Source organism: Paraburkholderia sp. RCC_158 (assembly GCF_041355255.1).
GTDB classification, from domain to species: domain Bacteria; phylum Pseudomonadota; class Gammaproteobacteria; order Burkholderiales; family Burkholderiaceae; genus Paraburkholderia; species Paraburkholderia graminis.
Map to the genome: position 1 here is coordinate 49417 of NZ_JBFUPM010000022.1, position 55735 is coordinate 105151.

The 55735-nt window shown below is 61.3% G+C and carries 62 protein-coding genes (2 of these 62 running past the window's edge); 6 read left to right on the plus strand and 56 right to left on the minus strand.

The annotated features are described in order from the left end of the window. From AB6809_RS29730 to AB6809_RS29860, 27 genes are all read right to left on the minus strand, one after another. On the minus strand, positions 1 to 189 hold the 5' portion of the coding sequence (locus AB6809_RS29730; RefSeq protein WP_371027826.1) for a hypothetical protein. The gene continues 141 nt to the left of window position 1, outside the view; the window shows 189 of its 330 coding nt (coding positions 1-189); the start codon lies at positions 187 to 189; its stop codon lies beyond the left edge, outside the window. Continuing rightward, positions 186 to 875 carry an FAD-dependent thymidylate synthase gene (gene thyX, locus AB6809_RS29735; protein ID WP_371027827.1) on the minus strand — a complete coding sequence of 230 codons (690 nt, stop codon included), beginning with the start codon at positions 873 to 875 and terminating at the stop codon, positions 186 to 188. Before thyX ends, AB6809_RS29730 begins: the two co-directional genes overlap by 4 nt. Before the next feature lie 11 nt (positions 876 to 886). Next, positions 887 to 1420, minus strand: coding sequence for a hypothetical protein (locus AB6809_RS29740; protein WP_371027828.1), 534 nt, complete (start codon positions 1418 to 1420; stop codon positions 887 to 889). Positions 1421 to 1711: 291 nt separating this feature from the next. Further along, a complete protein-coding gene (locus tag AB6809_RS29745; RefSeq protein ID WP_371027829.1) occupies positions 1712 to 2131 on the minus strand; it encodes a hypothetical protein in 420 nt (139 codons plus the stop codon). A gap of 94 nt (positions 2132 to 2225) precedes the next feature. Continuing rightward, complete coding sequence (locus AB6809_RS29750; RefSeq protein WP_371027830.1) at positions 2226 to 3221, minus strand: ribonucleotide-diphosphate reductase subunit beta; 996 nt, start codon at positions 3219 to 3221, stop codon at positions 2226 to 2228. 8 nt (positions 3222 to 3229) lie between these two features. After that, positions 3230 to 3673 (minus strand): hypothetical protein, encoded by a 444-nt coding sequence (locus AB6809_RS29755; RefSeq protein WP_371027831.1) that lies wholly within the window; start codon positions 3671 to 3673, stop codon positions 3230 to 3232. A 247-nt stretch (positions 3674 to 3920) separates the two neighbouring features. Further along, positions 3921 to 6203, minus strand: coding sequence for a ribonucleoside-diphosphate reductase subunit alpha (locus AB6809_RS29760; protein WP_371027832.1), 2283 nt, complete (start codon positions 6201 to 6203; stop codon positions 3921 to 3923). Positions 6204 to 6316: 113 nt separating this feature from the next. Further along, positions 6317 to 6556, minus strand: coding sequence for a hypothetical protein (locus AB6809_RS29765; RefSeq protein ID WP_371027833.1), 240 nt, complete (start codon positions 6554 to 6556; stop codon positions 6317 to 6319). Between the two features lies 1 nt (position 6557). Further along, positions 6558 to 7139, minus strand: a complete 582-nt coding sequence (locus AB6809_RS29770) for a hypothetical protein (protein WP_371027834.1) — start codon at positions 7137 to 7139, stop codon at positions 6558 to 6560. A 17-nt stretch (positions 7140 to 7156) separates the two neighbouring features. Then, positions 7157 to 8068: a hypothetical protein gene (locus AB6809_RS29775; protein WP_371027835.1), complete on the minus strand. Its 912-nt coding sequence runs from the start codon at positions 8066 to 8068 to the stop codon at positions 7157 to 7159. Continuing rightward, positions 8065 to 10026, minus strand: coding sequence for an AAA family ATPase (locus AB6809_RS29780; RefSeq protein ID WP_371027836.1), 1962 nt, complete (start codon positions 10024 to 10026; stop codon positions 8065 to 8067). Before AB6809_RS29780 ends, AB6809_RS29775 begins: the two co-directional genes overlap by 4 nt. Beyond that, entirely contained in the window at positions 10026 to 11087 is a 1062-nt protein-coding gene (locus AB6809_RS29785; RefSeq protein WP_371027837.1) for a hypothetical protein, read from the minus strand. The genes AB6809_RS29780 and AB6809_RS29785 overlap by 1 nt, the downstream gene beginning before the upstream one ends. A gap of 97 nt (positions 11088 to 11184) precedes the next feature. Then, a complete protein-coding gene (locus AB6809_RS29790; protein ID WP_371027838.1) occupies positions 11185 to 11706 on the minus strand; it encodes a hypothetical protein in 522 nt (173 codons plus the stop codon). A gap of 73 nt (positions 11707 to 11779) precedes the next feature. After that, complete coding sequence (locus AB6809_RS29795; RefSeq protein WP_371027889.1) at positions 11780 to 12187, minus strand: cell wall hydrolase; 408 nt, start codon at positions 12185 to 12187, stop codon at positions 11780 to 11782. Positions 12188 to 12242: 55 nt separating this feature from the next. Next, entirely contained in the window at positions 12243 to 12686 is a 444-nt protein-coding gene (locus AB6809_RS29800) for a hypothetical protein (protein WP_371027839.1), read from the minus strand. Beyond that, entirely contained in the window at positions 12686 to 13045 is a 360-nt protein-coding gene (locus tag AB6809_RS29805) for a hypothetical protein (RefSeq protein WP_371027840.1), read from the minus strand. Before AB6809_RS29805 ends, AB6809_RS29800 begins: the two co-directional genes overlap by 1 nt. A 54-nt stretch (positions 13046 to 13099) precedes the next feature. Beyond that, positions 13100 to 14161, minus strand: a complete 1062-nt coding sequence (locus AB6809_RS29810; protein WP_371027841.1) for a hypothetical protein — start codon at positions 14159 to 14161, stop codon at positions 13100 to 13102. Positions 14162 to 14176: 15 nt separating this feature from the next. Continuing rightward, positions 14177 to 15115 (minus strand): hypothetical protein, encoded by a 939-nt coding sequence (locus AB6809_RS29815; protein WP_371027842.1) that lies wholly within the window; start codon positions 15113 to 15115, stop codon positions 14177 to 14179. A 69-nt stretch (positions 15116 to 15184) separates the two neighbouring features. After that, the gene (locus tag AB6809_RS29820) at positions 15185 to 16201 is read right to left on the minus strand and encodes a hypothetical protein (RefSeq protein ID WP_371027843.1); all 1017 of its coding nucleotides are present in this window, start codon (positions 16199 to 16201) and stop codon (positions 15185 to 15187) included. A 141-nt stretch (positions 16202 to 16342) separates the two neighbouring features. Further along, on the minus strand, positions 16343 to 16954 hold the full coding sequence (locus AB6809_RS29825) for a hypothetical protein (protein WP_371027844.1): 612 nt from the start codon (positions 16952 to 16954) through the stop codon (positions 16343 to 16345). Positions 16955 to 17002: 48 nt separating this feature from the next. After that, positions 17003 to 20347, minus strand: a complete 3345-nt coding sequence (dnaE, locus tag AB6809_RS29830; RefSeq protein ID WP_371027845.1) for a DNA polymerase III subunit alpha — start codon at positions 20345 to 20347, stop codon at positions 17003 to 17005. Between the two features lie 29 nt (positions 20348 to 20376). Then, positions 20377 to 20676, minus strand: a complete 300-nt coding sequence (locus AB6809_RS29835; RefSeq protein WP_371027846.1) for a hypothetical protein — start codon at positions 20674 to 20676, stop codon at positions 20377 to 20379. A gap of 28 nt (positions 20677 to 20704) precedes the next feature. Further along, positions 20705 to 21286, minus strand: a complete 582-nt coding sequence (locus AB6809_RS29840) for a hypothetical protein (protein WP_371027847.1) — start codon at positions 21284 to 21286, stop codon at positions 20705 to 20707. Positions 21287 to 21318: 32 nt separating this feature from the next. Beyond that, positions 21319 to 21897 carry a hypothetical protein gene (locus tag AB6809_RS29845; RefSeq protein WP_371027848.1) on the minus strand — a complete coding sequence of 193 codons (579 nt, stop codon included), beginning with the start codon at positions 21895 to 21897 and terminating at the stop codon, positions 21319 to 21321. An 86-nt stretch (positions 21898 to 21983) separates the two neighbouring features. Next, on the minus strand, positions 21984 to 23186 hold the full coding sequence (locus AB6809_RS29850; protein ID WP_371027849.1) for an AAA family ATPase: 1203 nt from the start codon (positions 23184 to 23186) through the stop codon (positions 21984 to 21986). 108 nt (positions 23187 to 23294) lie between these two features. Then, complete coding sequence (locus tag AB6809_RS29855) at positions 23295 to 25505, minus strand: hypothetical protein (protein ID WP_371027850.1); 2211 nt, start codon at positions 25503 to 25505, stop codon at positions 23295 to 23297. A gap of 78 nt (positions 25506 to 25583) precedes the next feature. Further along, positions 25584 to 25817: a hypothetical protein gene (locus AB6809_RS29860; RefSeq protein ID WP_371027851.1), complete on the minus strand. Its 234-nt coding sequence runs from the start codon at positions 25815 to 25817 to the stop codon at positions 25584 to 25586. Between the two features lie 259 nt (positions 25818 to 26076). Here AB6809_RS29860 and AB6809_RS29865 point away from each other — a divergent pair, with 259 nt between their 5' ends. The 6 genes from AB6809_RS29865 (at position 26077) to AB6809_RS29890 (ending at position 30062) form a co-directional block, all read left to right on the plus strand. Continuing rightward, complete coding sequence (locus tag AB6809_RS29865) at positions 26077 to 26544, plus strand: hypothetical protein (protein WP_371027852.1); 468 nt, start codon at positions 26077 to 26079, stop codon at positions 26542 to 26544. A 297-nt stretch (positions 26545 to 26841) separates the two neighbouring features. Beyond that, positions 26842 to 27498: a division plane positioning ATPase MipZ gene (locus tag AB6809_RS29870; RefSeq protein ID WP_371027853.1), complete on the plus strand. Its 657-nt coding sequence runs from the start codon at positions 26842 to 26844 to the stop codon at positions 27496 to 27498. After that, complete coding sequence (locus tag AB6809_RS29875) at positions 27495 to 27908, plus strand: hypothetical protein (RefSeq protein WP_371027854.1); 414 nt, start codon at positions 27495 to 27497, stop codon at positions 27906 to 27908. Before AB6809_RS29870 ends, AB6809_RS29875 begins: the two co-directional genes overlap by 4 nt. A 610-nt stretch (positions 27909 to 28518) precedes the next feature. Beyond that, positions 28519 to 29421, plus strand: coding sequence for a plasmid replication initiator TrfA (trfA, locus tag AB6809_RS29880; protein WP_371027855.1), 903 nt, complete (start codon positions 28519 to 28521; stop codon positions 29419 to 29421). An 87-nt stretch (positions 29422 to 29508) separates the two neighbouring features. Continuing rightward, the gene (locus tag AB6809_RS29885; RefSeq protein ID WP_371027856.1) at positions 29509 to 29823 is read left to right on the plus strand and encodes a hypothetical protein; all 315 of its coding nucleotides are present in this window, start codon (positions 29509 to 29511) and stop codon (positions 29821 to 29823) included. 8 nt (positions 29824 to 29831) lie between these two features. Further along, on the plus strand, positions 29832 to 30062 hold the full coding sequence (locus AB6809_RS29890; protein WP_371027857.1) for a hypothetical protein: 231 nt from the start codon (positions 29832 to 29834) through the stop codon (positions 30060 to 30062). Positions 30063 to 30146: 84 nt separating this feature from the next. Here the strand turns inward: AB6809_RS29890 and AB6809_RS29895 are convergent, their stop codons facing one another. From AB6809_RS29895 to AB6809_RS30035, 29 genes are all read right to left on the minus strand, one after another. Continuing rightward, entirely contained in the window at positions 30147 to 30305 is a 159-nt protein-coding gene (locus AB6809_RS29895; RefSeq protein WP_371027858.1) for a hypothetical protein, read from the minus strand. 2 nt (positions 30306 to 30307) lie between these two features. Further along, a complete protein-coding gene (locus tag AB6809_RS29900) occupies positions 30308 to 30796 on the minus strand; it encodes a hypothetical protein (protein WP_371027859.1) in 489 nt (162 codons plus the stop codon). After that, positions 30796 to 31197: a hypothetical protein gene (locus AB6809_RS29905; protein ID WP_371027860.1), complete on the minus strand. Its 402-nt coding sequence runs from the start codon at positions 31195 to 31197 to the stop codon at positions 30796 to 30798. Before AB6809_RS29905 ends, AB6809_RS29900 begins: the two co-directional genes overlap by 1 nt. 140 nt (positions 31198 to 31337) lie before the next feature. Continuing rightward, complete coding sequence (locus AB6809_RS29910; protein WP_371027861.1) at positions 31338 to 31541, minus strand: hypothetical protein; 204 nt, start codon at positions 31539 to 31541, stop codon at positions 31338 to 31340. 1 nt (position 31542) lies between these two features. Next, a complete protein-coding gene (locus AB6809_RS29915; protein WP_371027862.1) occupies positions 31543 to 32937 on the minus strand; it encodes a hypothetical protein in 1395 nt (464 codons plus the stop codon). Between the two features lie 16 nt (positions 32938 to 32953). Beyond that, a complete protein-coding gene (locus tag AB6809_RS29920) occupies positions 32954 to 33625 on the minus strand; it encodes a hypothetical protein (RefSeq protein WP_371027863.1) in 672 nt (223 codons plus the stop codon). A 9-nt stretch (positions 33626 to 33634) separates the two neighbouring features. Next, positions 33635 to 34096 (minus strand): hypothetical protein, encoded by a 462-nt coding sequence (locus tag AB6809_RS29925; protein WP_371027864.1) that lies wholly within the window; start codon positions 34094 to 34096, stop codon positions 33635 to 33637. Positions 34097 to 34142: 46 nt separating this feature from the next. Beyond that, a complete protein-coding gene (locus AB6809_RS29930; protein ID WP_371027865.1) occupies positions 34143 to 35240 on the minus strand; it encodes a hypothetical protein in 1098 nt (365 codons plus the stop codon). After that, a complete protein-coding gene (locus tag AB6809_RS29935; protein ID WP_371027866.1) occupies positions 35237 to 35770 on the minus strand; it encodes an NUMOD4 domain-containing protein in 534 nt (177 codons plus the stop codon). The genes AB6809_RS29930 and AB6809_RS29935 overlap by 4 nt, the downstream gene beginning before the upstream one ends. Continuing rightward, the gene (locus AB6809_RS29940) at positions 35760 to 35957 is read right to left on the minus strand and encodes a hypothetical protein (RefSeq protein WP_371027867.1); all 198 of its coding nucleotides are present in this window, start codon (positions 35955 to 35957) and stop codon (positions 35760 to 35762) included. The genes AB6809_RS29935 and AB6809_RS29940 overlap by 11 nt, the downstream gene beginning before the upstream one ends. An 11-nt stretch (positions 35958 to 35968) precedes the next feature. Further along, the gene (locus tag AB6809_RS29945) at positions 35969 to 37354 is read right to left on the minus strand and encodes a DnaB-like helicase C-terminal domain-containing protein (protein ID WP_371027868.1); all 1386 of its coding nucleotides are present in this window, start codon (positions 37352 to 37354) and stop codon (positions 35969 to 35971) included. Beyond that, positions 37354 to 37749: a hypothetical protein gene (locus AB6809_RS29950; protein ID WP_371027869.1), complete on the minus strand. Its 396-nt coding sequence runs from the start codon at positions 37747 to 37749 to the stop codon at positions 37354 to 37356. Before AB6809_RS29950 ends, AB6809_RS29945 begins: the two co-directional genes overlap by 1 nt. Before the next feature lie 74 nt (positions 37750 to 37823). Then, complete coding sequence (locus tag AB6809_RS29955) at positions 37824 to 38510, minus strand: hypothetical protein (protein WP_371027870.1); 687 nt, start codon at positions 38508 to 38510, stop codon at positions 37824 to 37826. Positions 38511 to 38647: 137 nt separating this feature from the next. Then, positions 38648 to 39403: a GIY-YIG nuclease family protein gene (locus tag AB6809_RS29960; protein ID WP_371027871.1), complete on the minus strand. Its 756-nt coding sequence runs from the start codon at positions 39401 to 39403 to the stop codon at positions 38648 to 38650. Beyond that, entirely contained in the window at positions 39384 to 40115 is a 732-nt protein-coding gene (locus tag AB6809_RS29965; RefSeq protein WP_371027872.1) for a PhoH family protein, read from the minus strand. The genes AB6809_RS29960 and AB6809_RS29965 overlap by 20 nt, the downstream gene beginning before the upstream one ends. Positions 40116 to 40179: 64 nt before the next feature. Next, positions 40180 to 40815 (minus strand): hypothetical protein, encoded by a 636-nt coding sequence (locus AB6809_RS29970; RefSeq protein ID WP_371027873.1) that lies wholly within the window; start codon positions 40813 to 40815, stop codon positions 40180 to 40182. A gap of 3 nt (positions 40816 to 40818) precedes the next feature. Next, the gene (locus AB6809_RS29975) at positions 40819 to 41070 is read right to left on the minus strand and encodes a hypothetical protein (protein ID WP_371027874.1); all 252 of its coding nucleotides are present in this window, start codon (positions 41068 to 41070) and stop codon (positions 40819 to 40821) included. Further along, a complete protein-coding gene (locus tag AB6809_RS29980; RefSeq protein ID WP_371027875.1) occupies positions 41067 to 41597 on the minus strand; it encodes a lysozyme in 531 nt (176 codons plus the stop codon). Before AB6809_RS29980 ends, AB6809_RS29975 begins: the two co-directional genes overlap by 4 nt. A gap of 11 nt (positions 41598 to 41608) precedes the next feature. Then, positions 41609 to 41968 (minus strand): hypothetical protein, encoded by a 360-nt coding sequence (locus AB6809_RS29985; protein ID WP_371027876.1) that lies wholly within the window; start codon positions 41966 to 41968, stop codon positions 41609 to 41611. Positions 41969 to 42052: 84 nt separating this feature from the next. Beyond that, positions 42053 to 42382 carry a hypothetical protein gene (locus tag AB6809_RS29990; protein ID WP_371027877.1) on the minus strand — a complete coding sequence of 110 codons (330 nt, stop codon included), beginning with the start codon at positions 42380 to 42382 and terminating at the stop codon, positions 42053 to 42055. A 32-nt stretch (positions 42383 to 42414) separates the two neighbouring features. Continuing rightward, positions 42415 to 42780, minus strand: a complete 366-nt coding sequence (locus AB6809_RS29995; protein WP_371027878.1) for a hypothetical protein — start codon at positions 42778 to 42780, stop codon at positions 42415 to 42417. Positions 42781 to 42889: 109 nt separating this feature from the next. After that, positions 42890 to 43438: a hypothetical protein gene (locus AB6809_RS30000; RefSeq protein WP_371027879.1), complete on the minus strand. Its 549-nt coding sequence runs from the start codon at positions 43436 to 43438 to the stop codon at positions 42890 to 42892. A gap of 9 nt (positions 43439 to 43447) precedes the next feature. Further along, the gene (locus tag AB6809_RS30005; protein WP_371027880.1) at positions 43448 to 48187 is read right to left on the minus strand and encodes a tail fiber domain-containing protein; all 4740 of its coding nucleotides are present in this window, start codon (positions 48185 to 48187) and stop codon (positions 43448 to 43450) included. 72 nt (positions 48188 to 48259) lie between these two features. Beyond that, positions 48260 to 48448: a hypothetical protein gene (locus tag AB6809_RS30010; protein ID WP_371027881.1), complete on the minus strand. Its 189-nt coding sequence runs from the start codon at positions 48446 to 48448 to the stop codon at positions 48260 to 48262. Next, complete coding sequence (locus tag AB6809_RS30015) at positions 48445 to 48858, minus strand: hypothetical protein (RefSeq protein ID WP_371027882.1); 414 nt, start codon at positions 48856 to 48858, stop codon at positions 48445 to 48447. The genes AB6809_RS30010 and AB6809_RS30015 overlap by 4 nt, the downstream gene beginning before the upstream one ends. Beyond that, entirely contained in the window at positions 48855 to 54698 is a 5844-nt protein-coding gene (locus AB6809_RS30020) for a phage tail protein (RefSeq protein WP_371027883.1), read from the minus strand. Before AB6809_RS30020 ends, AB6809_RS30015 begins: the two co-directional genes overlap by 4 nt. Beyond that, a complete protein-coding gene (locus AB6809_RS30025) occupies positions 54676 to 55056 on the minus strand; it encodes a C40 family peptidase (protein WP_371027884.1) in 381 nt (126 codons plus the stop codon). The genes AB6809_RS30020 and AB6809_RS30025 overlap by 23 nt, the downstream gene beginning before the upstream one ends. Before the next feature lie 19 nt (positions 55057 to 55075). Then, positions 55076 to 55711 (minus strand): hypothetical protein, encoded by a 636-nt coding sequence (locus AB6809_RS30030; protein ID WP_371027885.1) that lies wholly within the window; start codon positions 55709 to 55711, stop codon positions 55076 to 55078. A 1-nt stretch (position 55712) separates the two neighbouring features. Then, positions 55713 to 55735 carry the end of a hypothetical protein gene (locus AB6809_RS30035; RefSeq protein ID WP_371027886.1) on the minus strand. 349 nt of this gene lie beyond the right edge of the window, so 23 of the gene's 372 nt are visible here — the last part of the coding sequence; its start codon lies beyond the right edge, outside the window; the stop codon is at positions 55713 to 55715.

Sequence of the window (55735 nt, forward strand, 5' to 3'; positions counted from 1 at the left end):
CGGATGCTCGGCGGCGATCTCGGCCTCCAGCTTCTTGCGCGACCAATACCAGACGACGACCGCGAGTGCGCCGAACCAGACGTCGCGGGTGACGAGCGTGGCCGGCGCCTGGATCAGCAGGCCCTCAGCGCAGTGTGACAGTGACATGCGCCAGCGGGCGCCCTTGATCCAGGTGAGGATTAAGTTCATGCGACCGCCAGCTTGTGTTTACGGAAGGCTGCGACCGACACCGGGACGATCGGCTCGATCAGTTCCAGCATGGCTTCGGCGTAGACTCGGATCTCCTTCTGGGCATGCGAGTGCAGACGAAGGCCCAGGAAGTGCATCAGATTGTGCAGGTTCACCGTGGCGAACATGTGGCTATAGGTGCCCAGCGGTAGCACGACCCGCGCGAGCTCGCGCGGCGTGTTCAGTTCGATCAGTTCGTGATACGTGCGGAATGAGGCTTCGCACGAGTCGCGGATCAGCTCCGCAATGTGTCCAGCCATCGGGTGCTGCTCGTCCGTTCGCATCTGCTTGTTGGACGTCGACTGCATCGTGATATCTGCCGGGATCGGCACATAGAACTCCTCCGGCAGCTCGGCATAGCGACCCGAGATTTCGTTGTAGGCCCAGGTGCGATGGCGGTGCCACTGGCGGAAGTTGAAGATCGGCGCCTTCACGTCGAACGTGAAGGTTACCGCCTCAAATGGGCTGGTGTGCCGGTTCTTGACCAGATAATCGATCAGCTTGGCGTCTTTGCCAGCGTCTTCTCCCGTGCGCCACTCCGCGTCGTAGCTCACGCGTGCGTTACGCACGATGGAAAGGTCTGAGCCCATCGACTCGACAAGTCGGACGTGTCCGTGATCCAGCAATTTGATAACGTTGTCTTGCATACAATCCTCGTTTAAAGCGGCATATCGGGCCACCAGCGGTTTCCCTTCGCCTTGTTTTCAACCAATGGCATCACCTGGAGGTTGCCCTCCCAGTGAAGTCCGCAAACAATAAGCTCGCCCGCGGCGTTGATGCCACGCAGCGGAACAATGTGATCAACGCTGTGTGGCACGCCGGTTTCTTCCGTGATGCGCTTCGCCTCTTCCTTGATCGCGAACATTCGCCCGGTGTCGGCCCACTTCGGTGTTGCCTGAACTTCGACCGCGCGGCGCTTCTGCTTCTTATGCCAATAATAGTTCGGGTTCTTCCGATAGTGCTCTTTGCTGGTTACTCGGTTAGCGACTAGAAGCCGTTCATGATTCGCCTCCCGATACAGTCGATGATTCTCAGACCGTTGCTCGCGGTTCCGGGAGTGATACTCACGATGCGACTGTCTCACCCGCTCCCGATTCTCGGCACGGTATCGCTTAATCGCGTCATACATCGCTTCACGGTTCTCCGCATATCGCCTCTTGCGGTATTCGGCGAGATACTCGGCATTGCTCACGCGCCACGCTCGCCCTCGCTCATTGGCGCTCTCGGGGTCCGAGTGGTAGCGGGCTACCTCCCTTAGCCGTTTAGCCTCTACGTGTGCGGGGTCTGCCTGCTTTGCCCTCTCTCGTTCGAGAAGGCACTGCACGCAGTTTCCGTTGCTGTAACGAGGTCCGATGTGCCCGTTTTTACAGGGCTTCCCGGTGTATCTGTATGCGGCGGTCTTTTTGCGTTCTGACATAGTTGATTACTGATTGGGTCGGGCATTGCGCCCGACCTGTATTTTCAATTCAGACTTCTGGAGCGACTACCGGCGACGATACGAACTCGATGACCGATAGCTCGATGAGGCGCGGTAGCTCGATGACGGTCGATACACGTAGGTGTTGGCCCGCGGCGCGGCGATCACCGGCCTGTTCACCGTGACGTTGCGCGTCACGTTCTGGACGATGGTCGTGCTGTGCTGGACCGGCGCGTGGTAGCCATACCCGTAGTGGCCGCCGCTCATCAGGTGACCCATCAGGTAGCCGGTGAAGAAGCCGTCGTGCGAGGGTGCCGCGATCACCACGGGCGGCTGTGCCACGATGACCGGCTGTTGGGCCAGCATCGGCTGCTGCACCACGGCAGGCTGCACCTGCGCATAGTCGTTGTGGATGCAGCCGTTGACCATCACGATCAGACCGAACGCCATCACGAGGCCGATCAGGCAGGGAACCAGTTTTCTCATGTTCATCCTTCAGGTTGGTTTGCCCGGTTCACCACCGGGGGTCGTATCTGCAAGTATAGTCACCGATTACTTATCGGTGCAGCCAAAAATCGGGTTAGTCCCAATCGCCGAGCGTGCCGACGGCGTAGTCGCCCACCTTCGCCTCGAAGAAGTTCGCCTCTTCGCCTTCCGAGAAGGGCTTGAACCACGGCACCGGATTCTTTACGCCGGGGTAAAGCGGCGGCATGCCGATCATCGCCGCCAGCTCGTTCGCGCGTGCCTGCAGAAAGCCCAGGACGATCGATCCAGTCAGACCGAGCACGCCCTTGCTGGTGATGTAGGCGCCCCACTTCGCCTCGAGCTCCACCGCGTCGCGCAGCAGGAACTCGGCGTCGCGCCAGAACTGCGCGTCGTAGAGCTCCGGGCGCTCAACGCGGTTCGTGTTGTGCATGGCGACGAACAGGGCTACGTGCGTGCGCTCGTCACGGTGGATCAGCTTCACGCTGTCGGCCGAGCCGGTCATCTTCCCGTTGCGCGCGAGCGCGTAGAACGTCAGGAACGCGCTGTTGAAGAAGAGCCCCTCCAGACCGATGTTGCCGATGATCGAGCGGGCGAACTGCGCGGGCGTCTTCTCACCCGCAAGAATGCGCGACTGTCTGAGGATGTGCTCGTTCTTCTCTGCCAGAATGCCGTCGCGCTCAAAGCGCATGTAGACGGCCATCGGGTCTGCGGAGACTGTCTCGACCATTTCGCTGTAGGCGTCGACGTGCAGCGCCTCTTCGTAGGTCTGCCGCGCGATGCACATCTCCACTTCCGGCGACGTGATGCACGCGCCGACGTTCGCGAGGTTGTGCAGCTGGATGCCGTCCAGGTTCGAGGCGAAGGCGAGCGCGCTGTCATACGCGAAGCGCTCGCCGTCCGTGAGGCGGTTGCGGTAGCACGGGCCGTCTTCGGTCAGGTCCGTCTCGTGCAAGTCCCACGTATTGCTTTTCATTTGCTTCCACATCTCCCTTGCCCACTTATGTTTGGCCGGAGAAATCGCCATCAGATCCGACCGCGGTCCAAATGCGAGGCGACGATCATTAATGACTTGTGCGTAGTTGTTGCTCATGTTCTTCCTTAACGTGTCGGTGTTTCGAATGCCCGCTCAACGGACCATCCATTTGCAATCCGCTTCCGCAGGGTTGAGTCGATCAAACCAAGCTCGACGGCCCATTCCTTGAGAGTCATGGTCTTGCCGGCGTGGGTGAGTTTGATGTTGCTCCGTTTGTTCCGGTTCTGTTCGGTCGTGGTTGCCCACTTGCAGTTACCAGGCCCGTAACCCTCGTTGTTCCTTTCGCGCTCGATCGACATGCCATCGGGCGCTTCGCCCATATCAGCGAAGAAGTTCTCAAACACTTGCCACCGCTCGCAGACCGTGATCCCTCTGCCACCGTAGTTCTCGAAAGCGCCGTGCTTCGGGTTCCCACAGCGGTTACGCATATGAAACCAGATGCGATACGTCCGGTTCGGTGTGCCGTCGGCGTTGCGGGTCATGCCGTGCGTCAGGTTTCGGGCTGTCATTGCTGAACTGCGGTAGCAGCCGCATGATTTCGTTCCGTGTCGCAGCGCCGTTCCAAAGATAGTCTTGATGGTGCCGCAGTCGCATACGCACACCCACCGTGTGTTACCTCGGACATCCTCGTCTCTTGAGCGCACGGTCAGAAAACCAAAGCGCTGTCCAATCAGGTTTATCTTTTTCGCTGGCATGAAGGGTAACCCCGGCTCGCGCCGGGGGTTTGGTTTCGCTACCTATCAGTGTAGACAGGCGTTACTGGCAGCTGGTGCAGTCGGGGTTGGTGATCGAGCACAGGCCCGCCGAGACGTCCTGCTCCATCACGTCAGCAACGGGAGCCGGTGCTTGCGCGGCCGGTGCGCCCTCTTCCTTCGCCTTCGCGGACTCGGTGCGCAGGTAGTAGGTCGTCTTCAGACCGCGTTCCCAGGCGAGCATGTAGAGCTCCGAGAGCACCTTGCCCTTGGTGCCGGCCTTGATCCAGATGTTCGTTGACTGGGCCTGGTCGATCCACTTCTGGCGGCGTGCCGCTGCTTCGACGATCCAGGTGGGCTCGATCTCGAACACCGTCTTGACCGTGTAGCCGGGCATCGCGTGGCGCATGCTGGGCGCGATCACGAGGAACTTGCCACCCATGTTCTTCTTCGAATGGAACAGTTCGAAGTTCGGCTCGACGCACGGCGACACGCCGATGATGTTGCTGATCGTCGCGGTCGGCGCAATCGCCATCGTGTTGCTGTTGCGCATGCCGTAGGTGACCACGCGGTGACGGAGCTCGTCCCACTTGCTGCTGAGCGTCGTGGTCTGCTCGCGGGCCGTGTCGATCGGCAGGATGCCCTGCGACCACTTGGAGCCGGCGAACGTGCTGTAGGCACCGCGCTCGACCGACAGATCCACCGACGCGCTGATCGCCTCGAACGACAGGTGCTCCAGCAGCTCATCGTTGAACTGAACGGCGTCCCACGACTCCCAGTCGAAGCCCATCTGCGCCATCAGATCCGACAGACCCATCAGGCCCAGGCCAACCGGGCGGTGCCGCATATTGGCGGTCTTCGCGCGGTCGCTCGGATAGAAGTTGATATCGATCACGTTGTCCAGCATGCGCATGGCCGTCTTCACGACCTGACTGAAGCGCTTCGGGTGATTGAACGGGTTGACCTTGGCGACGTTCACGCTGCCGAGGTTGCACACGAACGTCTCGTCTTCCGAGTTGTTCAGCGCGATCTCCGTGCACAGGTTCGAGTTGTGGATCACACCGACGTGGCTCTGCGGATTGCGACGGTTCATTTCGTCCTTCCACGTCATCCACGGGTTGCCCGTTTCGAACAGCGCGGTCAGCATGTCGCGCCACAGCACGACGGCATCGATCTCGCCCACGAATGCGCCGGCCGCTTCGAGCTCCTCGTAGCGCGTCTTGAACGCCTCGCCATAGAGCTCATGCAGTTCCGGGTAGCTGTGCGGATCGAAGAAGTGCCACTTGCCCTTTGCCTTCACGCGCTCCATGAAGAGGTCGGGAATCCAGTTCGCCGGGAAAATGTCGTGGCAGCGTTCGTGGTCGTCGCCCGTATTCTTGCGCAGCTGCAGGAAGGCCGGCAGGTCCGGGTGCCACGTTTCCAGATACGGCGCGAAGCTGCCCTTGCGCTTGCCGCCCTGATTCACGGCCACCGCGGTGTCGTTGTAGACCTTCAGGTATGGGACCACGCCCGAGGACTTCCCATTGGTGCCCTTGATATGCGAGTTCTTACCGCGCACGGGGGTCCAGTCGGTGCCGATGCCGCCCGCATACTTCGACAGCAGCGCGCACTCGGTGATCGCGCCGTAGATGGAGTCGTAAGGGTGGTCGCCCGGCTCCGACACGATCTGGTCGCCCACGCGGTTCCCGTAGCAGGAGCTCATCTGCTGGTGCAGCGTCGCGGAATTGAACAGCGTCGGCGTCGAGTTGATGAATTCGAAGTTGGACAGCACCGTGTAGAACTCGACGGCGCGGGCGGTCGGGTTGTCTTCGCGCAATGCGAGACCCATCGCGACACGCATGAAGAAGTGCTGCGGCATTTCCATGATGCGGCCGTCCGGCGTCTCACGGATGAAGTATCGGTCGGCGAGCGTTTGCAGGCCCAGATAGTCGAACTGGTAGTCGCGGTCGGCGACGATCGCCTCGTCCAGCGCATCCAGGTCAAAGCGGCCGTCGACCAGTTCCGGGGTGAGCTTCTCCAGCGCGACCGCGTTATTCACGTAGTCAGCGAGGTGCGGATAGTCGATCGAACCGACCGACTCCTTGAAAATCTGCTGCTTGAGCAGGCGGGCCGCGACGTAGGTGTAGTCGGGCGCGGCAAGCGAGATCAGACCGCCGGCGGCGAGGATGGTCGCGCGGTGAATGTCTTTGGTGGACATGCCGTCGAACAGCATGTCGCCCACGCTCGTTTCGAGCTCGGACTGCGACACGTTCAGACCCTTGCAGGCCCATTCAATGCACTTCTGGATCTTCGGGACGTTCATCGACTCGGTGGAGCCGTCGCGCTTGATGACATTCATGTGTTTCATTTCTCGGTTCGGTTGGCGAAGGGGGAAGAGATTATAAGTCACTGCTAACTTATCATGTCGGGCAAAAAATATGCCGCGACCGCGCGACCTCTTCCCGTTTCAGTATAGTGCGGCTACCAGCTTCCTACGCGTTCGTCGGTTGCGTCTGCCACCGGCTTTTCGTAGAGCGGGCGCATCGGCTGGGGCAGTGCGCCGCCGAAGCACACGACGATTCCCTCATAAGGTATATAGTCCGTGTCCTCCAAGTTGGGCTTACCATCCACGATCATCGTGATGGTAACTTCCATCCTGTCACCCTCGCGGTTGTAGCTGTAGCGCATATCCGTTGCACTACCCTGCAGAACGCCGCGCATGTCAGGCCGCCATCAGCGATCGGCGCATTGCAATCATCTGCTCAAAGTCTCGCGTCTCGATACCCGCTTCAATCACGGCGCACGCATCAGCCAGGTGCTCATTCGATTTCGTGAGAACCTGCTTTCCCCGAAGCACGCGGGTGCGCCACGGTGCGGTCGGATACTTGCACACGGCCCACTCGGTCATTTCCTCCTTCGACGCCTGACGGTGCCCGACAGCGGCCATCTTGACGTCCATCGGGAAGACTTCAATGATCGGGATCGGGCAACTTGCGAGGATGCCGATAACAAATCCTGCATTGAAGATGGCGTTCTTGTATTGGGCGGCGTTGCCCAGCGGGATCTCGGAGAACGCGACGTGCGCCCGGCCCTGCAGCGCCTTCAGCATGCCCTCACGCACCGCATACGCGCGTCGCAGGTCGTCCGAGACCTTCTTCACCTGCTTGGTCTGGTCAGGCTCGGTCTCGACCAGGATCAGATCGGTGATGGTCTTCTCCATCGTGTCGATGTTCAGGTCCGCGAGTGCGATCCCGAAGTTGGACATCGACGGGTCAAGTCCTGCGACTTTGATGATGCTGCTCATGGTCATTCCTTCAGTGGTTACCAGCTGGCGAATTCGGGGTCTTGCATCAGCACCGCCTGCTCGGCGCGGCGCTCCTGCGTCTTCATCGTTTCGATGTTGGCGAGCGTGCCGTGAATGTCACCCCCGCCGGCCGCGTCAGCGAACTCCTTGAAACCATTGAGCGCGGTGAGCGCCTCGTCGAGCGGCATTTCCATGAACGCGTAGTCCACCGGGCGGGTGTTCTTGAACACCAGAATCATGTCCTTCTTGCCGATGTAGTGGCTCGACAGCGTGAAGGTTTCGTCACCCAGGAATGCCTTCTTCTTGTATTGGCTCTGCCGCGTCTTGATCGTCAGCTGCATCGGGCCGGTGAGCCGGAACATTGGAATCGACCCTCCCGCTGCGTTGCGGTGCATGAGTGCTGCGCCAATGCCTTCGAGTTGCTTCTTCGTCGTATCGTCCATCTCGTTCCCCTTCATTTCTCGTGCGAGCCCGGCTGCGGCGCCCGCGGTTGAATCCAGAATGCCCATCGGGCTATCTCCAATCTTCGCTGCGGTGACCATCCCGCCGGCGATCGTTGCTTTATTGATCGCCGGCGTCCATCGACACGGTTCAATGTCCGCCGCGACCCGCTTCACGTCAGTGAGAATCTCTTCCGCGCTCTTGGTCGCCCACGGTATTGAGGCGCTGCTTGCAGTGGTGGCCGCTGAGAAATCCCCGAGATATTCCTTGTTGAACTCTTCCGGCGACTTTGACGTGCGCGCGGCCGCTTTCTGGTATTCCTCGACCCACACCTTCGCCATCGTCGTCTTGCCCATGCGGCGCCCGCTCATCTGAATCGTCTTCATCAATGGCGTGGCGCCTGGCGCGACCAGCAGCCCGCTGCCTGTCTTCCCAAACAGGCTCTCGGCCTGCTCGATGATCCGGCGGCGTAGCTCGTCATCACTCACAGGCACAGCGCCCCCGTGACCGTCGACACGCCACCCTCCTTCGTCACGGTCGCGATCTGGTCACACCAGTCGCTGAGCGATTCGTGGCTGATGATCAGCACCGTGCCCTTCTCGCGTGCCTTCGTCTCCAGCACGGTCATCAGGCGCTCGAGCCCGGCTTCGTCAAGCGCGTCGTCGATCTCGTCGCCGAGCCACAGCCCGATCGGCTTGGTTGCGCGCGACGCGACCAGATCCTGCAGCGCGAGCATGGTCGCGAGCCGCACCTTGCGCTTCTCCCCGCCCGAGAGCCCACCAAATGACTTGGCGCCGGTGGCGTTCTCGACCTCGATGTTGAACTTCTCGCGGAGCTCGCCCTTCGTGGTTGTCGCAAGCGTCGACCAGACGGCGCTGATGTTCCCGTCCGAGAGTGCCGACAGATAGTCGGACGTGCGATCGTTCAGGAACGGCGTGACCGTATCCAGAATCTGCGCGCGCACACCGCCGGGGCTGAAGACCTTCACCACGCTCTCGGCGATCTCGACCGCCTTCATGAGCTCTTCGGCGCCCGCCTTGATGCTGGCGATCTCGGACTCAATCTTCTCGATCTGCTGCTTGCCCATGTCGATCGCCGACTGGTGCGGGTTCACCGCCGTCATCGCAGCCTCTGCGGCCGCTTTGTGCTGGTCATGCTGGATGCGCTGCTGTTGCAGTGCGTTCTTCAGCTGCTGGCATGCACGCAGCGCCTCGTTGACCTGCGCGAGCCGCGCGCTGGTCGCGGAGACGTCGGGGATGGTCGCGGTGAATTCTTCGAGCGCCTTGCTTGCGGCGGCGGCCGTGTTCTGCAGCGCCGTCAGCTCCGACTGCCTGCTACCCGCCTGAACAGCAAGGTCTTTGGCCTTCTGGCGCTGGTGGGCGACGAACGTATCCAGCTCGTCGGCGGTGTGGGGCTTGCCGCACTCAGTGCAGGGCTTCGCCATCGCCGCCGGCGCATCCTTGATTGCGTCGGTCACTTCGACAAGTTGCGCACGCAGGCGCTCATAGTCGCGCTGGGCGAGGAGATACGCGTTATTCGCTGCGCTCTCTGCCTTGACCAGCTCGTTGCGCTGCACCGTGAACTTGCTGTGATCGGTCAGGACCGCTTGCAGCGTGTCGCGCTCCGTGACGAGTTCAGGCTCCTTCATGCCCTGATAGGTCGCGAAGTTGGTGCGCATAGCGGTAGCCACCGCAGTCTGCTGTGCGACGTGCTGAGCCTGCACGGTCGGGCGCTGCGCTTCGAATGCCGCGTGGTTGGTCTCAGCCTGCGCGAGCGAGACCTTCCAGTTCACGATGTGCGCCTCGTGTGAGCCGATCTGCTTGGTGGCGGCTTCGACCGCGGCCCGCGCGTCGTCGCGCTTCTTGCCCGCGATCTCGTAGGCTTTCTCCAGACGCTCGATGCCGGCCGCCTTCTCGATCAGCATCTTCAGCGGCTTGTCGGTCATCTTCGGCAAGTCGGGCATGTCCTCCTGCCCCGCGTAGATCGCCGACTTGAACACGTCGTAGTTGCAGCCGATGATCTCCTCGATCTGGCGCTGGATGTCTTTCTCGGTGCCCTTCTCGATGCGCTCGCCCACCGCGCCGTCGTGATAGTTGCTGGCCGGGTTCCAGACCGTGATGGTGGTCGCGTTCTTGAACTGCTTGTCCTTGCGGTGGCGGCGGATCTCATAGATCGACTCGCCGTCCTGCAGGACCAGTGACACATAGCAGCCCTTCTTGGCTTTTTCGTTGATGACCGAATCGCCCGACTCGCCACGCGCGGTGGTGCCGAAGCTCGCCCAGCACGCTGCGTCGGCGATGGACGACTTGCCCGCCCCGTTCGATTTCGCCGACGTATCGTCCTTGTTGACGCCCTGAATCAGCACGAGCCCGCGATCCTTCAGATACAGGTCGCCCGAGTCACCGAGCGTCAGGAAGTTGACTGCCCGCAGTTTGAGAAAATCCATTACGCTGCCTCCGCGAGAACGTTGATTGCTGCCTGCGCGACGAGCTCCGAATGCTCGAAGCTGGCGCCCTTGATGTAGTCCGTCACCTGCACCTCGACCGACGCGCCGGCTTTCACCGTGCTGACCGTGGGGCGGCCGGTCGTTGCGACCTTCACCACGTTCACGTTCACGCCCAGCGCGCCATGTTTCATCAGGCCATCGCGGATCGCACTGACCTCGGACGGCTTCGCGTTCTGCACCTTCACACGGATGTAATTTCCGTCGCAGCGCAGGCTCACCTCGGTCGGGTCCATGTTCGCTTCGATGTCCACGAACTGCGGGGCGCGGGTGCTGTGCCACTTGACCTCACCATCGCTGACGATGAGGAAGCCCGCCTTGCTGCCGACGTCGCCCCACGTTTGGTGCGTGAGTGCGCCGATCGACCAGACCTTGCCCGGCACGATCTCTTTGTGGTTGTGGTAGTGCCCGGCAAATACGCGTTTGAAGCCGAGCTCCGCGAGCCATTCGCCCGTGAGCCCGTGGTCGGGCAACCCTGCGATCACGCCGTCGATTGGGGCATGAATGATCAGGTCATAGTCCGCAATGACGCCGTTGTCACCCAGTCCTTCTGCAATGCTCAGCAGCTTCGCCTTCAGGTCTTCGACACGCTCGATCCAGGGCACCTGAACGACCATGTGCTCGGCGTGTTCCCGGACATCGTGATCGACCTCGACCCACTCGCTGCGCATCGCCTCGACAGAGTTGCCGACCGCGTTGCTATGTTTGTGCTCCAGATCGTGATTGCCCGGCAGCAGGCGGAATTTCACGCCGTGCGTCCGGTAGATGTGTTCGAAACGTGCACGGGTCGGGTTCAGCACGCTCGGCGGGATCGAGCCGCGAACGTGGAACAGGTCACCCCCGTGATAGATGGTGTTACCGCCCGCATTCTTGACCTCGACGGCGCAGCGCTCGGTCTCGTCCAGAATAGTCGTGAGGCGGGTATTAACCAGATCAGAGCCGACCGACGCGAATGCGCTCCAGCTGTGATTATGTGTGTCGGAAAGAAGCCCGTATGGTGTCATGGTTACCTCATTGATTTGCCCATGCGGGCATTGTCGATTCGATACTTCGGATGCTGAACAGGGGCGCTTGGCCCCTGTTTCTACTGCGGGTGACTACTTACGCTGCTGCGGGAGCCGCCCCTGCGCTATATCCCATTGCGCCCGGATACCCCGGCGTGGTCTCTTTCGGCTGTCCGGCCGCGTTGACCGGTTCGAGCGGCGCACCTGCCGAGGTCTGCTTGGTGAAGGCATCGAGCGAATCGCGGGCGTCACGCCATGCCTGTTTGATCGTGCGTTCGAACTTGCGGACCTGCGCATACGCGGAGTAGATCATCACGACTGACAGGGCAAGCATGAAGGCGGCGAAGAAGTGCGCATGCGCGGCGAGTGCGACGACCATAAACAGTCGCGACCAGTGAAATAGCAGGAACGCGGCTTTGCCCAGACGGCTGCCGGGCACCTCGATCGTGCGCATGCCGTCGCCGACAATCGCCAGCATCAGCGTGCTGAAGCCCATGAAACCGAGGATGAACGCGGTCAGGTTTTCGATGCCGACCTCCTGGTGATTGAACGCCATGGTGAGCGCGAACCACAGCACGACGTGCACGAACAGCTTGGACAGGAACGAGGTGAATTTCATACGGGTGACTCCTGAGTGGTTAAAAGGGGTGAAACAGTTTGATGCTGCATCGTCGATTATAGTCACTGCTGACTTATGCTTGACGATAAAAAATGTGATTGCCAATCGCGATCATGCGCTCGAAGTGCCTGCGCCACAGGGGCTTCGCCTTTGTCTCGTGGTAGAACGTCGCGCCGCGCGTCATATCGATCTTGTGGCCGTTCAGCGTCTGGTAGGCGATCTTGGTCGCGGTGACCCACGCGTCCTCGTCTTTGGGGACGCCGGCTGCCTTCAGGCGCCAGCCATCGCGAGTGCGGGCGATCTTGCCGGTGGTCCAGCTGAACTGGTGCGGTTGCAGCACCACCTCGCAGACCTTGGCGGGGTCGTCACCGGCCCGGTTCATGGTCACCGCGGCGACTGCGTATTGCCCGAGTATGGATTCACCACGGGCCTCGTGATACAGGTTCAAGCTGAGGCAAAGGAGTGCGCTTGCCAGAATCATCAAGTGTCCCTCTTTTTTCAGAACTGCCCATTGTAGCAAAGACGTCACGGCTGACTTATCGCCTACCGCGGATCTTCATCAGGCTAAGCGTGCCCTCCGGCGGCGCGAGCGTCTGCGCGAATGCCGAGCGCGGCAGATACCACTGGCGCGCGCCGAGCTTGCCGCGGGCGCCCGTGTGCGCGCTGTAGTTCAGCACGATGGCGCCCTTGGTCTTGTCGGTGATGGTTTCGATACGGGTCAGGTATTGATCGCCGTTCGTGACGAGAATGCCGATGTGCGTGACGCGCCGGCTCTTCATGACGGATACCGTCTCGGTATCGATGGCCCACGCGTCGAGCTCCACGAACACCTCGTCGGGCTTCCTGAAGGCCCAGTAGATCGACATGCCGTTCGGGTATTTGCGGAGCTCGCCGTAGAGCGCGTGGCCCTTCTTGACCTTCGCGGCCTGATACTTGCCGCAGGTCGAGGGTTTGAAGTCCTTGATCTTGAGTTCAGCCATTATTCCAGTCGCCTCAAATAGATGACAGTCGTGAGCTTATTGTCGTGGGCGATGTGTGGCCCGTAGCGCTTCTGCATGTTCGCAATCAAGCGATCCGGTGCGCCGTCCACGTCGGGGTGCCCGCTCTGGTTATGGTTGAACGCAGCGTGCTGCTCGGCGAGCTCACGCAGCTTGCCCGTGTGAATCGCGCCGACCGTCGCGCGCCCGAACACCTGCATCTTCTTCGACCACATCAGGAGCACCTCGTCGCCCTCTTTCAGGCGACCCGCCCACACCTTGCCGATGCGGAAGGTATTGAATGGCAAAACGCCGTCGAGCCCTTCGGCCGGCGGCGCAAATTCGATCACGTATTGTTCCATCGCCTTCTCCCCATACCCGATTAACCTGCAATCGAGTATAGGGAGGCACCTCACTTAGGCTGCTGCGGCCGGCGCGGCCGGCGCTGCGACCGCCGGGTAGTGCGCCGGATACAGGACGTTGAGCAGGACAGGCTTCAGACCGCCCTTGTCGATCATGTCGGCAAGCTGTCCCGGCGGGTAGCTGCTGCCATTGACCCACTCGATACGGCCCGTCGAGAGCTTTTTGAGCTTGCCCACGGCGACCGCGTGATCCAGCAGCGAGAGGGTCAGATTGACCTTGGTCATGCCGTCGTCCTCGAACACCAGACGCAGATCGACTTCCTGACGCGGACGCGAGAGCTTGTTTTTCTTCGTCTCGATACCCATCAGCTGTCCGACGATCTCATCCTTGCCATTGACCTTGGCGCGAATGAACTTCTTGCCCAGCGCGAGGCGCATCGTCGCGTAGAACTCGAACGACGAGCCACCCGGTGTCGTGGTCGGGTCACCATAGACCACGCCCGGCTTCGTGCGGATCTGGTTCAGGTAGACGATGGTCAGGTTGAACTCGGCCGCTTTCTGGTTGACCGCCTTGATCGTCGTGGACGACACGCGCGCGAGTGCCGTCGTATCGTTCATCGAGTATTCGCCGATGCCCTTTTCCCACACCGACTTCGGGATCATCGCGGCGACCGAATCGAACACGCACACGATCGGCGCGAGCGGGTCGAGCTTCTTGCTCTTGCGAATCGCTTCAGCGGCCTGCAGCGCCATTGTGTTCGATTCCTCCCACGTCGGCGGGCGCTTGTAGATGAAGAACGGGAACTGCGGATTCAGGCCGCTGCGCTCAGCGAACGGCTGCTGGAACGTCAGTTCGTGATCCATGAACATCGACACCCCGCCCGCCTTCTGCGCGGCGACCATGATCTGCGTGGCAAGCCACGTCTTGCCCGAGCTCGACGGACCGAAGATTTCAACGATGCGGCCGATCGGGATACCGCCATCCTTCGGGTTGCCCGTCAGAATCTCGTTCAGCGGCTCATAGCCCGTGTCGATGTAGCCCGGCACCTCCAGCTCATCGTCGTTGGCGCCCACTGCGCCGAGAATCGCTTTTGCCAGATCGTCTACTGTGCTCATATATTTCTCCTTCGCTTATGCGGCCGCGCGCATCGGGCGCGCTGCCCAGCGTTCGCGGAACGGTTTCAGAATGTGATCCCACTCACGCAGAATCGAGTTAAAGACAAGGCGCTCACAGAGCAGTCGAAACGCGGGCTCATTGAGCGCGCCTTGCGTAATGGTTGTCTTGCTGGGGTCCGGGTGCGGCTGGTCGAGCAGGTTCATGAGCTTCATGTTCCTGTCCCAGTTCAGGCGCGGGTCACCCTTCCACAGGTTGATGTGCTTCTTCAGCTTCGGCACGAACTCGCCCGAGTCGCACATCTGCCGGAACTTCTCCATCGAGCGGAACTGCGCCATGAATTCGGGCGCCCCTTCCTTGCCAATGCCACCCGCCGGGCCGATGCCGTCAGTCGAGTCACCGATCAGCGCCTTGCCCTCGATGTATTCGCGCGGCGTGAAGTAGCCGGTCTTCTCGAAAAAGTCCTGCAGGTTGACGTGCTTGCCCGCCTTGCGCGGGTCGAACCAGCGACAGCGCTCATTGACCAGCTGGAGCCAGTCGGAGTCTCCCGTGACCAGCAGCACTTCGTCTTTCGCGGTCAGACGCGGCACGAAGTAGCCCGCGAGGTCATCGGCTTCGAGCGCGCTATTGACCATCTGCGGCACTCCGAGCAGGTCGAGCGCCTTCTTGATGTAAGGCACCTGCGCGTGATACGCCGCGCGGTCTGCCGCCTTCACCGGATCGGTCAGCGCTTCTTTGCGGTTCGCCTTGTATTCGGGGTAGATCGCGAGCCGATGGTCAGCCTCGCCGTCCCACAGGACCAGCAGCTGCCAGCCGGGATAGTCGCGGCACAGTGCGCCCACGGTGCGCAGAAAGCCAAAGATCGCCTGTGTCTGGAATGCGCCCACCGTGAGCTTGGTCGCGGCGTGCGAGGCGCGACCTACGGAATTGGCGTCGATAAGGATGGTTTTTGCCACTCTCGAACCCTCTGAATGAAAAGCGGCGAGGTGTGAGCCCCGCCGCTTGGTCGTTACATCAGGCTTCGATTACAGGCCCGCGAGCAGAGCGTCGAGCTCCGGGTCACCCGTGCTTGCACCGGCTGCTGCAGCCGGCTGGGCGACAGGCTGCGCAACAGCGACTGCCGGTGCGGGCGTGGCTGCGGCAGCTACTGCGACGGGTTGCGTTGCGACCGCCGCGACTGCTGCGGGAGCGACCGCTGTGGGCTGGACCACTGCGACCGCGGCTGCCGGCTGTGCAGCAGCGATTGCTGCGGCCATTGCCGGATCACCGATAGCGAGCGTCTCGTCCACTTCCCACGGTTGCGGCGCGGGCTGCGCTGCGTAGACGCCGCCAGCGGTGGCGGGCGCATAACCGAGTGCCGGGGTCGCGGCGGGCGGCGGGAGACCCGCAACCGAGCGAACCGACAGCAACGCGCGTTGATGCGCCTGGTCGTTTTCCTGCTGCACGTAGGCGTCGAGGTCGCAGATTTTCGTCAGCGCGTCCGGCGGCACCGGCTTCGAGGCACCCGCGATCTGCACCGCGTAGCGCGTGTCCATGCCTGCGCCGGACTTCTCGATGATGATGTCGTTGCCGTTGACCGGATCGAGCATGTTCGGCCATTCATCGAACAGGTTGATGATGCCGCCGACGCCCTTGTTGCCGTTGAAGACGGTCGGGGCGACTTCGAGGATCTGCGGCACGGTCGGCTGCGTGCCGTCGAGTTCCAGAACCACCAGCAACACGCGACCGCTCGCCTTCGCGTCCTCGACGCGCTTCTTGGTCAGGTCATCCGTCGACATCTGGATGCCCTGCGCCACTGCATCGCACACTTCGCACGGGCGACCGAACGTCTTGTCCACGCAGACGTAGACCGCTTTCACCGCACCGGCTGCGTCCTTGATGAAGTGCTGGCCGAAGTCGTGATAGAACGTCGGGTCACCGTTTTTGCGCCAGCCCGGCAGGATGCGGTAGCGGTTGCGGCCCGTCTTCGGCTTGATGGTCTTCTGACCACCGGTTGCAGCCTTGCGCTTCGCGAGCAGGTCCATCAGAGATTGAGTCGTCATAGTTTTCAGTTCCAGTTTTAAGTCGGAGGTTACGAGTTGAATGTTCAGGACGATCCGCTGGGTGCATGTCTTGCTTCCCGCCCTGCCCATTCATTATAGTCAGCGGTGACTTATCCTATCACCGCGAAAAGCAAGTTCCTGTCAGGCAGCTTGTGCGCGACGCGCGGCTTCAGCGGCGAGCGCGGCATCGCGGCCCGACTGGATCGCGGTCTCGGTTTCCTTCGCGGCGAGAATGCGCAGCTGGCCGTCGCGCTCACGGCGGCGATCGACGCTGATCTGCACGATCATGTCCTTGCGCTGCATGTAGGCTTCGCGCGCGTCGTTCGCAATGTCGTAGAGCGCACGCGCCTCGATCACCTGCGTGTGGGCCTTGATGTAGCGCGGATCGCTCTTGACCGCGTTCTCCACCACCTTCTCGGTGACCTTGGTGCCGTCTTCGAGGAATTTCTTGCGCCATGCCGAGTCCAGCTGCGATTCCGTCACCTCGGCGGCGAGCTTGGACTTCTCCCACTGGCGGCGGGCCAGTGCGGCCTGCTGCGCGTAGTGCACGAACATCGGCGCCTGGCTGATCACCGCGTCGTCCAGATCGTTCGGGTTGACCTGCAAGTCCTGCTTCAGCTGGCCGACGTCCACGAAGACCTTCAGGCCCGAGACGGTCGGTTCGGAGGCTTTCGGCGCGGCTGCTGCAGCCGGCGTCGCGGCAGCGCTGCCGGCCACTGCGGGGCTTTCGAGATCGCCGACCAGTGCGGCCATGTCTTCGACGGAGAGGGTATCAGTTGTGCTCATGAGTTGAGTCCTTGTTCAGTTAATAAGGTCGGCCACCTTCGCGGCCACGTTCTGCAGAATCGAATACTTGCCCGGGTCATGGAAAATCTGGCCCGGATTGATGCCAAACACGATCGAGGCGTCGAGCTTCGGATCAAAGATCACCTTGCCCGCGAGCTCCGTTGTGCCACCCTTCACACCCGGCGCGAAGAAGCGCGCGGCGTTGCTGCCCAGCGTGACGATCACCGGCGGCTTGAGCACCTCCAGCTCCTGCTTGAGGAATTCGCCACACTGGTTGATCTGCTCGTTCGTGAGCGTCTTCTGGTCACGCGGCTTGCCGGACTTCACGAGCGTCGTGAAATACCCGTCCTGTGCCGACAGACCCGCCTCCTTCAGCGCGTTGATGATGAGCGCCGAGTTGTCACCTTCGAGCAGCTTGCCCGCCTTCTCCTCCTGCCAGTTCGGGTTGTCAGAGACCACCATGAACTTCGGCGTCTTGCCGATACGAGGCATCGGGTGACAGCCGCCCTTGAGCGAACACCGCTCGCATGAGCGCGTTTCCTCTGCGATGCGCACCAGTTGCAGCAAGGCGAGCTTCTCAGCGTTAAGCGTTCGGTCAGCTTTCACAGTATCGACCGTGAACCCTGGCAGCAATTCGATGCGGTCTTTCAGCCGGTCAGGATGCATCGCGGGCACCTTGTCGCCCTCGCACTCGGCGAACGCACCGATCAGCAGCAGTTTGTCCTTGACCGCCTGATTGACGTGCCGCCCGGTGTAGCCGGCGGCCTTCAGCGCCGCGTCGAGGTCGGTGCGGTTCGTGAATGGCTTGCCCCACTTCGTGCGCGCATCAACGATGTAGCCTGCAGCGTTCTCGGAGATACCCTTGAGCGCCTGGAACGGGGCATAGAGCTTGTCCTCCCCGACGATTTCGACCCGTGCGCTTGACTTGTTGATGTCGGGTGGCAGCACCTGCATGTCCATGCGCCGCGCGTCCATCACGAGCGGCTCGCGCTTTTCTTCCTTGTCGTTCTCGGTGAGCGACGCCGCGAAGAACTCGGCCGGATAGTTGACCTTCAGCCACATGGTCCAGAAGCTGATCACGGCATATTCGACCGAGTGCGACTTGTTGAAGGCATAGCCTGCGAACACCTCGATCTTGTCGAACAGCGCGTTCGACGAGCCTTCGGTCATCCCTGAGTGCGACATACAGCCGTCAACCCACTTCTGCCGCATTTCGGCCATCTTTTCCCGGTCTTTTTTGCCCATCGCTTTACGCAGATGGTCCGCGCCCGCCAGTGAGAACCCGGCAAGGTCACGCGCGATCTGCATCACCTGCTCCTGATACACGATCACGCCGTAGGTATCGCGCAGCGCGGGCGCCATGTTCGGATGCTCGTAGTAAGGCATCTTCGCGCCCTGCTTGATCGCCACATAGTCGTCGCACAGGCCCGCGTCGAGCGGACCCGGGCGGTAGAGCGCGACCACGGCGACCAGATCATCGAAGGTCACCTCGCCGGAGAGCGCCATTTCGCGCAGCAGCCGGCGCATGCCGCCCGATTCGAACTGGAAGACGCCCGTGGTGTCACCGCGCCCGAACGCCGCCATCACCTTCTTGTCGTCAAGCGGGAGCCGCAGGAAGTCGATGGTGCGCCCGTGCCGCTCCTTCACGTAGGTCGCGGCAAGCGCCATGATGTCGAGGTTGGTCAGGCCCAGAATGTCCATCTTGATCAGGCCCCAGTCTTCGATCGACCGCTTGTCCCAGTTGGCGACCGGCCCGCCCGTGCGGGTTTCGACCACCGCGCGGTTGATGATCGGCTCGCCGGCCACCACCACACCGGCGGCGTGCTGCCCGAGCCCGCGCGCGGCGCCCTCCAGGTTGATCATGTGCCGCCAGATGTCCGGGTAGATGCCCTTGAACTTGTCGATCTCCGGCACGATCGCAGCCGACTCCTCCAGCGAGAGTGAGACCCCATGCTGCTTTTCCATCTGCTTCGAACAGGCATAGTCGAACGGGTTGAGCTCGTGGACACGGCTCGTGTCGCGCATGACGCCCGCGGCGCCCATCGTGTTGTAGTTGGACACGCCCGCGACGTTCTCGCGCCCGAAGTGCTCGGCGATGTAGTCGATCACCTCGTGCCGGCGCTTGGACATGAAGTCAAGGTCGGCGTCGGGCAAGTCCAGACGTTCGGGGTTGATAAAGCGCTCGAACAGCAGATTGAAGCGGATCGGGTCCACGTCGGTGATACCCATCAGGTATGCAACGAGCGAGCCACCCACCGAACCGCGGCCGGGGCCAACGAGGATGCCCTGCCCTTTCGACCACTGGACGATGTGCTGCACCAGCAGGAAGTAGCCGGAGAAACCCATGTTGCGCAGCACATCGAGCTCGTAGGCAAGTCGCGCCTTGTATTCGGGCAGCTCTTCGGCGGCCGGCTGGTGACCCAGCACGGGTGCCGCAAACCGCGTGGCCCAGCCCTTTGCGACTTCAGCGCACAGCGCCTTGAACTCATCCGGTGCCATCTTCGGCATGCTCGGCTCGAGCTTTTTGAATTCATACGTGCACGAGTCGACCAGCGCCTGATTGCCGTCGATGATCTGCTTCGCGGGCAGCTTCTCGGCGACCATTGCGCGCACGATGTCAGCCGGCGCCTTCAGGCAGTAGTCGCGCACGTAAGGCTTCATGAGCCAGCGGTCGGTCATCTTGTTCTTGCCGATGATCGCGCGCAGCACGTCCAGCGAGTCGGCTTCTTCGGGCGTCGCGTAGAGCGCGGGCCAGGTGCCGATCGGATCGCAAAGGAAGGTGCCGAGACACTCTGTCGCGCGAGCGTTGAGCGTCCTGTGCAGCGGTGTTGCGCCAGGAACGAACTCCACGAAGAAGTTCTGCTCGAAGTGATAACTCAGGCGATAGGCGATCTCTTTCCAGCGCGGGTGGTGGAAGAGCCCGTAGAAGTCGCCGGTCGAGATCGCGCAGCCTTCGAGCGCGAGCACGTCCTCAAGGCCCACGCGCGAATGGTAGTAGAAGTAGTCCGGTGAGTTGCCCTTGGACAGGAGCTTCATCAGCGAGCGGATACCCGCGTCGTTCTGCGCGTAAACCTTCAGCATGACGAGCGGGTTCGGCTTCTCGACTTCGCCCGATGCCTTCGGTGGCTTGCGGTAGGTCGGGTCATCGACCACGCGCACGGTGCAGCCGATGATCGGCTTGATGCCCGCTTTCTTCGCCTTCTCGCTGAAGCCGACCATGTTGGAGATCGTCATGTTGTCGACCAAGGCGATCGACTCGTAGCCGAACTCCTTCGCCTTCTCGATCAGCTTGCCGACCTGCAAGGTGGACTCACCCATCGAGAAGTCCGTCCTCGCGGCGAGCAGGTGTTTGATGTTCAACTCTTTTCCCCTACTGAGTTAATGGGCCGTCACATCACCTGGATGTTCTTGAAGCGACGGATATATCGAACCAGCTTCTTCGCGGCAGCCTCAAGCTGAGCCTTGTCGTCGCATTCGTAAATCATGTATGCACCGAACGCTGCGCCACCGCCGTAGCTGCTACCGTGAACGCCGTGCTTCTTGGCAATCGCGAATGCCTGAGCCTCGATCCGCTCAATCGGCGTCGCATCACACGCGTAGCAAACCAGCCGACTCTCGGCGTAGTCGTAGTCAATCCGCCAACGGTAAATCGTCTCAATGCTCATATCGAGTGCGTCCATCACAGCCATCGCGTTTCTCCCGTGTGCAGTCGATGCTTCAATTTTTCACGACAGCGCGCGGCGCGGGCATGATCCGGTCGTGCGTGACCGCGGCTATGCGCAGCGCAGGCAGCAGTGCTGAGACAATCGCTGTGCGCGAATTGGCGGTGCCCGCTGACCAGCCGAACTCCCGCGCGTAGCGCTCGCGCAGCTCAGCCTTCGTCATCCCGCCGGCGAGCAGGCATTCGCCCGCAAGCTGAAGCCAGCGCGGCGTCGTTTCGTCGAATGGGTTCTTTCCGGCGGCGAGGCTGTAACGCGCCTTCGTGTCGAGCCCGTGTTTCAGCAGCGGGCGCATCACCTTGGCGACGCGCACCGGCAGGGCGTCGAGCATGCCCTGCGCGGGCGTGTCGATCGCCAGCTTGACCTGCACCGCGGCGGGCGCGGGTGCCGGGATCGTCGTTTCGACTGCTATGGGAGGGTGAGCTTGCGCGATCACGACCCTGGCGGTGCGCTCAAGGCGCGCGAGGTCGCGCGAGGTGTCGATCCGATCCGAGAGCGATACCAGCATGCTGTGGCAGGCGGGCACGCATAGGCTCTGGCCCGTGCACGCGGCGCAGACCGGCGATGCCGCGAGAAACACCGACGGCAGCCCGAAGCAGCTGGGTTGGCTCATTACAGGTCCACCCCGTAGATGCGCCGCAGTTCTTCCTTGATCTGCCGGCCCTTGGGCTTCGACAGTTCGAGGAATTCGAAGATCATGCCGAGCGTGACGGCTGTGAACTTTTTCGTGAGGCGCGCGTTGCGCTCATCGAAGAACGCCATGAACTCCGGCGTCTGGTGCACCAGCAGCGCGATCACCTGCTTGGCAACCGGCGACAGCGCGCGCGCCGCGCGGTGACTCTCCTGACGCGCCTCGAGCCGCTCTTCGGGTGTGTCGTGGTCGTCATCGGCCGCATCGAGGAACTCGTAGACGTCACGCGACTCATCGCCATCTGACGCGCCACCGAGCACCTCGACGCTCACCATGCCAAGCTGCGTGTGCTCCAGACACAGGCGCTCGGCCCACTTGTTGAAGTTGTTCCAGCACGAGCGCCCGTAATACGCCGAGAACGTGAAGCCGGTCGCCGGATCGTATTTCGGCTGACAGCGCACGAAGCTCTCGCACATGAACTGGAACACGTCCTCGTAAGGAGTGGACAGACCCACCTCCTGCAGTCGGCCCCAGCCCTTGCGGGCCAGTTTGTGAAGCATGCCCTCATGGTCCTCGTAGGTGGTCGAGGTCGAGCGATTAACGGTTACGGCTTGGGCCGATTGCAGCATGATTGGGATTTCCCGGATTACTTGTCGAACACGCGCGATGCAACGCCGTCAACGACAGCGCGGTCCACCGCAGAGAGCTTGTTGATGAATGAGAGGGTGAGACCGGCGCGCCAGCTGCCCTTGCGCATACCGATGTCGGCCGCGTCAATCAGGCAGCGCGGGCTGATCGTGCTCGCCACTTCCTTGTTCTTGTAGGACTCGCGCACGCGGTTGGCGAAGTCAACCAGCTTGTCCGCGTTCACCTTCTGGATGCGGGAGCGGTTGACCAGGATCGCCGACTCCAGCTCAGGCTTCATGTAGGTCGCCTCGAGCACCATGCCGAAACGGTCGTAGTTCGCGGCGTTCTGGATCTGCGTGCCCTGATACAGGCCCGTTTCATCGCCCGAACCGTTCGTGTTGCCGGTCGCGACGAAGCGGAAGTTCTCGTGCGGTTTCACCACGCGCCATTCTTCCGGCGCGTCTTTAATCACTAGTGACTTACCCGGTTCCAAAATCGGTTGATACACCGAGAGCACGGCCGGCAGACCGAAGTCGTATTCGTCGGCGAGGTAGATCCACCCGTTGCGCATCGCGAGCGGGAGCAGGCCCGGCTGGAACTCGGTCTGCCCGCCGCGCACGACCCACTGGCCCAGCACATGCGATTCTTCGGTGCCGATCGAGTGCTGCACGCGCATGACCGGGCGGCCGGTGCGCGCCGCGACCTGTTCGATCAGGGTTGTCTTACCCGTCCCGGCGTGACCCCACACGTAGAGGTTCTTGCGGAGCTCAAGCGCCATCAGCGCGTTCTTCAGGTTGTCGATATCGAAAATGAAGCCGTTGTCGACTTCAGGCACGAGATCACGGTCGCGCGGCGTCGCGAAGATCGTCACGGGAATCGGCTCACCGCGGCCGTTCTTCGCTGCGGGCACCGGGTTGCCGGCGTTATCGAGCAGGCCGAACACCTCGTGCAGCGCGGCGCTGGTCTTGCCTTCGGGGTTCAGCGCGGTCACGTTCGCCGGCAGGGCACTGCCCGCCATACCGATGGCGGCGGTCGCAGGCTGTGCGGCTGCGCGCGCTGCGATGGCCTGCTCGGCGCGCTTTGACAGCACCGGCTGGCCCGGGAACTTCGCCTGATAGTCGGCGAGCGCCATGCCCGGATGGGCGTCGTTCAGGTGAAGCTGGATGGAGTGGGTCTTTGCACCGCATTCTGCGCAGGTGATCTTGTCGTCCAGATCGCTCATGAAATCCTCTCAAATTGAAACTGCAATTGAATTTGTTCAACAGGGTCTATTGTGACGGGCAACGCTTGGCCCGGTCAAGTCACTAATGACTTATCCGGGCAGGCAGTTTTACTGCACGAGGATGCGGTGCAACTCGCGCATCACGAGTGTCGGCAGATCCTTCACATCGTTCATGACGATGGCGTTCTTGTAGAACTCTTTCACCGACGGGTCGATGATGCCGAGCGCAACCACGTCTGTGCCGCGCGCTTCGATCTGTTTGACGACCTCCTTCAGGTGTTTATTCAGGGTCGGGCTCAGGCCGTTGCACGCGGGCTTGCCATCAGAGAGCACCATCAGCACCTTGCGGCTTGCACGCTGAAGCGACAGGCGGCGGTGCGCAATCTGCACGCTCTCGCCGTCAACGTTCTCGGACATCAGGCTCGTATCGTTTGCCACCAGCGCAAAGCGCCGGCGCACTTCGGGCGTCACCCGCTCGCCAAAGCCCTTCAGGATCGGCATGAGCAGCGCTTCCGTGCGGTCGTATCTGATCCCGTGGGTGTTCCACTCGTCCTGCATCGCCCGGTTCACCGCGGAGCTGAATGAGGCAGTCGTGAAGCCGATCACCTCATTGGGGATACTCAGGCTGTCCAGCACCGAAGCGAGCGCATACGCGGTGTAGGCGGCGACCTTGATCTTGCCGTAGTTCCACATCGAGCCCGACATATCGACCACCAGTTCGACGGCGACATCCTTCGTCTTGTTGACCTGCTTCTGGCGGAATACGTCGTCGCGGCCGGTCAGCACCCGGGCGAGTGACGCGCCGTGCAGCTTCCCGCGCTTGTGACCGCCCGTCCAGACCGACGCGGAGCGCGCCGAGATCGCGCGCTGCAGATCCTTTTGAAGCGGGCCGATCATGTGATCGACGTCTTTCTGCATTTCCGTCACGCGGCTCTGGTCAAAGCCCTCCGGCGGTTCGAGCACGAAGATTTTGTCCTCGTCGCGGGTAAAGATCGAATACTCCGAGCCTTGCGTCGCGCTGAGCACCTTCTTGGACAGCGCCTCTGCGGCAGCCTCATCGAACTCCTTGATCGGCGCCTCCTCGAGCTCCTTGAAGAGATCGCGCTCCGGCTCGCCGCCCGCGAGGCTCCCATCGCCCTCACCCGGCTCACCGTCGCCCGGCTGCGAGCCTTCGCCCGACGCGCCGTCGTCATCGGCGTCACCCGGCTCGCCCTGCCCGCCGTCCTGATCACCCTCCTCATCGTCGTCGCCCTGCGCGCTTGCGCCACCGGGCATGCCATCGCCCGGCTCGTCACCCGAAGCATCTGACTTGTCGCCGCCTTCGTCGTCACCACTGTCTTCGTCCGACGATTCGCCGCCTGCACCTGCACCGCTGGGCGCTTCGGCGTCTTCTTCATCCTCGTCGTCACCCGCACCCGCGGGTTCGGCTTCAGGCTCGGTCGACGACTCCTGTTCAGGCTCAGCCTCACCGTCGTCTTCCGGCTCCCGTAAATCCTCACCTGTGGGTTCCGGCGGCTCCGGCGAGTCACCCAGCGACGGCATGTCGGACGGCGTGGGCATATCGCCCTCGTCTTCCGGCGGATCGCCCGGCTCACCTGCTGACGGTGCGCTGGCCGGCTCCTCTTCGGGCTCGCCTGGCTCACCACCGGCTGCAGGCGGCTCGGGCGGGCTCGGCGGTGCGGGCGGCGCTTTCGGGGTCAGGCGTTTCTTTGCTTCGACCGCGACCGCGAGCCCCTGCTCGGAACTGCTCACGTCACGGATCATCTTCGGGAAATCTTTGCCGAGACGGTCGGTGACTTCCTTCATGAGCTCCCACTTGTCATGCATGTAATCGACAAAGGCGGTCTGCCCCGCCCATGCGCGGATCGCAACCACCATCAGGATCGCGGCCGAATGCTCGGGCTTTTCCTTCAGTTGCGAGTCGATGTATTCGGTGAGGAAGAACCCGTGCATCTTCGAGAGGTTCGCGCCGCAGCCGGGGAACTGCTCGCCCATGCGCCGCTCGACGAACGTGTCCTCGATCATGTTGTGCAGCGAGTGGACGCCCTTCTTCTCGGCTTTCAGGACGACCTTCTGGTCAGTGAAGAGGATGTGACCGACTTCGTGGTCGAGAAAGCCCTGCGTGGCGTCAAGCAGCGTGTCGTCGGCGTCGTCGGGGATATAAGGCAGATTGACCCGCTCGATTTCCAGCGTCTTGCGCTTGTAGGAGACGTAAGCCTGCGTGCCCTGCTGCGTTACTTTAACTGAACGCTTAGTGAGCATCGGAATGATGCGGGTGATCGCTTCGCGCAGGATCAGAACCCGATTGTTGACCTTCATCAGTCACACCTCATTAGAATTGAACGTCACTATTGACGCGATAGTTAAATTTTAACTACCGCGTCTTGGAGTGTGACCTTACTGCGCTGGAAGTAACGCAGCAGTGAAGCGCTCCGACTGATCGAGGCTCAGCGCGACGGCGCTCTCGCCAGCCGCATTGTCGATGATGATCATGTCGCCATGCACCGGGTGAAACGCGATCGTGGCAACGCCGGAGCCCATATCCAGACTGGCTTTCGAGTCTACCGTTTCTGCTAGGGTCTTAATGGCCTGTTCGTGAGACACAGCGATGAGCGTGTAGCCGAGAAACATTGAGTTAACTCCTGATTGAGGGTTGGCGGTTACGTGCGGGAAGTCACGAATAACTTACATTATAGACACTTCGCAGCAAGCAAAGCTGACTCGGTAGGACGAATTGATGTGGTAGCCTTAGCGAACGCCGGGAAATATCGGTTGGCAACCGATTTGCTGTCTATAATCGGGGGCATAACGAACACGATCAGTCAGCGCTGAATGACCCTAGTCTGACTGAAAGAAGTAAGGGATAATCTAATCAATCGAGAGGAACAAAATGACGACGCAAAAAGCGAAGCGAATCAGTGTTGCGGACTACATCAATGGGGCGATCGACCTGTCCGACAAGACACAACGCCAGATCACACAGGAAATCGGCTATGAGAACCCGAACGTCCTGACCATGATCAAGCAGGGCCGCACCAAGCTGCCAATCAACAAGGTGGGCGCGATTGCCCGCGCGCTGGGCGTCGACCCGGCGAATCTGCTGCGCATCGTGATGCTCGAATACATGCCGGATGCGTGGCAGGTCATTTCAGAAGTGATGGGTGATCGTGTGGTGTCGGCCGATGAGTCTGCCCTGCTGGATCTGGCACGAGAGGAAACCAAAGGTATCGGTGTAGACATGGGCGATCCCGATCTGGTTTCGGACCTGCGTAACGCGTTTCGCGCACACCATGAGCGCGCCGCAGCTAACCCGCGCTCTCCCGTTCCCGCAACCAAGCGAGGAGCGGCGAAACATTGACCACCAGACCCAAAGCGCCAGAGAACCCCGCCTAGATGCGGGGTTTTTTATTGCCCTGTCAGAATGCACAGGCACCAACACCGGGGCCGCGCTACATTGAATCACCGCTTGCGGCAGCGCATGAGCGCGATGCGCCAGCCAAGCTGTTGACGTCGCTGTTCCCGAACCCTTACAGACTGCTTTTTGTATAGCTAGATAGCTATACAGTCGCGACGCCGCAACTCTTGAGAATTTACTTGAACTGTTGACGGCTCTCCATTACCCTACGGGCCAATCTCAATACACAATGAGGCGAATATGAGCCTAATCATGGTGGGAGTGGAGAAGGGTGGTGTCGGCAAATCGACTCTGACACAGAACCTCGCCGCTATCCGCGCTTCTCTCGACCGGCGCGTCGCGATATATGACTTGGACAATCAGGCCACAACTAGCAAGTGGGTTGCACGGCGACGTGACCTTCCAGCGCTGCCGCAAGTTTACGTCGAACGTATGGAGGAGGGCAGGCACACCCAGGAAGAGTTCGCGCTCCAGCTGCAGCGGCTCATCGACAGTTACGACGATGTGTTTGTAGACGTCGGTGGCAAGGACACAGAAATCTTTCGCGCGGCGCTGGCAGCCGCGGACATCATTGTCGCGCCACTCATTCCGTCACCGGCAGACCTGGACACGGTGCCCGATCTGGCGGAAGTCATCGGCAAGTTCAGCAAGAAAATCGATATCCGGGTGGTGCTCAATCAGGCCGACCCGCGCAAGCGCATGACGAAGGCGATGATCTCGGAAATGGCTGCGTTCAAGGCGACGCTGCCGCTCATGTCGAAAATGATCGCGAACCGCGAGAGCTACAAATTCGCCACGGCGCAGGGCAGGGGAGTCGCCGAGCTTGAAGGGAGCTTTTGGGACGGCAACGCAGCCAACGAAATGAAGGATCTCTACCTGGGGGTATTCGGAAAATGAACAAGCCAGTGATGGGTGCCCCGAAGCGCGGCACCGACGTTCTCGCCGAACTGCGTCGCGAAACCGCGGCGATCTCTGAAGCGCCGGCCGCGAGGCTGGTGCCCGAGCCGGAAACGCCGCCGGCGCCCGACGAACCGCAGCTTCCAGAAGCGAGGGAGCAGCAGAGGGCGCCTGGTCGCGAAGTGACCATCGAAGGGCGCGGCGGTAGCATGAAGCTGGACCTGAATGCCATCCGGGCGATGAAGCCGCGGAAAGAGGCAACCATCCAGTCAAACGCGCGCTACCCCGAAAGCCTGCTTGAGGACATCGACCTGATCTGCCGGCTGACCGGCATGAAAAAGACGGATATTCTGGTCGAGGGTGCACGCAAGGAAGTGGCGATGCTCAAGAAGCGGTTCGGATTGGACTGAGGGCAGGGCGTCGCGGCTCGTGAAGTGAGTGAGCACTAACCAGGGCGGTATCGGGAATGGAGCGAGGGTGCCTTTGGCTATCGTGCTTGAAGCGATGGTCAAAGGCATCGGGAATGGAGCGATGAATATCGCCAAAGCCTTGTCGGAGTAGGGCGCACGCCGACCTCCCTTCTGCAAAACTGCCTTTTAGCGGCCCTTGAACGACCGGAAAGAGAGGAAACGAAGGCGACTATCGGGAATGAAGCGATGGTCAGGAGGATTAAGAAGGATTAAAAGGGGATTAGAGCCTGTTGACAGCCGCTATAACCCCTTGATTTTGCAGTGGATTTTCTGGTTGCTTCATCGCTTCATGCACGATACCCGCTCGCTTCAATCCTGATAGCCTATCGCTCCATGCCCGAGGGTCATCGCTTCAGGCACGAGCCACCAGGTGCTTCCAGCCTCGTTTCAATCCCGCTAGTTGTCCACACGCAGGCGAAAACCCCGTGAAAATCGGCATCGCTTCATGCACGATAGTGAGACGACGCCTGGTAAGGCTCTCACCGATCCATCGCTTCAAGCACGATAGTCGGCTCTTGCGGCGTCGACTGACTTTCTTATACTGCGCCACATGAGCGATCCCTTAAAACTCGTGCGTGACCTTGCCGAGCGTGCGATGGCTGCTGGCCCGCGCGCTGAGCCCGCGCATGCTACCACCCACACGCCGACGCAGATGCCATTCTGGCCGGCGAACGTGCGGGGGATGCCGAACGTCCTGTTGCGCTGCGCGATCTTCAACGCGAACAACCCGAACGCCGCGCGCATCCAGATGAAAAAGGAAAAGCTCGCGAGCCTCGAGAACTTCGAGATCGTATTCTCCGGCGAGGATCTGCGCCAGGACGAGAGCAATCTGCTCGAGGAGCTGCTCCACCTCGCGCGCGACACGGTGCTCTCTGAACGCATCGAGGTGTCAGGCTACGCGCTGCTCAAGCGGCTCGGCTCGGGCACATCGAAGAAGGACTACGCGAAGCTGGTCACGATGCTTGAGCGCCTGCAGAGCGGCCAGATCACGCTCAAGTTCGACGGCCAGCGCAAGGGCTTCACCGGCTCGCTGGTGCGCAAGTTCCTATGGCGCGACGGGGCAGAGAACACGACGACCGGCAAAACGAAGTGGATCATCTACCTCGAGCCGGAGATCATCCAGCTGTTCTCGGGCGACGACTACACGCGGCTCGGCGTCGAGCTTCGCCAGAAGCTGAAGCTGGAGCTCTCGAAGTGGCTCTACAACTACTACCACACGCACGCGCAGCCTTATCCGCATTCGGTCGCGACGATTCACCGGCTATGCGGCTCGCAGGCGAAGCAGCTCTTTCACTTCCGCGCGAACCTGCGCAAGGCACTGGACGAGCTCAAGAGCATCGGGTTCCTCGCTGACTGGCGTATCGACGAGAAGGACAACGTGCATGTGGTGCGCGTGAGTAGCAAGCCGATCGCCGGCACGTCCGCGGCCGACCAAGCCCGGCTGACTGCGTGAGTGAGAAAAGCAACTAACTGTCTGCCCGCCGGGCGTCCACTTGTCCACAGTTTCTGTGGGTAACACCGTGCATAGCCCGAGACCGGCTTGCAGGAAGAGGGGATGATGCTAATTAGCGCGACGCCGCGGCGCCACCGTGGGAAGACACGCTCGCAGTCCGAGATCGAGCGCGACACGCCGGTCCATGGCGATCTAATCGTCTCGCAGGAAAAATCGGAGGTCTTCGGGCGCTATTCGAACGTCGCGCGCTTCCAGCTCGCCGGCGGCGCAGACAAAGACCCGTTACCGCCGCTGCATGACGTCGTGCTTTCTTGGATGGGACCGATCGGCTTCGTGCTGACTGGAATCGAAGTGATTGACGGCGTTACCTATGCGCAGTCCTGGTGGTGCCGACCGGAATGAACAAGACAATGAGCGCCGACAAAACCTACACCTACGATGAAATCACCGCGGTGGCCAAGCAGATCGTCACGGACGAATTGGCGCGCGCACAGAAAGAGCCCGACGCAGGACCCGCCGGCAATCTTCGAGGCTACGCTGCAGGCGCGTGGCTACTGTGGCAGACGGTGACGCGCGATGAAGTCAACGACGATCAGCGTCGCGAGGACGCCGGAGTGTTCAAGAAGCTGCTCGGACTATAAAAAGCACGATGGTTCTGACGTTGTTAATTAACATTATGTCAAACTGGGTGCGCAACAAAAAGCCCGCAGGGCGGCGGGCTTCGTTTATCGAACAGCGGCGGTTGCCACCGCTTTGACCAGAGGCCCGATCTGCGGCGCGAGGCTAAACGCCATCGCAACGAATCCGACGCCCGCGAGCGCCCAGCCGAACCGGAACACCCAGTGTTCGACCTGATGCTGATACTGCTGGCTTTGACGATCCATATTTACCTCACGGGTTTTGCTTCGCTCAATGCGACATTGAAATGCACGGCGAGCATTAAGAACAATGATAGCAGACTGAAGAAAAGCGTCAGGGAGAACGCCTGATAGAAGAAAAACCGCTGCTTAAACCTCGCCCATTTGGACTGTCCGGCGACAGCGGCCGGCACATGCCCGGTCACAGGCTTGCGCGCGCCGGCAGCGGCGAACAGCGCCCCACCGACAATCGCAATGATCAGGCCCATCTGCGCCCAGCCCGGGTTTGGATTCGGCCAAAGCTTTGGATGCGTCGCAATGTCATACAGCGCGGCCGCACTCCAGCCGACCGCCACGAAGCCCATCTGTCCATCCCTGTATGCATCCCACTGACGCCATTCCGCGGTCGGGTCGCCGATATGCTCCACTCTCCAGAGCACAATGTTGGCGATCCACGGTCCCAATGCGGCCACTACCACATTGACCAGGAACCACCAGCCTTCAATGGACCAATCCATCAGCTCTCCAGCGCCAGATTGAGGTCGCGCACGAAGCACTCGGCTTCGACCTTCGAATCGATCCAGACCATGCGGTCATAGAGCGCCTTCAGGTCAGCGAAGCTGCGACCCATCGTGACCTCGCTAACGCTATTTTCGAGCCCGAACAATGGCGCAGCACTCCCGTTTTCAAGGTATTCCCAAAACACGTAATCGAGTCGCAGGTGGCGCGGTTGTGCGCGGATCAGCTCCCGCCCGAAGTCAGTCGTCTGCTTGCGCAGCCCCTCCTTCCAGCCGAGCAATACGGTGTCGTCAAGCGATGTGCCGGTGTCGAGCGCAAACAGCACAGCCTGCTTGCGAGTGTTTGAAAGCGGCGCGAGCAGCGCACGCAGGTCGCCGAGCGTGAAGGTCTTGTAGGTCATGTGCCTCTTCTCCAATAATTGCGCACATGATACTGGCCCGGTTTACCCCGTGTCGAGCGGCGATCCTCCAAAACGAAAACCCGGCACATGGCCGGGTCGGTGTTGCGGGTGCTTGTGCGTTACGCGGTCGCTGAGTCCTGCTACTTCTTGAACTGCGCGGCCTGCGATTCCTGCACGACGATCGTTGCGGTCATGATGCCCGAGAACGCAATGATCGACAGCAGCGGCACCTCGTTGTTGTTCGCGTCGATCATGCGGCAGCTGCCCTGCCCGTTGAAGTTGATCTGCGAGCGCCACGGGAGCGGCGACGCGGCCCGGATGTTCTGGAGTGTCATCTGTTCCATGTCAGGCTCCCTGCACCGCGGCGTCGAACTGCTCGATCACGCGCTCGAGGCTGTCCGCTTCGCTCTTGTCTGTGCGATAGCCGGCTTCGACCATGCGCGGCAGGAAGAGAGAGTAGAACTCGCTGCTCTCGCTCGGCTTCATCACTGAGTTTGCCCGCACCGCGATGATGCGACCCACGAAGTCACTGCCGTTCGCGTCAACCTGATCGCGCAGCTCCTCGTTCTTGACGGTCACATCGACGCGCAGCTGGCCGCAGGCGCTCTCACAGTTGAATGCGCCCGCGCGGCCTTCGTTCTTCGTGCCCGCGCGGCCTTCTGCGATGCCCTTGATGATGAGGTCGACGTCCACTTCGAGCTTGAGCTTGATCTGCTCCTTGCTCGTGCCATCCTTCCAGATCGCGCGGCCGTTCTTGATGATGGTGCCTTCCTTGCCGACCGCCAGGAGCTCGCGGTAGTGCGCCATCGCGTCCTCGAGCGACTTCACGACGCGCGTCGGAATGACCTGGATCATCAGGCTTTGAATCCCGAGCGCGCGATTGCCGCTCGCCAGCCCTAGCAGCATCGCCTTCAGCCGGTCGCGATAGCCGACCTCGTATTTGCCCTTCGGCACGACTGCGCTCAGCGGTATCTGGTCCCACGCGAAGAAACGCGGCACCTCGCTGATCGTGAAGTCGCCACCAGCGGCCACGCGGTTCAGAATACCGTTGCTGATCTCGCGCGCGGCGACCTCGCCATTGACCACGACCAGCATTTCGCCGTGCGTCTGCGTGCCGGCCGGGAACATGGCCCGCACATGGTCAGCGAAGACGCCGAACGCCTCGATCGGGAACGGCGAGCCGGCGCGGCTGGTGATGCGCACTTCGCCGCCTGCAGCGTGGTCGATGTTCATGAACATGCCGTCAGCCTTCTCCTGCGAGATCACGCCTTCAGCCCACGTCCAGCTGTCGAGCTTCGCATCCTTCAGCAGCGCGCAGCGCATGTAGGGGAACTCGCGGATCAGCCCCTTCCACGCCTTGTTCACGGTCGACTCGGAAAAGCCCGCGCGCAGATCCTTTCGGATGATGCGCTTGAAGAGCTCGGCCGACTGCGGCGTGAGGAACGTCATCAGGCGGCGCACTTCATCCTGCGCGGCGTTGCCGGTGAGCTCGCGCTTTGCCAGCTTGTCGAGCGTCTCCCAGATCGGAGCGTTCTCGAACGTGTTGGCGCCCGGTGCCGCGCCCTCGACGCGATCCGGCACCTTCTGCATACCGTAGGTGACGAGCGGGTCGAGCGCGGCGACGAGCACGCGCTTGAAGGTGTCGAAGGCGAGGAACTGCTTGACCATCGCCTGCTTGTCGTTCTTGCTCGGCGTAGCAGCGATCTTCTCAATCGCGGCGAACGCTTGGTCTGAGGTCATGTGAGTCACGGGTGATTTATCCTTGTGGTTGAGTTTGTGCGGCCCGCAGACGACGCGCCATTTCCAGCGGCGACTCGCCTGCGCGGGCGTCCATCGAAACGGGTTGAGGGGCGGCCACCTTGCTGGCGGCCGGGGTTGCCGGGACGGGCGCGAGAGCGGCCGGCTCGGGCTTGATCTGTGGCGGCTGACGGTTAGTTGCATTGTCAGCAGTGCGCTTCGCCGCGATGTTCAGTGCGGCCGCATAGATGTTCCCGTCGAACTCAGGCATCGCGGGCTTCGGTGCAGGCGCGGGCCGGCTCGGCGTCGGGGCGACCGGCGTGCCAGCTGCATACTTGTCGCGCTGGTAGCCGGAGCGCGAAATCTTGCGCGCTGGCGCGACCCACGCGTCCTGCTGCGCGACGACCGCGGCGCCCTTCACGCGCTCGACGAAGTAGATCGCCTGGCCCTTGAGCTTCTCTTCCTCGCGCATCCCGAGCGCCGTGCAGCGACCCTGACGGATCTCGGTCAGGCAGTCGCTATAGAGCACCTGCAACGAGGCGTCGCCCGTGTGCTCGATGATGTATTGGCACATCGCGTAGGGCTTCTTCACCTGCAGCGTGCGGCAGTCGGTGTAGAACGCATTGCGCTTGCTGTCGGCGGAAGTGGCCGGCGGCAGGATGGTCTGTGCGATCGTGGCTTGTTCGGTCATTTCTGGCTCCTACCATGTGCCCCATTCGGGCGCGGATTCAGTGATTGCGGGCGCTTTCGCTTTGCCCTCGTTGCTATTTTCGACACCGGGCGCTGGCGGTTCTTCGGATACCGCACCTTTCGAAACAGCGTCGTAATACGCTTTCGCCTTGCTCTTGCCGAAGAGCTTTTGCAGGACGTCAAGAAACGAGGCTTCGCCGGCGGCCGAGAAGTCGGAGACATCCCAATCGGTGTAGCCGCGCCGGTTCTTCTCACCCTGCTTCCTGTTCGCTATGACATTCGCCTGGCTCGGCCCATAGACGCCCTCAAGATGAACGGTGCCGCCCATCGAAACCGGATCGGAACCCGGCGAGAATTTGCCGAACTGGAAGACCACGGCTACGGTGTCGCCGCGCTGGACCTCAAAAATCTGATATGCCTTCGTCCCGCCGCTGTGCTCGGCAAACCGCCGGCGAATTATGTATTTGGACATTCAGTGTCCCTCGCAATTGATACCGCTGATTATAGTCACCGATTACTTATCTGTTCATCATGCGACGTTTCATCCTGATTTCAGCCGCCGTGCGACGTGACAGCGCGGTTGCCTGGTAGAACGCCGCGCGCACGACTTCAGCCGGGACTTCGTTTGGGTCTTTCTCTTTGGGCAGCATCGCAATGCGCACCCTGAAGCCGTTCGACGCGAGCATGAGGCCCGCTTCTACCGCGTCGTCGGTCGCCTGAATTTCACCGTCCCACATGATCGTGACGTCCTCGACGCCGCGCTCGTGCAGGGTCATGAACTTCGCCAGCTGGCTGTTCTCGCTCCCGGAGCTCAAGTGCTTGCCGAACGTGCCCACCGGCACCACGTCGCGCAGGTCCGCATCAGCGTCCAGCGCGATCTTGGTGGCCGCGACGTCGAACGCGCCCTCACCCACCACGATACGTTTCGTGTCATGGACGTTCAGCCCGTTAAAGAGGTGCACGCCCGATCCGTCGATGCCCGGCGGGAACAGGTATTTCTTCTCGGCGCTGCCGGCTACGTCGCGCCCCTGAAAGGTTGCCACCTTGCCGTCGAGGTCATAGACCGGAATCAGAATGCGCCGGCTGTAATCCTGGAAGGCCCAGCCCTGCTCGGTCTGATACCGGAAGTAGGAGCCGTTCGGGCAGTAGCCGAGGTGAAAATACGCGGCGAGCTCGGCGCTGATGCCGCGGTTCTCCAGATACGGAATGTTGTGCCCGTTGTGCGGCAGTGTGACGTGCTGCGGTAGCACCCATGCAGCGGGCGCATTGTCGACCTTGGCAGACACACGACGCGCGGGACGCCAGCCCATTTCTTTCGCGAACATGCGAATGTGCTCGACCACTTTGCCGCCGTGCGGCTTGCCGAGGTGTGCGGCGATGAAGCGATACTTCGTGAAGATCCGCTCGTCGGCCGGGTGTGATCCGCCGAAACAGTTGCCCACGCCCGTCTCGACGCCCATGTAAACTTTCCAATCCGAGTTGCCACATACGGGGCATTCTCGGATGTTCAGCTGCTGACCGGATCGTCCGTGAGTTTCTCGGTATGAGACCCCCTCGCGATCCAGGTAGGCCGTCATGTCGACACGCTCCAGCAGTTCATTCAGATCGTCTCTCATACGGCCCGCACCTCGCGCTTTTTTATCATCGTCACAAGCGCGGGACTCACGCCAAACTTCCCGGCGATCGCCCGCTGGGTCATCGACCCCTGACGACATAATTCCCGAATCTCTTCGGCTTGCTCGTCGCTCAGCTTGGACATCCCGTGCTTCTGGCCGCGGTTCGCCGTTCCGTGAGCCACCCGATCAGCCAGATTTGAGACCTGTGTATCCCAGCGGAGATTGCCGAGCACGTTGTTCTTTGGAGCACCATCGTTGTGGCAGGCCATCAAACCATCTGGGCGCGGCCCGACGAATGCCTCGAGCACGAGATACTGAACGAGGAAGGAAACTGCTACGGCGTCGCGATACAACTGGACATGGGCGTAGCCAAACTCATGGGTGCCTGGCCGTAGAATGCGACCCCGATGCAGCGCTACGCCGCCACCCCGGATCGGACTGTATCGGTCGAGCGAGCGGACTCGACCAAGGTCTGAAACCTCGTAGAGCCCCTCGTATCCGACTACCGGCTTCCAGCATTCAGTCGCCATACTCGTTTGCCATTGCCAGTTTCAGCCCGCGCAGCTTCCCTGCCACATCGACCATGCCCGCTGCGATCATGGCGTCGCCGACCGTCTTAAATTCGGCCACCGTCGATGTCTTATAGTCGGCCACTTCCATATCGGTCAGGAACTCGTCAAGCTCCGCACGCTCTGCCGTTTTTGTATCGCCACTCATTGCCTTCTCCTTTAAACGAACCCGAGAACCCGGGTAATGAACTTCATCCGGTCCAGCGCCTGCTCGATCTCGATGGTGAACTCGCCACCCTGATTGCGCGACGCGGCGAAATACAGGCGGCATTTGCCCGCTGCGCGCTCCTCGTCGGTGCGGTTGATCGAGATCACGATGTCGGCGATACGGATCTTGTTGAAGTCGTCCGCGACGTGTTCGGCCTTGATGATGTGCGCGTTGATCCCGTTACGGTTCGATTGTGTCGCAGTGAGCACGGCAAGCTCTTCACGAATTGCGAGCCCGCGCAGGTCCACGTAGATCGACTTCGAGTTTTCCACTGCGCTGTCGGTGTGACGCTCCGGCATCATCAGGTCGGCATAGTCGACCACGACCAGATCGAACACGATGCCCTTGGATCGGTAACGCTCGATCAGCCGGCGCAGGTCCGAGACCTTCAGCGAGCCAGTCGGGAACTCGTGAATCTTGAACACCGCGTTCGTGCCGTCAGCGCGCAGCGCCTTCATCGCGAAATCGGCCACCTTTGCACGGACATCGTGCGTATGGTGGTGCATTTCCATCATGGCCTGCGCGCTGATGTTTGCGTCCATCCGGTCAGCGATCACGTCGCGGCCCACTTCGAGCGACGCATACAGCACGTTCTTGCCCGAGGCCCACGCGTTGATGCCGAAGTCGATCAGTGCGGTCGTCTTACCGGCTTTCGCGCCACCGAGAATGACCGACAGCTCCTTGCGACCCCAGCCCTTGTGATACAGGAGCTCGTCGATCGGCTTGTAGCCCGTGGTGATACCCATCGGCGGCAACTTGCCGGCCGCCCGGTCCAGACGCACCCCGGTGCGGTTATCGACCATGACGGCGAAGTCATACTCGTCGCCGTCCATGTTGGCGCCCACGTCGAGCGCCTGACGCATGACGGTCGCGATGCCGTCGAAGTCTTTCTTGTCGAGCTTGTGGATCGCCTTATACATCGCCTCCTGCACCGCCTGGTGCCGGGCGAAGGTGGCAACCTGATCGACCACGAAGTCTCGATCCGAGATATCGACCTCAAAGAGCTCCTTGATCCGACCGACCGCGGCAGCGGCGAGCGCTTTGGGCAGCACCTTCGAATCGAGGTCTTCGCGGATCAGCATGCCGTAGATGCCTAGACCCGAGGGCGCCTTCTTGTATTTGCCGTAGTAGCGCAGCGCCGTGCCTACCAGATACGACTCGATCTCCGACTCGAAGTAGGCCGCGTCGAGCAATCCGTCGACGAGCTGGTTGAACGTGGTGTCACGCAGTGTCAGGGCGGCGATGCGGGCCTGGAACTCGCCGTCAAAGTTGAACTTTTCAACAGCGGTTTCTTCGGCGGCCGGCACGACGCTCAGTGCGGGTGCGGCGGCCGACATTACAGCACCGCCGTTTCGTTCGCGCGCGGCACCTGCTCGCCGTAGAACTGCTCGATCGCGCTCTTGTAGAACACGCGCAGCACCGTTTCACCCTTCTCGGCACGGTCGGCGTCGGGGTGGGCCGTCTTCAGCGTGATCGTGAACTTGTCGCGGCCTGTGATGATGCCCTTGAACTTAGCACCGTCGCCGGCGGTAATGATCGTCGCCTTCTGACGGTTATCCTGCATCGCTTTGAGGATCGCGTCATGGCCGCGCATGGGCGTTTGCGGGCGCGGCGCATCAACGCGCGGCCGGATTGCGCGCTCGGGGCGTCCCGTGAATTCGGACGATGTGCGCAGCGTGCTGCGACCGTAGGCGAGCTGCTCCTGGCGGGCTTGTTCGGGAGTGGTGGTCATGGGTAATTCTCCGGGTTGAAATTGACTGCGACGGTATCGCATACAGTCATTATAGTAAGCGGTGACTTATGGCATCAGAGAACAAAGCGCTTTGCTTGGGCCAGCACGCTATCGCCGAACTCGGCGGCGACCGCCTGCTCAGTCAGAACGTGCTCCTGCAGCAGCCGGGCGATCAGCATCGCGCGGTTGCCGCCGCGGGTTTTGACCTGAGCGATCTGCCATGACTGGTAGGCGATCTGGTCGGGGTGGCCCGCGAAGTTCGGTGCAAGGAAGCGCTCGTGCTTCGCCAGCTGCATGACGGCCTTGCAGTGCGCATTCCACGCATCGCGCACGTCGAGGATCACCTCTTCGGCATACAGCTGGTTGGGCCGGGGAAAGACACGCCAGCCGCGTTCACAGAAGCGCTTCATGATGAAGTCGAGCCCGTATTCATAGCGACAGCCGATCGCATCGAACGCCTGACGGGCTCGCCACATGGCGGTCAGCTCCCGCGATTCGAACAGGCTCTCGACGTCGAACCCTTTCACATCACCGATCTTGCGGACATCCTTCTGCTGGGCGTAAGCGCGGCGCACTGCCTGGGCATATTCATGGGCGAACAGGTAAGTCGCCTGCACCGGGTGGTGGCCGCGGTAGTCAAACCACTTCCGTGTGAAGAGCAGCGACTCGGCCACCCGCAGCGCAGGATCGACGCGGGTCAGCGCGAGCATTTCGCAGTCCGCGACCGTCAGTTCACTGCCGTAAAAGGGGGTGTGGCTCATGTGGGGCTTCCTCACAATTCCCAAAATTTAGATAAGTCATTGCTTATCATTATAGATAGATTTGAAAAAGGTAGAGATATAGAGGGAAGTGGTTCCGAGCCCCACATGTTCCACTTCCCTCTGGAGGACGCGGGAGACTAGGCATAGCGGCATACCCATCCCTTGTGATCGGGTTTAATGCCACGGGCGACCTTCCCCATGTGCGACTGGTCTAATCCGCGCTCTTTGCAGAATTGCCGAAGATTGCGACAAGCATGCTGAACGCCATCAGGCGACGTCGCCGTATATGCGCGTGTCTTGGTCGCGGCGATCTTCGCGTTGTGCTCCGCTGTGCGGGCAGGCATCGGTGCGCGCTTCACGTCCCGCATCTTCTGCCTGGTCTCGGCACTCAGCGGCTTCCCTCGCTTTGCGACTGATATTTTGTCCCGTGACTCCTGGCTGAGCGTCTTCCCAAGATGGAGCAGGCGCACCCTCTCTCGGTATTCAGGCGCGTTGCAGAAGACTTTGGCTTTCGCGCTCATCAGCGCTTTTGTTTCTGGAGAGTGTTTGAATCCCCGGTTGCTCTCTGGTGTCAGCCGCAGGTTGTAGCTGTCGGCCCGGTATTGCTCGATCAGCTCGCCCTCTCGCGCCTCTAAGTTTTCAAGCGGGACATATTCAAGCGGCGCGAAGAAGAAAGCCTCTTCACCGTATTTGTCCCATGCACTTTGCAGATGCGGATTCCGATGCTTCCCTTGTCTTAGGTGCCAGATGTGCGTCGTCAATCGGTTGCGCAACTTGTATGAGCTTCCGATATAGACCTTCTTGGATACGAGGTTCGCTATGACATAGACGCCAGGGGTGTCCCTGGCGTCTATGTCAATCAGCGAAGTGTTATCAGTCCTCCGCTCGCTCATAACTCTCTACGATCTCCTGAACAATGCCACTTCTGACAATATCGGCGCGCTTGAAGTTTATAACCGAGATCGATGGAATCCAAGAGAGGCGATTCACGGCATCTTCAAGCCCGGACATGCCTCGAATATCCTTCTGCCTGAGATCACCATTGACAACGGCCCTGCAGTTTTCGCCAATGCGGGTAAGGAACATTTTCATCTGTTCCGGGGTCGTGTTTTGACTTTCGTCCAAAATCACGAGGGCGTTCTTGAACGTGCGGCCGCGCATGTAGGCGAGCGGTGCGCCCTCGATGTTGCCCATGCGCTTGTGATACTCGTAGGCGCCCGTGCCCAGCCGCTCGATCAGGGTTTCCTCGAACGGGATCAGGTAGTGAGCGAACTTCTCTTCCATTTCGCCGGGCAGAAAGCCCAGGCTTTCGCCTGCTTCGACGGCGGGCCGCGTCACGATGATCTTCTCGATCTGCTTCTCGCGCAGCGCTTCTGCGGCAAGGGATGCGCAAACCCACGTCTTGCCCGTTCCTGCCGGGCCGGTTGCAAAGGTGATCGTCTTGCCCTTGATGGATGCGATGTAGCGCCCCTGCGCGTCGGTGCGCGGGCGAATCGGTTCATAGCATGGGCGCACGACCTTACCCCGTGTCTCGAAGTCCTCGACCGGGGTGTCGCCCCGCTGCTTCGTGTTTCGCGCCTCTGCGCGCCGGGTCTGCTTTGCCATGAGTCATGCTCCTGCGGTAGAAAAGAAAACGGCCCGCGTGGTGGCGGGCCGGTGTTCGAAAGTGTTACTGCGCGGCCCCCGATGCTGGCGCGTCCTTGATCCCGAGCCGTTCGCGCTGCTCCGACTGGAAGTGCTCGACCGAATCAACGAGCGCGTCGTGGCGCGCGGCGAGATCGAGGTAGAGCTTCGTCAGCTCCTGGTCGGCGTCGATGAAGTCGGCAAAGCAAAGGGCTGGAGCGGCTTCGCCCGGGTCATTGCTGACGCCGGCGGGATGAAAAGCAACTCCGGCGCGACTGGCGTTGAGCATGCGCACAGTGCCGACATCAAGAGCGAAGCCATTGCAAGCCGCGCCATCAGGCTGGTTCGTTTCATCGTGGGTCTCGGTAGAGGTAGATGTGGCAGCCGCCTGTGCGACCGCTACGGGTGCCTGTCGCTTCATCTGCGCGCTCATCTGGGTAACCACGCGCTGATGGATGACAGACTTGTTCTGGTCGACGGCGACGGCCACCGCCGCGGTCGATGCCTCGAGCTTCTGGCTCGTCACCTGTGCGGCCTGCACATCGGTGGCAGCCGTCGTGACCACCTTCTGTTCGGCCTTCACCTCATGCGCCTGGTTGAACTGGCGCTCGGTGTAGAAGCCGCCGCCGAACGCAAGGGCCGCGATGATCGCGAGGACGCCAAACTGCGAAAGTGGGTTCACGTCTTACTCCTTTTTTGCCGTGGGCTCGGTCAGTGCCTTGCCGGTGATCGTTAGGCCCGCCGCGGCGAGAAACTCCGTCCACGAGCGCGACATCACGCCGAAGTCGAAGTTGATGCCCTTGTAGGCCGTCCATGCAGACTCGGCGAGCAGCACGACGAAGACGAGAAACCACCAGATGCGCAGCGGACAGGCCGTCGCGTTATCGCGCTCGGTCAGAAACGTCGGGCAGCGCTTGATCCAGCTCAGCCAGTTCATACGGGTTCTCCCAGAAATTCGTGTTCTTCAGCGATCCGTCGGCGCAGCAGGCCCGCCAGGTGCTTGCCCGCGGCCATGTCCCACTTCTCGAACTCGTGCGCGGCCGCGGCGCGGTTGCCCGCGTTGAGCAGCTTCAGCAGCGTCGAGCCTGCGAAGTTGCCCGCGCCCACGTTGAACACGAAGTCCACGAGGGCGTCGAACTCGGCCTGTGTGAGCGCCACCTTGACCAGCCGGTTGACCGTGGCAACTGCGCCGGCAACGTCAGCGAGTAGCTGCGCGTCGGCCTGGTCCTGCGTCCATGTCAGGCCATACCTGACTTCGGGGCCGGTGTGACCCACGCCGATCGTCCACGGTGCGCCCGAGAGTTTCAGCAGCGCCGAAGCAATCACGCCCGTATTCAGTGCGTTCCGCCACATGCCAAGCCGCTGCAATTCCTTTCCTAGCGGTGAGGCGGGATCGGGGTAGGCATGCAGATAGCAGCCTTCGAAGTGCTCGGTGAGCGCGAGGCCCGCTTTGGAATAGTTCATCTGTCGGCCTCTCAGCTCATCAGCTGGTGAAGGAGCTTGGCGCCCAGCGCGAGAATGCCGCCGCCCAGTAGCGTCCAGAAGGCGCGCATGGTCCACATGACGCCATCGAACTTGGCGGTGTGCGCGATGTTGATTTTTTCGAGTTCGGTAATGCGTTTGTTCGCATCGGCCAGCGCGGTAACGAGTGCCGCGACCTGCTGCTGCGTGGCGATGTGGCGCTCTTCGATGCGTGCCAGGGTGACGAGTGCGTCAGCGACTTTCGTCATGCTTCCGCGGATCTCATGAACGTCCGCCTGGACGTTCTGGATCTGGCCTTCAAGGGCGGCAAATTCGGACACGTATTCCCCGTTTGGTGCTGTCTTCGTGGTCATTCCTTCGTCGCTCTCTTGCAAAGGTCTAAGTCCAGGATAGTAGCCAAATCTGCCGCGCCCGTAAAGTCACGCGTGACTTATTCCCTACGCAATGGAACCGCCTGCGAACACATAACGGTTCGCCGCATACGGCAGCGCTGCTTCAGCCGGGTCGACTTCTTCGGGCTGCGCGGCGATCAGGGTCTCCTCGACGAACGCGATCGCGTTCTGGTCGTCGGCCGGCACACCCTTCATGAACACGGAGAACGCGCCCTGCACCGGCTGCTTGCCGGCCTGATAGGTATCGTGCGACACGTAGCTCATGAGCGCGACGCTGGTCGTCTTGCCGAGCATGTCGATCGATACCTGCTGGACGACGTGGTAGCCCGCCACAACGCCGGTTGCGTCAAGGGTGATGTCTTTCTTGATGGACATGGTTGAAACTCCTGAAAGTAAGTGTAAGCTTATTATGCCGCAAGTTGCGCGGTTTGGACCATGCGGATCGCGTCGTGCGCGACGACCGCGGCGAAGGTGTTCGGGTCGTAGCGCCAGGATTCGGCATAGCCCAGCGCTTCGGCGACCGACTCGGAGCAGAACCACTTGCCCTTCTCGCCCTCGTAGTGGCGAAAGACAAAGCCAAAAAGGCCCGCCACGTCGTAGGGTTGCCCGACGTGCGCCTCGAACCAGGCGATTGCCGCCGCTTCCTGCTCAGGCGTGGTGACGATATCGATCACGTCCCAGTCTGCCGGATCGAGATTAACTACCGCGCGGCGCACACCCTTGTCCAGATAGGCAGATGACCAGCAGACGGCCATGCCGTTCTCGTAGGCCATGACGAGCTCCGCATGGCTATACGGCCCGCGTGTCCACCACTTCGTCAGGATGCCGAGCAAACCTTTGACGCCTGGGTGGCGCCCCTTGAAAAATGCAATCTTCATGGCGTCAGCCCAATGTAGCGGCGATCTTGTCGATCTGGATCAGGATGTCCTCATAGACCGCCTGCGCTGCCTGGGCCGTCAGTGCGCCCTGAATCTCATACTTTCGCATGCGCTGTGCCCCAATCTGCTCCAGCGCGCCATTAAGCCCATCAGCCTGCGCGAGAATGCGGTCGGCGGCATCCTGATTCGACAGTTTCGCAGGAGTGGCAAACGATGAAATCCACGGGCTTACATCGCCGGCATAACCAGCGGCCTTATAAGCGGCGGCAGCCTGCTCCCGCATCAGGTATTCCTGCTGAAAGCGCGTCCACGCCGCGTAGACGTTTGCAACCCGCGCATCGACTTTTTCTGATAGCGCGCGAATCGTCTCTTCGAGTGGACCGCTATAGGGCGACAGCGGCGAGTTTCCGGCCGCAAGTGAGTTCAGATAGGCAACCCAGAGCGGGTCACTCGTATTAGACCATGTGACGCGACGATCGCCGTTGTCACTGATTGCGATGACGCAGTTCGGCTCAACCGAGCCGTCCGCCTTGAGAGTCTGCTGGTAGTTCATTGTGTCCTGTTAATGAGTTGAGAGTTGGGCCTTGAGCATCTTCACTTCGGCCGAAAGCTGCTGAATGGCACGCAATGCGGAGAACAGCATTGCCTGATCATCGAAGTAGCGGGCGTCGTCCACTTCCTCGCCGTCGATCACCGCTGGTTTCTTGCCGATCCATTGCGGGGCGAACTTTTCGACGTCCTGCGCGATAAAGCCGGCCTCCATGTGGCGCGAGCCGTCCTTGAAGTCGAACTCCTTGAAGTCGATCTGCTCGACGAGCGCGAGCGAGTCCTCCTTCGAGGCACGGATGTTGGTTTTAAACCGGACATCTGACCAGTTGTAGGCGATGTAGGCGACGCCCTGACCATTGACGATGAAGTTAACGTGACTGGCCGAGCCATCCCACTGCATCGTGATGTTGTTGCCGCCCTGCACGATATGGTCGCAGTGGTCCGCGTAGTTGGAGCTGTTCGCGTAGCTCACCGAGAAGTTAGCAGGGTTGTAAACATACATGTTCGCGCCGTCGCTACCACCCCACAGCCATGCTGGCGTGCCGCCCTGACCAGACCAGTTCCACGTCGTGTCAGTGCCGCCTGCGGTGCGTAGGTGCGATGACGTGTAGGCAAGTCCACTGGTGGTCACATAGTTCGCGGGATTGAAGTTGCCCGAATCCCACGGAGTTGCACCGTTAAACGTCGGGCGAATCGGGAAATTCGCTACGCCAGTATTGCGGGGCACCTGCAGGACGTCGGAATTCCACGATCCGTCATCGTTGAAGCGACGAATGTAGAAGTTCTCGCCGACGTTGCTTCCCGTGTCAGTGTCGGCTGATGTGGAGATATCCCATCGGGTCTTGCCGGCAGCCTGGAATATGACTGATCGCCAAGTGGTCGACGCGGTGTTCAGCGTGATATTGCCCGTGAACGTAGCGCCGGCGAGCGGCGCATAATTCCCCGGCGTGAAGTTGCCCGAGTGCCACACCGGATACGTGTTAACAGTCAGATTTCGCTGGGTAAAGTCGTAGTTCCATGTTCCCTTGGTAGGCGACCACCAGCCTGCGGTGGCCGTATTGCCGTAGAAGTAGCCATCGTTCTGGCCGAGCATCAGATCACCTTCGCCGCTTGCGCGGTTGATCGTCAGTTTGTTTCCAAGGATATTGACCGCGCCATTGACCTGGAGCAGGCTCGCGCCATCGTCAGTTGTCGTGCCGATCAGCACACGGCCCGATTGCAGGATGCGAGCCTTTTCGACATTGCCTGCCGTCAGAATCAAGATGCCCGATGCGCCGGCTGAGCCCACCACCGCGTTTCCGTTTGTCTGGAAATACCCTGCGTTCGTGTCGGCGCTGATCCAGGACGTAGCCGTGCCTGATGCGCCTGCAACGTGACTACCATAGGTGCGCGCGTTGCCGGCGATTTGCAGCACATTTGAGCCGTCATCAGTGCTCGTGCCGAGCAGCATGCGGTTAGTCGAACCCGAGATAAAGCGCGCCGTTTCCTTCGCGTTATTCGTAATGGCAAACGTGCCGTCGGCGATGTGGAAGAAGCCCGTATCGGGCGCACCATCGTTCTGGAATGAGTAGCCCGGCGCTGAGACCGTCCCTTCCTTTGCGAGGATCTGGCCATTTACGGTGACGGCACTAGATGCGCGGTTGATCGACAAGACGTTTGTCTGAGTCGTCCCGTCATCGGCGAGCGCGTTGATATTCAGATTGCTGCCAGCGTTGCTACCGCTTTCCGCCGCGTTGTCTTTCCAGATGGTCCATCGCCATTTGCCAGCCGCGTTCTGGAAGGCAATCGGCGCCGTGCCATCAGTGAGAGGGTTGACTGTCATGCCAGCACCGGTGACATACCCCGTCGCTTTCATGGCACCTGCAACTTGTAGCAGGTTCGCCCCATCATCGGTCGTCGTGCCAATCAACACTCGACCGCCGCTCTGCATCAGGGCCATGGTGCCGACGTTCATACCTGTTCCGCGGCCGACCCAGATTGCATTCGAAGATGCCGAATACGCGTCGTTGACTGAGCGCAGCGTAAAACCGCCGTCGCTTCCGTGGAGGAACTCCCACGTCTTCTGATCGGCTATGGCACCTTCACGCTTCATGAAAATCGACGTCTGTCCGGTGCCCGAGCCGTTCGATGCCCTCAGTGCACCCGACGCACTGCTACCCTCGATCGTGCCGTTGACCTGCAGCAGGTTAATGCCGTCGTCCGTGGTCGTGCCAATCAGGACGCGTCCCGAGCCAGTCATGCGCATGCGCTCGGCCTGAGCAGTCGAGCCCGTGGGGGTTGTGTAAAACCTCAGAGATGTGGCTGTCGTGGACGTGGTGTAGGCTTCCTCTGCCCATGCCGAGATTGTCGCCACGTCCAGATACGAAGATCCGGTATAGCCGGCGAGATTGAGGCCGCCCAACTGGGTGCCCGATGTGGTCGCAGCAGGTGCGCTCGACGTGCCTGCCGCTGAGCGCACGCGATAAGACTGGTAGACGCCGTATGTCTGGATGACATGCGAGGCGTTCGTCTGGTTGATTTCGCCATTCACCTGCAACAGGCTTGAACCATTATCGATAACAGTGCCCATCAGAATGCGGCCACCCCACGGCGCAAGCGCGAGGTTCTTTTTAACCGTGTTGCCGACGTTGAAGGCTTCGATTGAAAGCCCCTGCACATAGGCGCCCGACGAGATCGAGCCTACCGTGTTGTTGGTTGTGTTGGTGAGCGTCTGATTGCCGGTAACGGCGACATTGCCCGCCACCTGCAGCAGGTTCGCGCCGTCGTCAGTTGTCGTGCCGATCAGGACACGCCCAGCGCTGGTGATCCGTGCCTTTTCAGCGTTGTTTGCGGTGAAGATGGTGTTGCCTGCGATTGACCCAACAACAGTATCGCCGTTGGACTGGAAGTAGCCATGTGCCGCATCAGACGAAACCCATGCGCCTGCGGTGCCAGTGGCCTGCGCAGAAAGTGAGCCGAAAACCCGCGCGTTGCCATTCACCTGCATCAGGTTGTTGCCATCGTCGGTCGTCGTGCCAATCAGCACACGGCCACGACTTGTGATCCGCATGCGCTCTGCCTTGCTGACGGAGCCAGCCGGCGTTGTCGAGAGCGAAAGATAGCCACTCGAGCTACTGCTGGTAATGTTGGCGTCTACAACGCCGTCGACCGATGCAACGTCCTGATAATTCGCACCGTCGTATCCGCGGAACACCGCCGTGCCCGCCGAGTTACCGGAAGTGAGCGCGGTAGGCGCGGCAGAGGTGCCTGCCGCTGAGCGCAAAACGATCGCACCTCCGGTGCCGTAACGCGTGCTCTGCACTTTCGCATTGTCGAGCAGCAGGTCGCCCGTCATCGTGTCGCCCGCTTTCGCGACCGGGTTACCCAGATTCGCAGCGGTTTGCGCGGCAGAAGCGGCACTCGCTGCCGCGTTCGTTTCGGACGTTTTCGAGTTTGTTTCCGAGGTCTTGGCGTTCGACTCGGAGGTCTTGGCGTTGGTTTCCGAGGTCTTCGCGGCGTTCTGCGAAGCGAGTGCAGCCGCTGCCGAGTTCGCGGCGTTGGTCTCGCTGGTGTGCGCAGCCGTCTGGGAGTTCGATGCGGCGGTAGCTGAGCCCGAAGCGGCCGACGCGGAACCAGCGGCGGCAGACGCACTTGCCGTCGCGTTCGCGGCCATCGTCTCTGAGGTCTGGTCCTCATCCTGCCAGCCTGTGCTGGTGTAGACGCGCGTCTGCTGCGTGGTCGTGTTGAAATACTTCGAGCCGACCGTCAGCGCGTTGCCGTTATTGTCCTTGGTCGGGTCGCTCGCCTTTGAGCCGAGCTGAAGTGCGTTCAGCGTCGCGAGGATGCCCTGCACCTGCGAGAGCGACGAGCCCGCGTTCGTCTCCGAGGTCTTCGCGGCGTTCTGCGAAGCGAGTGCAGCGCTCGCGCTGCCCGCTGCCGCCGTTGCGCTACCTGCGGCGTTCGTTTCCGAGGTCTTGGCGTTGGTCTCGGACGTTTTTGCATTCGTTTCCGAGGTCTTGGCGTTGGTCTCGCTGGTTTTCGCGGCGTTCTGCGAGGCGAGCGCGGCGCCCTGCGAGGTCGACGCGGCAGAAGCCGAGCCAGCAGATGCGCTCGCGCTATTGGCGGCGCTCGTGGCTGAGGTTGCGGCTGCACCCTGCGATGACGAGGCGGCTGATGCGCTCGTGGATGCGGCACTCGCACTACCTGCGGCGGCTGTCTTGCTCGATGCCGAGTTGGTCTCGGAGGTTTTCGAGTTGGTTTCGCTGGTCTTGGCGTTGGTTTCCGACGTCTTCGAATTCGTTTCACTCGTCTTGGCGGCGTTCTGCGAAGCCAGCGCGGCAGCGGCACTTGCAGCAGCGGCGGCCTGCGACTGCTGGGCGCCATTGAGGCTCGCGTGAATATCATTGACCGATGCAACCAGACCCGATGGCGAGACTGCCGTCATCAGCGCCTGGATCTTATACATCGCGTTGGTCCAGATCGCGGCCGTGCCGACGTCGCCCTGCGAGATCAGTGGCAGATTGTCCGGGACCGTGAAGTCGGTCGCAAACACGCCATTGGTCATCGCGGCGCTCACCCCCTGATAGCTCGCCGCCAGTGTGACGACCGTATTGGTTCCGTCATACACCGCGTCAGCGGCCACGACGTAGGGCACGAGTTCACCCTGCACCATGAAGATGCTATTCGCCTTGATGCGATAGGCGACGTTCGTGCCAATGACCGTAACGGTTTGACTGCCGTTTGTGACGGTGCAAGCCTGCTTCAGCTGTGCCATGCGGAACCCTTTTGCCTAGACGTTATCGGCACCGATTATAAGTAAGCTGTGACTTACCTGCAATGGAACATTTCATGTCTTTCGATGGCGGGCCTTCACTTCCTTGCAATGGGCGATCCATGCGACCGTCTCGGCCGGCAGCTCGATACCGAGTTCCTGCAGCGCGTCGAACCCCTTCATCATCGCGTCGAGCTGGTCGCCGATGTCCATGTAGTCGGCCGCGCGGCGCGGCCCGACGTCGATCTCGGTGTGGATCTTCATGCCTGCGTGACCTCAAAAGTCGCGTCCAGCATCGGCCAGGCCGACACAGTGACGCGGTAGGTGCCCGGATGGGAGAACGACAGATCGCAGTGATCGTCCGTGCAGTCGTGCGCGGTGCCGTCGATGGTGATCGTGCACGGCACGGGCAGGCTCTTGAGCGTCGTGCCGTCGAGCGCTGCGGTGCAGACTGGGCGTCGGGCAATGGCGCCGGCCGCCACATAGTCGGTGAGGGGGTCGCCGGCGCCCTCCAGGACCGAGCCGCCTTCGGGCGGCACCTGTGCGGCAATCATGTAGCGGGGCACGAAGCCCACGACCACGATGCGACCGTCTGCATCTGCCGCTACGTAGTCGGTCATCGTGAAATCGGGAGCCGGCTGCGCAGTCGTGCCGTTTGTCATTTCGCTGTTCATCGCTTCATTTCCAGAATAGTGATCTTGGCCGCGTTGGAGCTCGAAATACTGTGCCCACCCGCGCCCATGCTCAGTGCGATGACCGAACCGATCGGCGCACTGCCAATATTGTTGCCGTCAACAGTGATGGTTGTCGGATTGCTATATCCGTTCCCGGTCACAATCATCAACTGCGAACCGCCATTGGCCGGATAGGTAAACGAGAACCCACTATTGAAGCCGCCGCCGGCCCATACGCCCATCGTGGAGACAGCGTTCTGCCCGATGCGCGCCGTGTCGATCGTCAGGTCGCCAATGTGCGCGGTGTTGATCTGCGCGTAGCCGATCTTCGCCGAGGTGATGTTCGCGTCCGCAATCTTGGCCGTGGTGATCGACGCGTCGAGAATCTTGGCCGTGTTGATCTGGGCGTCGCCGATCTTCGCGTTATCGATCGATGCGTCGCCGATCAGCGCGTTGCTGATGATGACGCGCGGCACACCGTAGACCGCTCCGATCGTGAACGGGTGAATGCTCGGGTAGCCCGGCAGGTTCACCGAGAAGGTGTCCGTGCGAACCGCGAACTCGCTGACGATCTGACCGTTCACTGCATATGAGGCAAGGCCGTAGCCGGTCACATACCCGTTGTTGTCGATCTTGACCGTGTATTGCGCCGACAGGCCATTGATCGATGACGACTGCGCCTGGATCGACGCAGTGTGGCCGTTGACGGTCGTCGTGAGCGTGTTGATCGCGCTCGCGTTGGCTGAGTCGCCGTTTGCGCGCGCGGTCTGCTCGGTCGCAATCGCAGCGGTGTTCGTGCCAACCGATGCCGAGAGCGTGTCGATGCGCGTGGAGAGCGCGCTGTCAGCACTCGTGCGGGCGGTCTGCTCGGCAGTAATGGCGGCCATCGCCGGCTGCGTTTGATTGGCCGGACGCCACTCGACATCGGTGAAATACCAGCGGTTCTTGTCGTTGTTTACGCCGCCGCCGAAGTCCACCATTGTGCATAGCTGGGCTGTGGTGTAGCCGGCTGGGATCGTCACCATCCCCGACATGCGCGTCCAGCTCGAGGTGGCATTCTGCGTCGCGGCCCATACCCAGGTTTCCGTGACGTTCAGCCCGGTCAGGTGCAGACCGATCGAGATAGGCACAGCTGCGACCGGCGTTGCGACGCGCATTTCCAGATAGTGCTGCTGCCCGCTAGATACCGGCACCGTGCGTGTCGTATAGGCGTTGTCCCGGATGTTCTGGCGGAACACGTTCGCCGCCGGTGCGCCGAGCGGCACATCGCCCGTGGTGCCGCCCACTGCGGTAGCCGTCGTCCACCCGGTTGTCTGGTTGCCGGCCGCCACCGGGTTCGCGCACAGGTTCGTGAGGTCAAGCCCGTAGCTCGCCACCACCGAGTCCACCCGGGTGGAGAGGGCCGAATCTGCGCTCGTGCGTGCGGTCTGCTCCGCACTGATGGCAGCAGTGTTCGCGCCTGTTGATGCGCTCACACTGTCAATACGCGTGGAGAGCGCGCCGTCGGCCGCGACGCGTGCATTCTGCTCGGTCGTGATTGCGGCGGTGTTCGTTGCATTCGTCGCCACTACTGCGTCGATGCGTGTCGAGAGGGCGCCGTCAGCGTTCGTGCGCGCCGTGGCCTCAGTTGAGATTGCCGCGGTATTGCTGGCTGACGTGGCGACTACCGTGTCGATGCGCGTGCCGAGCGCGCTATCTGCGCTTGCGCGCGCCGTCTGCTCGGTCTGAACGGCTGCCGCGTTGGTATTCACGCGTGCGCCAAGTGTGGTGATCGAACTCGACAGCGAATCAGTTGCGCTCTGGCGGGTCTGCTGCTCAGTGGTGATCGCCGCGGTGAGCACGCCATCGGCGATCGCGCGCGCGTTCGCTTCGGCGGTCATTGCGGTCTGCCGCGCGCTCTGCTCGGCGCTGACCGCATCCTGCACGCGCTGATTGACCGACCCGATGCCATTGCCATCCACGAGATTGATACGCTGCTGAAGTGCCGGGATCAGCTGCGAGTCTTTGAGCACGCCCTCGGCGATCGCCTCTACGTCAAGGAACGGCGTGCGGAAATGGATCTCGTTCGTTGGGATCGTCTCATCGAGGCCGAACGCGTCATACGGCACAATCACGAGGTAGTAGTCGCGATTGAACATCAGGTTCGACAGCAGGACCGACGAGTCCGGGCCGTTGTAGGCTACGTTCTCGTTCACGAACTTCACAGGTGACACGTCCGACAGATAGAACACAGCCCCCGCGAAGTCGGGGTCATCGCTATGCGTGTATTGCACGGTCGCGCGGTCAAAATCGGCGGTGTCGGCCGCTGTAAGCACGGTCGGCGGTGGGTTGTAGGCGTCCAGCACGGCCGGCGAACCCATGTGTCCGAACGTATCGCGCACCGCGATCTCGAAGACGACACGGCGGTGCAGTCCGTCGGCGAAGTTCTTCTCGAACGTGTAGATGTAGCTGTTGTCGGTCGTGTGCTCCGTGCGCAGCAGGTTGCGCGGAGTGTTCTTGTCGTAGATGCGCACCTCATAGTCCATGAAGTGCGGATCACGCGCGCCCTGCGCGCCCTCCGGCTCAGAACCGAATTCGAACGAGGAAGTCGTCGAGTTGTAGTTCCAGTAGATCTTGCAGTCCCTACCTGCCCACAGGAAATCAGCGCCGGTGACCGCGGCCACCGAGAGGTTCGACACGTTGCCAACGACGGTATAGCCTACCGACGGCGCCTGATCGTAGCTCGCGTATTTCCCCCAGATGTCGAAGGCGACCACGCGCACCACGATGTTTTGGCCCTTGGAGACGCCAAAAAGCGCGTAGCTCGTGTCGGCGCGCACGGTGCCGGCCTTGTTGAAGGCACCGCCGTTGATCTGCAGATACACATCGGCACCCGCATACGAGCCAACAAGCGGCTGGGACCAGCTCACACGGACGTCGGACAGGATCTGGCTGCCAGAGACGTAGGTTTCCTCGTAGGCCGAGAGGTTCTGCACCTGGCTGATCGCCGCCTGTCTGGGATCGAGCATCGGCGGCGTGAGCGTGTCCGCGACGTCGCCGTAGGAGGACAGGTCGTAGACCTCGGCGCGGTATTCAAGCGCGCTGATCTGCCGGGTCATGTCGGTCGAGCCGAGCGTGATCTGGGTAATACGGAACGGCTTCTTGACCTTTGTCGACTCGCCGAACATGTAGTTGACGAACGGCTCGGGTGAATAGCCGAGCGGCATCACGAGAGTCACCGCCGTGTGCTCGCCTTCGTTGAAGGAGACGTCGGAATCCTCCACCACGTCCGTGTCCAGCAGCTCCACCGCCTGCCCAACGAACAACCCGTCGGTCGAATCGACGTAGACGCCATCGCCCACGAAAGACGTGATACCCACGTCAACGGCTCCCGCGCGCACCCGCCGCAGTCGCACGTTTTGCGGTGTGCCATTCGACAGGTGCAGGAACGAGCCTGTGATGCCCGAGATCACCGCGGAACCGCGCACGACATAGTTGTTCAGGATCAGGAGCTTGTATTGCTTGCCTGCAACCATGGTGACCGGCTTGTCGAGCTGGATCACCCGGTTGGTTGAACCCGCCGCCGTTCTGCCGGATTCAGCCCAGGCCGGCATGTCGTGCTGCAACAGCACCACGTCGCCCGCCGTGCACGCAATCGCTTCGATCGGCGACTGCCATTCACAGGTCTGCGTGAGGTAGCGGTTCAGGTTCAGGCGGAACGCGCCCTCACGATACGCGCGCTGGATATCGACCACGCCGTAAGCAGTGATCGCGGAGACGTTCTGCTTCGCGCCGTCAATCGCGAGCGACTGGTCGGTGACCTTGACGGTCTTCTGCTTATAGCTGTCCGTCTTGTCGAAGAAGGTGACATCGATCTCGGTGGCCCGGTCGGTCCGGCTCATCCATGACTGCTTGAACGAGTCCTGGACGATGTTGCCCATGCCGAACATCATCACAGGGTCGGATGCGCGCTCGATGGCGACGTAGTAGCGCGTGCCCACCGTCAGCAGCTGCGCATGGCCGCACGCGGAGACATAGCTCGCTGCGTCCCACACGTTCATGACCGTATCGAGCACGCCATTGAAAGTGAGGCCCTGTGCATCGCAATACGCGGCCCAGTCGAGGAACGAATCAAGATCGAGGCGGGCTGGGTCAATTGCGCCGCCCCAGCGGGTATCGGTGAGGATGTCCCACAGGATGAATGCCGGGTTAGTCGACGCACTCTGGTAGGTCGTGACGGTGCCGTCGTTGCGCGACATCGTGTTGATCAGTCGCCCACCATGAAGGAAGGTGACTGACGGAACACCGTTTAACTGCTGGTCGAGCTTCACCCGCACCGCGAGCAGCGCGGTGTGGTTGTAGGCGACGCCATCGAATGTGACTTCGTTCAGGTCCGACACGTAGCAGTCGGACATCGCGAGCGTCGAATCGAGGTTCGTCTGATAGACCTTGCGACCGGTGCTGCCATTGACCGTGTAATCGACGTAGTTGTCGTTCCGGCGAACGCGGATCTCGTATCGGCCCGCGACGAGGTTGGGTGATGTGAACGAACGCCGAACCGTGCTGCGCGAGTTGTCCGTGCACAGCAGCGCGCCCGGCTGCGGAGGCACCATGACGGTCGTGTAGACGACGCCGGCATCGCTCTGAGGCCAGTTCTTGACCGGCTGGCCGACATAGCTGCCAAACTTCAGGTAAGCAGCGTCGATCACCGCCTGCGGCAGTCCCGATCCGTCGCGCGCGGTAACGTTAAGACTCGTGATCGGCTCATCCGGATTCCACGGTGTCGGCCACGCCGGGATGCCCCCGTGGCCGGGTAGCGGATTCCAGCCGAAGCGCGACATCGGCCACACGCTGATGTTCTGGTAGCTGGGCGGCTGCGTGCTGAAGCCGGTCCAGTTGGCGTCACCCACCTTGCGATAGTCGGCCTCGACAGCCACCGTGTTATCGCCGAGCGCGCCCGTGTTCTTGTTTGCGGCGAACAGCCCGCTCGGGAACGTCATGTCGAGCCTGACCTGCTCAACGTCCGTCTCGGTGGCGAAAGTGAGATAGGAGCCGTCTGCCGGAAGCATCTGGCTTTTCGTGTAGGGGACGACGGTCTTGGAAAACCAGTCGATGATGGCCTGCGTCTCGTCGCCCATCCGTGTCTGGATGGAGGCTTCGGAGAACTCCGAGACACTGCGGCCATTGAGCTGCACGTCGGCGATTGAGGCGATCGGCCCCTCACCGGCGTTAATCAGCATGTAGAGAACCTGATTGTTGCCGTCGTTCTCGGTGTGAATACCGACGAGGTTGCCCGCCTGCCGGAACTGTCCGTAGGTCAGCGGCACAGGCAGATTCTCGGCGCTGGTGTTCTTCGCACCGTCAGCGCCGTAGGTTGCGCTGCTGTCCAGCCCACCACTGCCGCCATTCGTGGCAACCGGTGGTGGCAACAGCGCATTAAGCAGGATCGAGCCGGCGATTGACACCGCGGCGCCCGCCATCGCTCCCATCATCGGGCCGTATGCACTGGATGCGGCGCCCATAGTGAAATACGACGCCACGGCGATCACGATCATGCCGACGATACGCAGCAGCATCTTGCCGCCACCGCCCTGCCCGCCGCGCGGCACCGGGCACAGCACGATGAAGTCATCACGCTCGACGAGCACCTTGTCAAAGTCCTCGCTTGTGATCATTCCACCGTTGCGCGAAACAACGTAGTCGTCAGTCGTGCCGAGCGGCAGGTAGTGCGCAAGCGTTCGCCCCTTCTTCCAGCTCCACTGCTCATCACGGATGTCGCGAAGCGGGTCGAACGGATTCATGATCCGTCGGACGTTGATAACCTTCTTTGCGGCCTTCTTACGCTGCTTCGGTGTATTCATAGAATCCTTCAATGCGCCGCTGCCACTGGGCGAGCCGTTCGATCGTTACGCCGCCGGACGGCTCCCACGCGTGAATAAATAAGTCGTTACTTATGACATAGCCGACATGACAGACCTCTCGACCGATGCGAAACCCAACCACGCAGCCCGGCTTCGGCCCCGGTAACTCGCGCCAGAACATGCGCGCCGAGATCATCAGCGCATGCACCCTGGCCGAATCGTCCGGCGTGGTGTAGTCGGGCACTTTCAGCCCGGTATCGCGCTCGATCAGAAATCTCACGAGCCCGAAACAGTCGAAGCAGTCAGGACCGCGCCCACCACGCTTAAAGGGAACGCCAATCAGCTCTGCGTTTGTCATACGTCACCGCTTACTTATTTTAACGGGTAATGGAATTGGACGAAACCAGATTCGGAAAGCCGCCAAAGTTGATCACGTTCTGATGTGCCTTGCACCCGAGCGGGCCGCGCATCGTGTGGTCGCATGCAGCGAGCGCGCCGGTATAGCGGCATGTCTTGCTGTCGCGATAGACCCACTGGCAGAAGTCGCGACGCTGCATGCGACGGGGCAGCTGGCGGTTCAGCGCATTCTCGGTGCCCAGGGTCCACGACACGCTGTAGTTATCGGCCGATGCCGTGACGACCTCGAAATACTCCTGCACCTCGGGCTCTTCATCGAGCGCGGCGCTGTTGCTCACCATAATCGTCACGGGAAACCCCGTGCCGCCACCATAGTTCTGCATGCGCTGGATGACCAGACGCGTGTAGTCGAGCATGGTCAGCGTGATCTGTGGCTGCGTGCCGACGGCGGTTTTAAGCTCGAGCGAGAACTGGACAGCGGTGTAGAGAATGCCGCGCCGTGTGATGTCCTCGGTGTTGTTCACATAGTGAAGCGTTTCAACGACTGCGTTTGTCGCGGGATCGATCACGCTAATGTCGAGGAATGCCAGATAGGGCACATCGCTGCCAATCCGGTTCTTCTCGATGACGCTTGCAACTGAGACGCGTTCGGGCATGTCAAGCCTCCTGAATCTTGAAAG

Excerpts from the sequence above, each read along its gene's own strand:
- thyX (WP_371027827.1), bottom strand. The coding sequence starts at position 875 with ATGCAAGACAACGTTATCAAATTGCTGGATCACGGACACGTCCGACTT.
- AB6809_RS29745 (WP_371027829.1), bottom strand. The coding sequence starts at position 2,131 with ATGAGAAAACTGGTTCCCTGCCTGATCGGCCTCGTGATGGCGTTCGGT.
- AB6809_RS29750 (WP_371027830.1), bottom strand. The coding sequence starts at position 3,221 with ATGAGCAACAACTACGCACAAGTCATTAATGATCGTCGCCTCGCATTT.
- AB6809_RS29755 (WP_371027831.1), bottom strand. The coding sequence starts at position 3,673 with ATGACAGCCCGAAACCTGACGCACGGCATGACCCGCAACGCCGACGGC.
- AB6809_RS29760 (WP_371027832.1), bottom strand. The coding sequence starts at position 6,203 with ATGAAACACATGAATGTCATCAAGCGCGACGGCTCCACCGAGTCGATG.
- AB6809_RS29765 (WP_371027833.1), bottom strand. The coding sequence starts at position 6,556 with ATGCGCGGCGTTCTGCAGGGTAGTGCAACGGATATGCGCTACAGCTAC.
- AB6809_RS29770 (WP_371027834.1), bottom strand. The coding sequence starts at position 7,139 with ATGAGCAGCATCATCAAAGTCGCAGGACTTGACCCGTCGATGTCCAAC.
- AB6809_RS29780 (WP_371027836.1), bottom strand. The coding sequence starts at position 10,026 with ATGGATTTTCTCAAACTGCGGGCAGTCAACTTCCTGACGCTCGGTGAC.
- AB6809_RS29785 (WP_371027837.1), bottom strand. The coding sequence starts at position 11,087 with ATGACACCATACGGGCTTCTTTCCGACACACATAATCACAGCTGGAGC.
- AB6809_RS29790 (WP_371027838.1), bottom strand. The coding sequence starts at position 11,706 with ATGAAATTCACCTCGTTCCTGTCCAAGCTGTTCGTGCACGTCGTGCTG.
- AB6809_RS29795 (WP_371027889.1), bottom strand. The coding sequence starts at position 12,187 with ATGATTCTGGCAAGCGCACTCCTTTGCCTCAGCTTGAACCTGTATCAC.
- AB6809_RS29800 (WP_371027839.1), bottom strand. The coding sequence starts at position 12,686 with ATGGCTGAACTCAAGATCAAGGACTTCAAACCCTCGACCTGCGGCAAG.
- AB6809_RS29805 (WP_371027840.1), bottom strand. The coding sequence starts at position 13,045 with ATGGAACAATACGTGATCGAATTTGCGCCGCCGGCCGAAGGGCTCGAC.
- AB6809_RS29810 (WP_371027841.1), bottom strand. The coding sequence starts at position 14,161 with ATGAGCACAGTAGACGATCTGGCAAAAGCGATTCTCGGCGCAGTGGGC.
- AB6809_RS29820 (WP_371027843.1), bottom strand. The coding sequence starts at position 16,201 with ATGACGACTCAATCTCTGATGGACCTGCTCGCGAAGCGCAAGGCTGCA.
- AB6809_RS29825 (WP_371027844.1), bottom strand. The coding sequence starts at position 16,954 with ATGGCCGCACTGGTCGGCGATCTCGAAAGCCCCGCAGTGGCCGGCAGC.
- AB6809_RS29835 (WP_371027846.1), bottom strand. The coding sequence starts at position 20,676 with ATGGCTGTGATGGACGCACTCGATATGAGCATTGAGACGATTTACCGT.
- AB6809_RS29845 (WP_371027848.1), bottom strand. The coding sequence starts at position 21,897 with ATGCTTCACAAACTGGCCCGCAAGGGCTGGGGCCGACTGCAGGAGGTG.
- AB6809_RS29850 (WP_371027849.1), bottom strand. The coding sequence starts at position 23,186 with ATGAGCGATCTGGACGACAAGATCACCTGCGCAGAATGCGGTGCAAAG.
- AB6809_RS29855 (WP_371027850.1), bottom strand. The coding sequence starts at position 25,505 with ATGAAGGTCAACAATCGGGTTCTGATCCTGCGCGAAGCGATCACCCGC.
- AB6809_RS29860 (WP_371027851.1), bottom strand. The coding sequence starts at position 25,817 with ATGTTTCTCGGCTACACGCTCATCGCTGTGTCTCACGAACAGGCCATT.
- AB6809_RS29865 (WP_371027852.1), top strand. The coding sequence starts at position 26,077 with ATGACGACGCAAAAAGCGAAGCGAATCAGTGTTGCGGACTACATCAAT.
- AB6809_RS29870 (WP_371027853.1), top strand. The coding sequence starts at position 26,842 with ATGAGCCTAATCATGGTGGGAGTGGAGAAGGGTGGTGTCGGCAAATCG.
- AB6809_RS29875 (WP_371027854.1), top strand. The coding sequence starts at position 27,495 with ATGAACAAGCCAGTGATGGGTGCCCCGAAGCGCGGCACCGACGTTCTC.
- trfA (WP_371027855.1), top strand. The coding sequence starts at position 28,519 with ATGAGCGATCCCTTAAAACTCGTGCGTGACCTTGCCGAGCGTGCGATG.
- AB6809_RS29890 (WP_371027857.1), top strand. The coding sequence starts at position 29,832 with ATGAGCGCCGACAAAACCTACACCTACGATGAAATCACCGCGGTGGCC.
- AB6809_RS29895 (WP_371027858.1), bottom strand. The coding sequence starts at position 30,305 with ATGGATCGTCAAAGCCAGCAGTATCAGCATCAGGTCGAACACTGGGTG.
- AB6809_RS29900 (WP_371027859.1), bottom strand. The coding sequence starts at position 30,796 with ATGGATTGGTCCATTGAAGGCTGGTGGTTCCTGGTCAATGTGGTAGTG.
- AB6809_RS29905 (WP_371027860.1), bottom strand. The coding sequence starts at position 31,197 with ATGACCTACAAGACCTTCACGCTCGGCGACCTGCGTGCGCTGCTCGCG.
- AB6809_RS29910 (WP_371027861.1), bottom strand. The coding sequence starts at position 31,541 with ATGGAACAGATGACACTCCAGAACATCCGGGCCGCGTCGCCGCTCCCG.
- AB6809_RS29915 (WP_371027862.1), bottom strand. The coding sequence starts at position 32,937 with ATGACCTCAGACCAAGCGTTCGCCGCGATTGAGAAGATCGCTGCTACG.
- AB6809_RS29920 (WP_371027863.1), bottom strand. The coding sequence starts at position 33,625 with ATGACCGAACAAGCCACGATCGCACAGACCATCCTGCCGCCGGCCACT.
- AB6809_RS29925 (WP_371027864.1), bottom strand. The coding sequence starts at position 34,096 with ATGTCCAAATACATAATTCGCCGGCGGTTTGCCGAGCACAGCGGCGGG.
- AB6809_RS29930 (WP_371027865.1), bottom strand. The coding sequence starts at position 35,240 with ATGAGAGACGATCTGAATGAACTGCTGGAGCGTGTCGACATGACGGCC.
- AB6809_RS29935 (WP_371027866.1), bottom strand. The coding sequence starts at position 35,770 with ATGGCGACTGAATGCTGGAAGCCGGTAGTCGGATACGAGGGGCTCTAC.
- AB6809_RS29940 (WP_371027867.1), bottom strand. The coding sequence starts at position 35,957 with ATGAGTGGCGATACAAAAACGGCAGAGCGTGCGGAGCTTGACGAGTTC.
- AB6809_RS29945 (WP_371027868.1), bottom strand. The coding sequence starts at position 37,354 with ATGTCGGCCGCCGCACCCGCACTGAGCGTCGTGCCGGCCGCCGAAGAA.
- AB6809_RS29950 (WP_371027869.1), bottom strand. The coding sequence starts at position 37,749 with ATGACCACCACTCCCGAACAAGCCCGCCAGGAGCAGCTCGCCTACGGT.
- AB6809_RS29955 (WP_371027870.1), bottom strand. The coding sequence starts at position 38,510 with ATGAGCCACACCCCCTTTTACGGCAGTGAACTGACGGTCGCGGACTGC.
- AB6809_RS29960 (WP_371027871.1), bottom strand. The coding sequence starts at position 39,403 with ATGAGCGAGCGGAGGACTGATAACACTTCGCTGATTGACATAGACGCC.
- AB6809_RS29965 (WP_371027872.1), bottom strand. The coding sequence starts at position 40,115 with ATGGCAAAGCAGACCCGGCGCGCAGAGGCGCGAAACACGAAGCAGCGG.
- AB6809_RS29975 (WP_371027874.1), bottom strand. The coding sequence starts at position 41,070 with ATGAACTGGCTGAGCTGGATCAAGCGCTGCCCGACGTTTCTGACCGAG.
- AB6809_RS29980 (WP_371027875.1), bottom strand. The coding sequence starts at position 41,597 with ATGAACTATTCCAAAGCGGGCCTCGCGCTCACCGAGCACTTCGAAGGC.
- AB6809_RS29985 (WP_371027876.1), bottom strand. The coding sequence starts at position 41,968 with ATGACCACGAAGACAGCACCAAACGGGGAATACGTGTCCGAATTTGCC.
- AB6809_RS29990 (WP_371027877.1), bottom strand. The coding sequence starts at position 42,382 with ATGTCCATCAAGAAAGACATCACCCTTGACGCAACCGGCGTTGTGGCG.
- AB6809_RS29995 (WP_371027878.1), bottom strand. The coding sequence starts at position 42,780 with ATGGCCTACGAGAACGGCATGGCCGTCTGCTGGTCATCTGCCTATCTG.
- AB6809_RS30000 (WP_371027879.1), bottom strand. The coding sequence starts at position 43,438 with ATGAACTACCAGCAGACTCTCAAGGCGGACGGCTCGGTTGAGCCGAAC.
- AB6809_RS30005 (WP_371027880.1), bottom strand. The coding sequence starts at position 48,187 with ATGGCACAGCTGAAGCAGGCTTGCACCGTCACAAACGGCAGTCAAACC.
- AB6809_RS30010 (WP_371027881.1), bottom strand. The coding sequence starts at position 48,448 with ATGAAGATCCACACCGAGATCGACGTCGGGCCGCGCCGCGCGGCCGAC.
- AB6809_RS30015 (WP_371027882.1), bottom strand. The coding sequence starts at position 48,858 with ATGAACAGCGAAATGACAAACGGCACGACTGCGCAGCCGGCTCCCGAT.
- AB6809_RS30020 (WP_371027883.1), bottom strand. The coding sequence starts at position 54,698 with ATGAATACACCGAAGCAGCGTAAGAAGGCCGCAAAGAAGGTTATCAAC.
- AB6809_RS30025 (WP_371027884.1), bottom strand. The coding sequence starts at position 55,056 with ATGACAAACGCAGAGCTGATTGGCGTTCCCTTTAAGCGTGGTGGGCGC.
- AB6809_RS30030 (WP_371027885.1), bottom strand. The coding sequence starts at position 55,711 with ATGCCCGAACGCGTCTCAGTTGCAAGCGTCATCGAGAAGAACCGGATT.